This is a genomic window from Mycobacterium interjectum, from assembly GCF_900078675.2.
GTDB classification, from domain to species: domain Bacteria; phylum Actinomycetota; class Actinomycetes; order Mycobacteriales; family Mycobacteriaceae; genus Mycobacterium; species Mycobacterium interjectum.
The window spans coordinates 317,045-361,286 of the sequence record NZ_LT546236.1; the positions used below are offsets into that span (position 1 = coordinate 317,045).

The following is a 44,242-nucleotide window of genomic DNA, read 5'->3' on the forward strand; positions in this document are numbered from 1 at the left end:
GCCCGGCCCAGGGCGTCGGCCCAGCCGGGCCGCGGTTCCGGCGAAACCTGCGCGGCGCCAACATCGTCGGGGAGGGTGCCGGCGCCGGCGTCGTCGCAGAGCCTGGTGAGCAGGTGGGCGGCGTCGGCGACGTCGTGGTGGGTCTTCATCAGGATCGCCCACCGGTTGCCCGTCAGGCCCTCGATGACCCAGCACTCCCACGGCGGGCGGTTCAAGTCGAGGGGACGCTCCAGGGCGAATGCGATGGCCTGGGACAGTTGGGTGTCGTCGCCCGGGCGCGGAATCGCCACCCGGCGCACATGATCGGCGACGTCGAATTCCGGACAGTCGATCCACTCGAAGTTCTGCGCCCGTAGCAACTGTCTGCAGCGCGGTATCGGCCGAAGCCGTTCCGCCAGAAGCGCTTTCAGCAGGTCGGGATCGGGGGCCGGGCCGTCGACAATGGCGACCGCGCCGATCGCCAGGCTCGCGTGCTGTTCGGGATCCTGAGCCTTGAGGTAAGCCGTGTCCAGTGCCTTCGCTTGCGCCATGCTCAGTCCCGCCGTAGTTTTCCGCCCTCGTACCAGTATCTGTGCCGCGCCTGCCGGGCGGTAGGCCGGCAGCGTTAAGAACGTGTTTAGACCCGTTTAACAGGCGCGCTCACATTCGAACATACATTCGAGTAGGCTCGGGAACGTGGGCTGGTTTAACGGGCCGCCGAGCTGGGCGGAGATGGAGCGGGTGCTCGACGGCAAGCCGCGCCACGCCGGCGCGCCGGCGGAGCCCCCGGAGGACGCCCCGCTGTCGCGCAAGCGCGGCACCTACCAGCCGCCGGGCGACACCCGGCCGGCCCGCTCGTCTATTGGGCATTCCGTTCCATATGCCGAGTTGCACGCGCATTCGGCGTTCAGCTTCCTCGACGGCGCCAGCACCCCGGAGGAGATGGTCGAGGAGGCTTCCCGGCTGGGCCTGCGCGCCCTGGCGCTCACCGACCACGACGGCCTGTACGGGGCGGTGCGGTTCGCCGAAGCCGCCGCCGAACTCGACCTGAGCACCGTGTTCGGCGCCGAGCTGTCGCTGGGGCCGGGCGCCCGCACCGAGACGCCGGATCCGCCCGGCCCGCACCTGCTGGTGCTGGCCCGCGGTCCGGAAGGCTACCGGCGGCTGTCGCGGCAACTGGCCGCGGCGCACCTGGCCGGCGGGGAGAAGGGCAAGCCGCGCTACGACTTCGACGCGCTGACCGAGGCCGCGGGCGGGCACTGGCACATCCTGACCGGGTGCCGCAAAGGCCATGTGCGCCAGGCACTGTCGCAAGGGCCGGAGGCTGCGCAGCGGGCGCTGGCCGACCTGGTGGACCGGTTCGGGGCGAACCGGGTCAGCGTCGAGCTGACCCATCACGGTCACCCGCTCGACGACGAACGCAACGCCGCGCTGGCCGCCCTCGCGCCGCGCTTCGGCGTCGGCGTCGTCGCGACCACGGGGGCGCATTTCGCCCACCCGTCGCGCGGCCGGCTGGCCATGGCGATGGGCGCGATCCGGGCCCGGCAGTCGCTGGATTCCGCCGCCGGGTGGCTGGCCCCGCTGGGCGGTGAGCACCTGCGGTCCGGGGAGGAGATGGCCCGGCTGTTCGGGTGGTGCCCCGAGGTGGTCAGCGCCGCCGCCGAGCTCGGCGAGCAGTGCGCGTTCGGGCTGGCGCTCATCGCGCCGCAGCTGCCGCCGTTCGACGTGCCCGACGGGCACACCGAGGACAGCTGGCTGCGGCAGCTGACGATGGCCGGGGCGCGCGAGCGCTACGGGCCCGCCGATGCCGCGCCGCGCGCCTACGCCCAGATCGAGCACGAGTTGAAAGTCATCGCGCAGCTGACGTTTCCGGGCTACTTCCTGGTGGTGCACGACATCGCCCGGTTCTGCCGTCAGAACAACATCCTGTGTCAGGGCAGGGGATCGGCGGCCAATTCCGCGGTCTGCTATGCCCTGGGCGTCACCGCGGTCGACCCGGTGGCCAACGAGCTGTTGTTCGAGCGCTTCCTGTCGCCGGCCCGCGACGGGCCGCCCGACATCGACATGGACATCGAATCGGACCAGCGCGAGAAGGTGATCCAGTACGTCTACGACAAGTACGGCCGCGACTACGCCGCCCAGGTCGCCAACGTCATCACCTACCGGGGCCGGATCGCGGTGCGCGACATGGCCCGCGCCCTGGGCTTTTCGCAGGGGCAGCAGGACGCGTGGAGCAAGCAGATCGGCCACTGGAACGGGCTTGGCCCCAATTCAAATGACCCAGCGCCCGATATCGAGGGCATCCCGTCGCAGGTGATCGATCTGGCCACCCAGATCCGGAATCTGCCGCGGCACATGGGCATCCATTCCGGCGGCATGGTGGTCTGCGACCGGCCGATCGCCGACGTGTGCCCGGTGGAGTGGGCGCGCATGGAAAACCGCAGCGTGCTGCAATGGGACAAGGACGACTGCGCCGCAATCGGTTTGGTGAAGTTCGACCTGCTCGGGCTGGGCATGCTCTCCGCGCTGCACTACGCCATCGACCTGGTGGCCGAGCACAAGGGCCTGCGGGTGGACCTCGCCCGCCTCGACCTCTCCGAGCCGGCGGTCTACGAGATGCTGTGCCGCGCCGATTCGGTCGGCGTGTTCCAGGTGGAGTCCCGCGCGCAGATGGCCACCCTGCCGAGGCTGCGGCCGCGGGTGTTCTACGACCTGGTGGTGGAGGTCGCGCTGATCCGGCCCGGGCCCATCCAGGGCGGGTCGGTGCACCCCTACATCCGGCGGCGCAACGGCGTCGACCCGGTCGTCTACGATCACCCGTCCATGGAATCCGCGCTGCGAAAGACGCTGGGGGTGCCGCTTTTTCAGGAGCAGCTGATGCAGCTCGCGGTCGACTGCGCCGGCTTTTCCGCCGCCGAGGCCGACCAGCTGCGCCGGGCCATGGGCTCCAAGCGTTCGACCGAACGCATGCGACGGCTGCGCGGCCGGTTCTACGACGGCATGCGCGCGCTGCACGGCGCCACCGACGAGGTGATCGACCGCACCTACGAAAAGCTGGAGGCCTTCGCGAATTTCGGCTTCCCCGAAAGCCACGCGCTGTCCTTCGCGTCGCTGGTGTTCTACTCGTCGTGGTTCAAGCTGCACCACCCCGCGGCGTTCTGCGCGGCGCTGCTGCGCGCGCAGCCGATGGGCTTCTATTCGCCGCAGTCGCTGGTGGCCGACGCGCGCCGGCACGGCGTGGCGGTGCGCGGCCCGGACGTCAACGCCAGCCTGGCGCACGCCACGCTCGAGAACGCCGGGACCCAGGTGCGGCTCGGTCTGGGCGCCGTCCGCCACATCGGCGACGAACTCGCCGGGCGGCTAGTCGACGAGCGAAAGGCCAACGGCCCCTTCGCATCCCTGCTGGACCTGACGACCCGGCTGCAATTGAGCGTGCCGCAGACCGAGGCGCTGGCCACGGCCGGGGCTTTTGCCTGCTTTTCCATGTCCCGGCGCGAGGGGTTGTGGGCGGCCGGGGCGGCCGCCACCCAGCGTCCGGACCGGTTGCCCGGCGTGGGGTCGTCGGCGCACATCCCGGCGCTGCCGGGGATGAGCGAGCTGGAGCTGGCCGCCGCCGACGTGTGGGCCACCGGCATCTCCCCGGACAGCTATCCGACACAGTTCCTGCGCGAGGACCTGGACGCCATCGGTGTGGTGCCCGCCGACGCGCTGGGATCCGTGCCCGACGGCGACCGCGTGCTGATCGCCGGCGCGGTGACCCACCGGCAGCGGCCCGGGACGGCCCAGGGGGTGACGTTTCTCAACCTCGAGGACGAGACCGGGATGGTCAACGTCCTCTGCACGCCGGGGGTGTGGACGCGGCACCGCAAACTGGCGAACACGGCGCCGGCGCTGCTGGTGCGCGGCCAGGTGCAAAACGCGACCGGCGCCGTGACCGTCGTGGCCGAGCGGCTGGGCAGCATCAGGCTCGCGGTGGGTTCGAAGTCGCGCGACTTCCGCTGACCCCCCTGACCCCCCGGACCCCCTTGACCCCCTTGACCCCCTTCGCGCGAGCGTGCGCAGAATGTCAGCCCGCACGGCGTGTCGCCGTACCGACACGCACCTTCGCGGGGAAGGGACCTAGCTCGTGGGCGTGGTCCACACTTTCGTCGGGGTGATCACCAACCGGGTGCTGAACGCCGCCATCGAAATCCCCTCGGCCGACTCCAACTCCTTGGCGAGCTCGCCGTACTTCGCCCAGTACGCCTCGTCGTCTGCGCAATTCACGTCGGTGGCGTCGACCGTGGCGGTGCCGCCGATGGCGACGATGCCGCCGCCGTTACCGTCCGAATCCAGGTTCAGGCTGACTTGCGGGTGTGCCTTGATGTGGGCGACCTTGGCGGCCTGCGGCATGGAGTACACCGTCAGCCCGGTGCCGTCGTAGTAGAACCAGACCAGCCGGGGCACCGGTTGTCCGGATTTGGCAACCGTGGTCAGCCACCCGAAGTTGTCCGACTTCAGCCTGCTGGAAACCTCTTGCGTCAGTTCGACTGTCATGAAGCCAACGGTAGTCTCCACACATGATCCTCAACCTGTCCGTCGACGAAGTCCTCACCACCACCCGCTCGGTCCGCAAGCGCCTGGACTTCGACAAGCCGGTGGGTCGCGAAGTCCTGATGGAATGCCTGAACCTGGCGCTGCAGGCGCCGACGGGTTCGAATTCGCAGGGCTGGCAATGGGTGTTCGTCGAGGACGCCGACAAGAAGAAGGCGCTCGGCGACATCTACCTGTCCAACGCGCGCGGCTACCTCAGCGCGCCCGGCGCGCAATACGACGAGGGCGACACCCGCGGCGAGCGGATGGGCAAGGTGCGCGACTCCGCCACCTACCTCGCCGAGCACATGCACGAGGCGCCCGTGCTGATGATTCCCTGCATCGAGGGCCGCGAGGACAAGACGCCGCTGGGCGGCGTGTCGTTCTGGGCGTCGCTGTTCCCGGCGGTGTGGAGCTTCTGCCTGGCGCTGCGCTCGCGGGGGCTGGGCTCCTGCTGGACGACGCTGCACCTGCTGCGCGACGGCGAGAAGCAGGCCGCCGACGTGCTCGGCATTCCCTACGAGCAATACAGCCAGGGCGGGCTGTTCCCGATCGCCTACACCAAGGGCACCGACTTCCGGCCGGCCAAGCGGCTGCCCGCCGAGCAGCTCACGCACTGGAACACCTGGTAGGCGCTAGACCGACCCGGCGTACCCGTGCTGGCGCCAGGCCTCGTAGACGGCGATCGCGGCGGCGTTGGACAGGTTCAGCGAGCGCCGGCCCGCCAGCATCGGGATGCGCACCTGGGCGGTGATGCGCGCGTCGGCCAGGGTCGCCGCGTCCAATCCGTCGGGCTCGGGGCCGAACATCAGCACATCGCCGGCCCGGTAGCCGACATCGGCGAACCCCGTCGTCGCGTGGGCGGTGAACGCGACCACCCGCGCCGGCGCCAGCGCCTCCCAGGCGGCGGGCAGCGACGGGTGCACCGTGACCGACGCGAGGTCGTGATAGTCCAGGCCGGCCCGCCGCAGCTTGGGTTCGGACAGGTCGAAGCCCAGCGGCTCGACCAGATGCAGCTCGGCGCCGGTCGCGGCCGCCGTCCGAATGGCGTTGCCGGTGTTGGGCGCGATGCGCGGAGTGACGAACAACAGCTTGAACACAACACACGGTAACCATGCCCGTATGCGTGTACTGGGAAGATTGCGTCTTTCGACGTCAGCCGATGAATCTACCTCGGTTGAGCGCCAGCGGGAGACGATCCAACATGGGCCGATTCGGGAGGCCACGAGGTCTTCGGCTGGGCCGAGGATGTCGACGTATCGGGTCTATCGACCCGTTCGACGCTCCACAGCTCGCGTGTGGTTGGGTTGGCGAGCCCCGGAATCGGACATCATCTGCGCCTGGAAATTGGACCGACTCGGTCGCAACGCAATCCAGTTGAACAAGCTCTCTGGGTGGTGCGGGGAGCACGGTAAGACTCTCGTCTCGTGCTCGGAGTCAATCCACCTCAGCTCGTGGGCGGGCCGGATGCTCGCGGGGGTAATCGCTGGGCTGGCCGAGGGGAGCTAGAGGCGACCCGCGAACAACAACGGTCGTCGCTCTCCAAGCTCAGGCAATCCGTACGGTGGCCCGGAGGTAAGCCCCCGTACGGTTACCTGGCCGTCCAGCACGAGGACCCGAGCCTGGGGTGGGCCTTGGAGGTCGACCGGCTGGCTAAACCCGTTGTAGGGCGCATAGCCGAGGACGTGATCGACGGCAAGCCACTAACCTGGATCGCCCGTGAGTTGACCGCGGAGGGGGTTCTAACCCCCGCGCGGTACTACGCCTCGGTCAGGTCTGGGAAGCCTGTCCCGAGCGATCCCGGAGCCGATACAGTTCGGTGCCACTTACACCCCCTTCCTGGAGGTCGATTTGGTGGTTGATCTGCGGGTTTGCGAAAAAATGAGCTTTTTGCACCTCAGCGGGTCGGGCAGGCGCATTACCTACCTGTCTAACCCGCGCAGGGGAGGGCAACCCCCTGGGGTCCTGCCCCACCTACGGGCAGGCCACCACCCCAACCCCCGGCGGGGGTGGGATGCCCTGTACCCCAATGCCTGTGCCTGTGTGCTCGAGGCCCTGCGCCCTGCTGCCCTAGAGGGCAGGGCCAACGCCTGGGAGGCGGGAGCGCGGCGGCAGGCAGCGTTGCCTCCGGCCGGTCGCTGCCAGGCTCGCCCCGAGGTCCACACCAACAGGTGCCTGGTCGATTGCCGCGCCGCCCACCCGCGCATAGCGGCGATTGCACGCATGAATCTCAAACGTCGTAACAAGTCCGCGCCTGGACGGCACATTCGCTTCAAACACTCGACGCAAAGCGCGCAACAGAGATAAAGTGCTTCCGCTCGGGGGTAGAGGGCTGGAGGACGGCAATGTCTTACCTCGTAGTCGCTCCGGAGTCTTTTTCGTCGGCGGCATCCGACCTGTCCAGCATCGGTTCGACGCTCACCGAGGCCCATCGTGCAGCCGCGACCTCGACCACTTCGGTCGTGGCCGCTGCCAGGGACGAGGTGTCGGTAACGGCCGCATCGTTGTTTTCTAGCTACGGCCAGCAGTTTCAAGCCGCCCAGGCCGAGGCGGCGGCGTTTCACAGTCAGTTTGCGAAGTTGCTGGGCGCGGCCGGAAGCACCTACAACGGCACCGAGGCAGCCGCTGCGTCCTCGTTTTCGTTACTTGACAAATTAAAGCTCAACTGGGACTTATACAAGATTGACTCACAGCTATGGAACGACCTTACGTCGGGCAAGACCCTTCAGGACTTTAATAATTGGTTCGGAGGGGAGATTTCCGATCGTGTGGGGACTTGGGTTATTGAAAAATTGGTTGGTGGTGAAACCACGTGGCTTGGCATTGAAACTGGTGCTGAACTTGGAATACCAGGTGGGCCGCTCGGCATTCTAGGTGGTGCTATTACTGGCGGAATTATTGGACACTATACCCCGGACGTACTTGGACACGCGGTAGGTCAACTGGGCCTTCAAAAGATTATTACATCGTTACTGAATGGACAGAACCCCTTTACGGGTGTCTCCTCGTATATAAATTCGAGTGTCGATAATCTAGAGGCTTATGCAAATACTCTGTTCGGCATCGGCAGCACCGGCGGACCTCTTTCTGGCTGGAATGGATTAGGTCCGAGCATCGCCATAACCAGCGACGTAGTCGGGCCGTGGGGCGCCGACGGAATCCAGCAAGACGTGACAGGAGTATTTGATATCGGGGCCGGGCCGTTCAGCGTGCAGGTCGGCTCTTTCCAGGGGATGTCGGCAGCCGATATGTACGGAGGCATGGCATCGGTAAGCGCAACCGCTTTTGGCATCAGGGAGTCAGGCTCCGTATACAGCTCGGATGGGGGGGCTCCCCAATTTTCCTTCTCGGTCGACGTCCCTGCCGTGACGAGTCTAGTGCAAGATTTGGTGACTTACTTCCCCTGATCTCTCATTTAGCCTCGTTGGTCGAGTTCTTTTGTAGGTGCAGCCAGGAAAGCCCGGAAGTGGGCGCCTGCGGGCCTTTCCCTCAAGGCGTTATGAAGTCGTACCCATGGGGGTCAGATCACGGGGTGGCATCCCAAATCCGCACGATCCCAGCGGGGTTCAGGGTGTCCCAACCGGCCCGCATGATGCCCCGGACCCACTGCCCGTCGTTGGTAACGCTCGGGAAGCGCTCCACCTTGGTGCCGTTGCGAACAACGAACCGCTGTTGGGTCTTGTCGATACCCCAGGCCGGCGTAGCGCTGTCGACGTGGGTCGACGTCAGCACGGGCAGGCCCGCAATGGTGATCCCGTCCTCCACGAATTGCAGCAGCGCCTCGTTAGAGCCGCTGGCCAGCTTCTTGAGATTCGACAGATCCTCGGCCACGGTCGGGTCCAGCAGCCAGTGAGTCAGCTTGGCACCGTGGGCTTCCGCGGCGAATCGCGCAGACACGAACTTGTCCAAGTTGGACAAAGTAGCGGCCCCGGCGTCAACCGTGGTGGACGCCTTGCTCAGCAGGCCTGAGTAGCCCTCGACCGTAGTGTTCGCGGTAAACGCGGCGTCGTACGTTTCGGCAATCTGGTTCGCCAGCGCCTTGCCGATCTCCGACGCTATGTCCTGGTCTGCGTCGTCGAACAGCTTGGAGCTGGACAGGTGAAGTCCCGCAGCCTCATCTCCACACGAGATCGTGTCTTCGCGGAACCCAGCGTCTATCGGCTCCTCGACCGCGCGCGAGAACTGCTCGGTGCCAGCGCGAGCAGGCACCCGCAATCGTCGCAGTGATACTCCTCGTAGCACCCCGGTCCGGTGAACGGTCCTACCTCATGCCGGCCATCGGCAAGCGTGTATGCCACACGCGTGTCTGTAGGAGTCAACGACGAGTCCAACTCCGTGCCCGAGACCGCCAGCGCGGCGGTAATCCACACTCCCATGTTCACGTTGCAACCCTCTCATCAGAATGTTCCGGTGAGTTTGATATGCGGGTTGACGAACAGCAGCCTGAACATCTGCGGAGCATCACAAAGCCAATTTGTTTGCCAGACTTGCGTCCCCGTGCACCGGCGCACCTTGGAGGGCTCTGCCTACTCAGTAGGAATTGTGGAGACCTCGGCCGTGGGCTGTCATACTCGTCGGATTGCCAGGCGTTTATCTCTCGCGTCCCGCTGCGCGTGGCAGGCGAATAATGCAGGAAGTCTCATGAGCCTCTCGTTTCACCGAGCGCCGACGATCGGCGCAGCGGCCGGCCGCACGGCCGCAAGCACGTGACCATGTTCACCCGCCCGGCCCACGCGGCCGAGGCGGCCACCCCCGAGTTCGACGACGCCCGCACCGCCGGCGCGGCGCGGGCCAAACGCCCGCCGACCTGGTCGCTGAGCAACTGGCCCGTTCGCTACAAGGTCCTGGCGATCGTGCTGGTACCCCTGATTTTGGCGACGGCGTTCGGCGGGTTGCGGATCAGGGACGCGATGGCCAACGCCGGCGGCCTGAAGCTGGCCGCCGCGCGCGCCGACGTGCTGCCGGCGATCACCAAGTACATGTCGGCGCTGGATGTCGCGCTGCTGGCGAGCTCCACCGGACGCGACGTCGACGGCGCCAGGAAAAACTACGAGGCGCGCAAGCACGAGCTGCAGCAGCGGCTGGCGGACACCGACGTCACCCCCGACGTCCGCTCGGGGGTGAGCACGCTGCTCAACGGCGGTCAGGGGCTGCTGGACAAGGTGGCCGACAACAGCATCGGTTTGCGGGACCGGGTGACCACCTACGCCCCGCTCCTGCTGACCGCCGAGGACGTGATCAACGCGTCGGTGCGCGTCGGCAACGAGCGGATCCGCGCCGAGGCGCAGGGCCTGAGCCGGGCCGTCGGCGCCCGCGGGCAGATGACGATGCAGGAGATCCTGGCCACGCGCGGGTCCGACCTGCCCGAGCCGCAGCTGCGGACCTCGATGATGACCCTGGCCGGCACCGAACCGTCGACGCTGTTCGGCATGAGCGAGGTGCTGGGCGCCGGGTCGCCCGAAGCCAAGACGCTGCAGCAGCAGATGGTCACCCGGATGGCGATCATGTCGGATCCGGCCAGCGTGCTCGTCGACAACCCCGAGCTGCTGCGCTCGATCCAGACCACCGACGGGATCGCCGAACAGGTGGTCACCGACGCCACCGCGTCGGTGACCAAGTCGGTGCAGGCCGAGGCCACCGATCGGCGCACCTCCGCGATCACCGACACCGTGCTGGTGCTGGCGGCGATCGTGATCGCGCTTCTGGTCGTGTTGCTGGTGGCGCGCGCGCTGGTGCGGCCGCTGCGCGTCCTGCGCGACGGGGCGCTCAAGGTCGCCCACCGCGATCTCGAGGACGAAGTGGCCCGCGTCAAGGCCGGCGGCGCCGAACCCATCCCGCAACCGCTGCCGGTGTACACCACCGAGGAGATCGGCCAGGTCGCCCACGCCGTCGACGAACTGCACACGCAGGCCCTGCTGCTGGCCGGCGACGAGGCGCGGTTGCGATTGCTGGTCAACGACATGTTCGAGACAATGTCGCGGCGCAGCCGTTCGCTGGTCGACCAGCAGCTGACGCTGATCGACCGGCTGGAGCGCAACGAGGAGGATCCCGAGCGCCTCGACAACCTGTTCCGGCTGGACCACCTCGCGGCGCGGCTGCGCCGCAACAGCGCCAACCTGCTGGTGCTGGCGGGCGCGCAGCTGGCGCGCGACCAGCGTGAGCCGGTTCCGCTGACGACGGTGATCAACGCCGCGGTGTCCGAGGTCGAGGACTACCGGCGCGTCGAGCTGACCGGCCTGCCCGACTGCCTGCTGATCGGCGCGGCGGCGGGCGGCGCCATTCACCTGTTCGCCGAGCTGATCGACAACGCCCTGCGCTACTCGCCGCCGACGACGACCGTCCGGGTGTCGGCGACGCGCGGCGGGGACGGCGGCGTCATGCTGCGGATCTCCGACTCGGGACTGGGGATGAACGACGCCGACCGGCGCATGGCCAACATGCGGCTGCATGCCGGCGGCGACGTCACCCCCGACAACGCCCGCCACATGGGCCTTTTCGTGGTGGGCCGCATCGCCGCCCGGCACGGCATCCGGGTGGGGCTGCGGGGCCCGGCGGCCAACGAGGCGGGCGCCNAGGTGCTGCAGTCGGTGGTCGAGATGGCCAACGGCTACCTGCTGCTAATGCGGGTCGGCGACGGCTCGCATCTGGCCACGCTGGCCGTGACGTCCTGCGACATCGGCCAGATCGGCTACGAGATGGCCATCCTCGTCGAACGGGTGGGCGGCGTGGTCCAGTCCAGTCGCCGGTCCGCGCCGCAGCACTCGTGAGCCATGGACAGACGCGAGCCGTGGCCAGCCTCCCGTGAGGCGAACCTGGTCCGTCCGTACACCCTGACGTCGGGCCGGACCGACACCGACGTCGACCTTCCGCTGGAGGCGCCGATCCAGACGCTGCAGGCCGGCCTGGCCCACCGGTGGCCACCCGACGACACGAGAGGCAAAATCATTCAACTGTGCGTTCAAAGCCCGTCGGTCGCGGAAATCTCGGCCCGGCTGGATTTGCCGGTCGGTGTCGCGCGCGTCCTGGTCGGCGATCTCGTGCTGTCCGGCTACCTTCGGGTGCATAGGACGCTGACCGAGCGCTCTACCACCGACGAGCGCCACGAACTCATAGGAAGGACACTGCGTGGTCTTCGAGCACTCTGACCGCGGAGCGCACGCTTCGACGAAGATCGTCGTCGCGGGCGGGTTCGGTGTCGGCAAGACCACGTTCGTCGGGGCGGTCTCGGAAATCATGCCGTTGCGCACCGAGGCGATGCTGACCGACGCGTCGACCGGCGTCGACGCGCTGGAGGCCACCCCGGACAAAAGGACCACCACGGTCGCGATGGACTTCGGCCGGATCACCCTGGACGAGGAGCTGGTGCTCTACCTGTTCGGCACCCCGGGGCAGCGCCGGTTCTGGTTCATGTGGGACGACCTGGTGCGCGGCGCGATCGGCGCGATCGTCCTGGTGGACTGCCGGCGCCTGCAGGACAGCTTCGCCGCGGTCGACTTCTTCGAGCACCGCAACCTGCCGTTCTTGATCGCGGTCAACGAATTCGACGGCGCCCCACGCTATCCCGTCGAGGCGGTGCGCGAGGCGCTGACGCTGCCCCGGCACATCCCTGTGATCACGGTCGACGCCCGCGATCGCCGGTCGGCCACCGACGCGCTCATCGCCGTCAGCGAGTACGCCCTGGAAACCCTGGCCGCGAGCTGATCCGGCGTTGCAGCACTGGGTCGACCGCGAGTTCACCGGCACGGACTTTCCCGACGACGTCGGCCAGGCGATGGCCTTCGCGATCGCGCACGGGTTGCGCCTGGACACAACGGATTAGCGGTTGAGCCGGATGCGCCAGCGCACGATCGCGGCATAGCACGCCGACAGCGCGGCGAGCATGCCCATGTCCAGCAGCCAGGCGCCGGGGGTGTGTGCCCAGTGGCTGTCCTGCTGCACCAGCGAGCCGGGCACCAGCAGCCGCAGGTTGACGGTGGACGCCGACGCCGCATAGCCCCAGCGGGACGGCAGCAGCCAGGACAGCTGGTCGAGGAAGATCCGGCCGGTCACCGGGACCATGCCGCCGGCGAGCACCAGCTGCAGCATCAGCGACACCACCAGCAGCGGCATGATCTGCTCGCTGGAGCGCGCGAGCGACGACAGCACCAACCCGAGGACCGCGGCGGCCACGCACGTCGCGGCGATGGTCACGAACAGCTCGAAGCTCGCCGCGAATTTGGAGGAGCCGAGCAGTACCGCGGGCTGGGTCGGCGCCCCCTTGCCCACCAGCACGATGGCCGTCACGATGGCGGCCTGCACGATCGCGAACACGCAGAACACCGTGAGCTTCGCGGCGAGGTAGGCGCCCGTCGACAGGCCCACCGCCTGTTCGCGCCGGAAGATGGCCCGCTCGCCGATCAGGTCGCGGATCGTCAGCGCGGTGCCCATGAAGACGGCGGCGACCGACGTCAGGGTCAGGATCTGAGCGGATTCGTCGGGCGTCCCGCTGGTCGGTTGGGCGATGCCGAACCCGGTGTTGCCGGGAACGGTCAGCGACAGCGCGCCCAGGACGAACGGGAGCAGCGCCAGGAAGACGAAGTAGGCGCGGTCGGAGACGACCAGCCGGACCTGGCGCCGGGCGATCGTGGAGAACTGGTGGCGCACGCTGGTGTGCGCCGGGGCGCCCAGGTCGGCCGGCGCCGACTCCACCGGTGGCGGGGGCTTGTTCTGCGCCAGAAAGCGGCGGTTCGCCTCGTCGGGGTCGGCGCCCACCTTCGCGAAAATCTGGGCCCAGTTGGCGGTGCCCATGGCGCCGCCGATCTGGTCGGGCGGGCCCAGGTAGGCCGTCTTGCCGCCGGGCGCCATCAGCAGCACCTGGTCGCAGACGTCGAGGTAGGTCAGCGAGTGGGTGACCACCAGCACCACGCGGCCGGCGTCGGCGAGTTGGCGCAGCATGGTCATCACCTGCAGGTCCAGCGCCGGGTCCAGGCCGGAGGTGGGCTCGTCGAGGATCAGCAGCGACGGCCCGGTCAGCAACTCGAGCGCGACCGACGCGCGCTTGCGCTGCCCGCCCGAGAGCTTGTCGACGCGGGTGTCGGCGTGCTTGGTCAGCCCCAGCTCGTCGAGCACCTGGGCGACGACCTGCTCGCGGTCGGCCTTGCTGGTGTCGGGTGGCAGCCGCAGTTCCGCGGCGTAGCCCAGCGCCTGGTTGACCGTCAGCTGGCGATGCACGACGTCGTCCTGGGGCACCATCCCGATCCTGGTGCGCAACGACCCGTACTCGGTGTGGATGTTGTGGCCCTCGAACGTGACCGAGCCCGTGGTCGGGGTGGCGTATCCCGCGATCAGCCGCGACAGCGTGGTCTTGCCGGCGCCGGACCCGCCGATGATCGCGGTCAGGGTCCCCGGCCTGGCGGTCAGCGACACGCGTTCCAGCAGGTTCTTCTCGCCGATGCTGAAGTTGACCTCGCGCACCTCCAGGCCACCGGTCCGCGCCGCCACCTCCTGGCGGCGCGCCAGGATGCCGTCGGTGAACACCAGGTCGACGTTGCCGATCGTGACGACGTCGCCCTCGGCGAGCACCGCCGATCCCACCCGGACGCCGTTGACGAAGGTGCCGTTGATGCTGTGGGCGTCGCGGATCTCGGTGCCGACGGGAGTCGCGGTCAAGAACGCGTGGTGGCGCGAGGCCAGCACGTCGTGGACGACGACGTCATTGTCGAGCGAGCGCCCGATCCAGGCGGCGCCGGTGACCGGTCCCTCGAGCCTGCCCGACCCCAGGGCCTTGACCTTGGTGGTCGGGAACTCGGCGATCTCGCCGCTCACGCCGATCTGGGTGGGCGGGTTCAGATCCGACGGAGGCTCCGCCGGAGTCGGACCATGGGGCGCGGTGTAGGCGGGCGCGGCCGGCGGGACGATCGGCATGGCGGTGGTGGGTGGCGTTTCGTCGCGCGGGGGTGGGCCCGGCCGTCGCGGCGANGATTCCTCGACAGGCGAGTGCGGCGGGCCCCCGAGTGCCCCTTCAGCCGGATCTTCCACCACACGATGGTGCTGTACGCCACGCACAACGCCAGGAGCATCCCGATGTCGACCAGCCAGGCGCTCGCCTTGTGGTCGAAGTGCTGGTCCTTCGGGTCGGTCGGGCCCACGACCAGGCGGTGGGTGTCGATCGTCGACGCCGCCGAGGCGTAGCCCCACCGGGCCGGCGTGAGCCAGGACAGCTGATCGAGCACGGGCCGGTTGGTCACCCAGATCAACCCGCCGCAGAACACCAGCTGCGACATGATGGCGACCACCAGCAGGGGCATGATCTGGTCCTGGGACTTGGCGATCGCCGACAGCGCCATCCCCAGCAGCGCGGAGGCCACGCAGGTCAGTGCCACGTCGACGAACAGCTCGAAGCTGACGTTGCCCAGCATCACGGCGTTGGCGATCGGCTGGCCCCAGCCGATCACCGAGATCACGGTCGCGATGCCCGCCTGCATGACGGCGAACGCGCTGAACACGACGACCTTGGCGGCCAGGTATGACGCGGTCGACAGGCCGACGGCCTGCTCGCGTTTGAAGATGGGACGCTCGCCGACGAGGTCGCGAATGGTCAGCGCGGTGCCCATGAACACGGCGCCGACGGTGAGCATGACCAGGATCTGGTCGGGCTGATTGGGCGAGTTGCTCGTCGGGTCTCCCATGCCGTACCCGGTCTTGCCGCGAACGGTCAGGGTGAGCACACCGATGAGGAACGGCAACAGCGCCAGGAACACCGTGTAGCCGCGGTCGGAGATGACCAGGCGCACCTGGCGGCGCGCCACCGTGGAGAACTGGCGCACGACGTCGGTGTGCACCGGTTCGCCCAAGTCGCCCGGGCTGGCCTCGGACGGGGCCTGCATCTCGGGCTGCCTGTTCTCGGCGAGGAAGCGGCGGTTGGCCTCGTCGGGATCGGCGCCCACCTTCGCGAAGATGTCGGCCCAGTTGGTGGTGCCCATGGCCGCGCCGATCTGGCTGGGCGGCCCCAGAAACGCGGTCTTGCCGCCCGGCGCGACCAGCAGCAGCTGGTCGCAGACGTCCAGGTAGGCCACCGAGTGGGTGACCACCAGCACCACGCGGCCCGCGTCGGCGAGCTGGCGCAGCATCATCATCACCTGACGGTCCAGCGCCGGGTCGAGGCCGGTGGTCGGCTCGTCGAGGATCAGCAGCGACGGCCCGGTGAGCAGCTCGAGCGCGACCGACGCGCGCTTGCGCTGGCCGCCGGAGAGCTTGTCGACGCGGGTGTCGGCGTGCTTGGTCAGCTCGAGTTCCTCGAGGACCTGGGCGACGACCTGTTCGCGGTCGGCCTTGCTGGTGTCCGGGGGCAGCCGCAGCTCGGCGGCGTAGCCCAGAGCCTGGCTGACGGTCAGCTGTCGGTGCACGACGTCGTCCTGGGGGACCATCCCGATCCGGCTGCGCATGGACGCGTATTCGGTGTGAATGTTGTGGCCCTCGAAGGTCACCGAGCCGGAGGTGGGGCTGGTGTACCCGGCGATCAGCCGGGACAGCGTGGTCTTGCCGGCGCCGGATCCGCCGATGATGGCGGTCAGCGTCCCGGGGCGGGCGATCAGCGAGATGTGGTCGAGCAGCTGCTTGCCGTGGTCGACCTCGAAGCAGACCCCGTTGACCTCCAGGCCGCCGGTGCGGGTCGCGGCCTCGGTGCGACGGATGAGGGTGTCGCGGGTGAAGACCAGGTCGACGTTGCCGATCGTGACCACGTCGCCCTCGGTCAGCACCGCCGAGCCGACGCGCACGCCGTTGACGAAGGTCCCGTTGACGCTGTGCGCGTCGCGGATCTCGGTGCCCAGCGGGGTCTGGGTCAAAAACGCGTGATGGCGCGAGGCCAGGACGTCCTGGATGACGACGTCGTTGTCGGTGGCGCGCCCGATGGTGACCGCGCCGCTGGGCTTCGGCATCGCGCCGGACCGGCCCGGCATCAGCGCGTGGAACATCTTGGTCGCCAGGTTGGCGACCTCCGGCGGCTTGGCGAGGTTCGGTGACATCTCGGTGTGCGGCGAATTCGTGTGCGGCGCCGCCGGCGCGGACATCTGCGGGTGCGGCTGGAAATTCGGTGGCGGCGGCGCGCTGGTCGGGTACGCGGGGGGCCGTCCGCCGCCGCTCGGCGGGTNCCACCGGCACCCGCCGGCCGTTGACGAACGTCCCGTTGAGGGAGCCGTTGTCGATTGCCAGCCACCGGCCCTGGTCGAAGCGCAGCAACAGATGGGCGCGCGAGATCAGCGGGTGCGTGATGCGCATGTCGGCCCGCAGATCGCGCCCGACTACCACGTCGTGGCCTGGCGCGAACGTGCGCTCCGACCCGTCATGGCGAACGGTCAGCGCTGGTGGGGCTGGTGCACTCATCGCCACAACTGTAGCGGGTGCACCTGTTTTCACCCTGTGGGCTGATTGACCGAGTCCGGGGCGCCGGTGACCACGCAGCGGGTGCGGGTGTAGATCGTCGGCATGCACCGATTGCAGTGCGTGCACGCCGAACGCACGCTGCGCGCGGCGCCGTCAGCCGCGATCCGATTGATCAGGTCCGGCTCGGCGAGCAGCGCCCGGCCCATCGCGACGAAGTCGAATCCCTCCGCCATCGCGAGGTCCATCGTCTCCCGGTTGGTGATGCCGCCGAGCAGGATCAGCGGCACGGTGAGTTCGGCGCGGAACAGCTTGGCGTCGCGCAATAAATAGGCCTCGCGGTATGGATACTCGCGGAGGAACTTCTTGCCCGTCATGCGCATGCCCCAGCTGAGCGGGGGCTTGAAGGCGCCGGCGAATTCTTTGAGCGGCGCGTCGCCGCGGAACAGGTACATCGGGTTGACCAGCGAGCTGCCCGCGGTGAGCTCGATCGCGTCCAGCCCGCCGTCGTCCTGCAGCCACTTGGCGGTGATCAGCGATTCGTCGGTGCTGATGCCGCCGCGCACCCCGTCGGACATGTTGAGCTTCGCGGTGACCGCGATCGGCGTGCCCTCCTTTTCCACCGCGCGCCGCACGGCCATGACCATCCCGCGGGCGACCTTGGCCCGGTTCTGCAGCGATCCGCCGAATTCGTCGTTGCGGCGGTTGATGAGCGGAGACAGGAACGCGCTCGCCAGATAGTTGTGGCCCAAATGGATTTCGACCGCGTCGAAGCCGGCCTCGATGGCGAGCCGGACCGCGTTGGCGTGCCCTTCGATGACGTCGTCGATGTCGTCGCGGGTGGCCTTCTTGGCGAAGCGCATCCCGATCGGATTGAAGAATCGCACCGGCGCCAGGGCGGTGGCCTTGTTGGACTTGGCGTTGGCGACCGGTCCGGCGTGCCCGATCTGCGCGCTCACCGCGGCGCCCTCGGCGTGGATCGCGTCGGTGAGCCGCCGGAACCCGGGCACCGCCTCCGGGCGCATCCAGATCCCGTTGCCCTCCGTGCGGCCGCCGGGGGAAACCGCGCAGTAGGCGACGGTCGTCATCCCGACCCCCCCGGCCGCCGGCAGGCGGTGGTATTCGATGAGGTCGTCGCTCACCAGGGCGTTGGGCGTGCGCGCCTCGAAGGTGGCGGATTTGATGGTGCGGTTGCGCAGCGTGATCGGGCCCAGCTTGGCCGGCGACAACACGTCTGGAGGGGTAGACATGCGAGGAGCGTAAACCTTCGGCATGGAACACTGTCAGGCGTGGGCGCAATCACGCTGGACGGCAAGGCCACCCGGGACGAAATCTTCGTCGACCTCAAGCATCGGGTCGCCGCCCTGACGGCATCGGGTCGCACGCCCGGCCTGGGCACCATCCTGGTCGGCGACGACCCCGGGTCGCAGGCCTATGTCCGTGGCAAGCACGCGGACTGCGCCAAGGTCGGCATCACGTCGATCCGCCGCGACCTGGCCGCCAACACCAGCACCGCCCAGCTCGACGAGACCATCGACGAACTCAACGCCAACCCCGAGTGCACCGGCTACATCGTCCAGTTGCCGTTGCCCAAGCACCTCGACGAGAACGCCGCACTCGAGCGCGTCGACCCTGCCAAGGACGCCGACGGGCTGCACCCGACGAATCTCGGCCGCCTGGTGCTGTCCACCCCCGCGCCGCTGCCCTGCACCGCCCGCGGCATCGTGCACCTGCTGCGGCGCTATGACGTCGAGATCGCCGGGGCGCACGTGGTCATCATTGGCCGCGGTGTGACGGTCGGCCGGCCGCTGGGGCTACTGATGACCCGCCGGTCGGAGAACGCCACGGTCACCTTGTGCCACACCGGAACTCGCGACCTGCCCGAGCTGACCCGGCAGGCCGACATCGTCGTGGCCGCCGTCGGGGTTCCGCACCTGCTGACCGCTGAGATGGTGCGTCCCGGCGCCGCGGTCGTCGACGTGGGAGTCAGCCGCACCGAGAACGGCCTCGTCGGCGATGTGCATCCCGACGTGTGGGAGGTGGCCGGCCACGTGTCACCGAATCCCGGCGGCGTCGGCCCGCTCACCCGCGCGTTCCTGCTGACCAACGTCGTCGAATTGGCCGAGGGACGGCAATAACAGGTGCGCGCGACCCTGCGGGCCCAATGGCCGATCCTGTTGGTCGGCGTGATCTTCGCCGCGGCATTTGTGTTGGCGGGGGCCAACTTCTGGCGTCGCGGTGCCCTGCTGATCGGCATCGGGGTGGGCGTGGCGGCGGTCCTGCGGTTGGTGCTGTCCGAGGACCGGGCCGGCCTGTTGGTCGTCCGCGGCAAGGGAACCGACTTCATCACGACCGCGACTGTCGCGGCGGCGATGGTCTATATCGCCTCGACCATCGACCCGTTGGGGACGCGCTAGGGGCGGGTCGCCACCACTCCAACTAGGCGCCGGGCATTCCGGGGATTTGGTGGATGCCGGGGATGCCGCCGGGCAGGCCGCCGGAAAGCCCCGGCAGGCCCGGCAAGCCCGCGGTCGGGTTGCCGCTGGCGATGTTGGCCATCTCCTGCGGGCAGTACATCTGAATGGCGATGGTGGTGAACATCTTGGCCATCCCCGGTGACAGGCCTCGGTTGGTGACGCTCGCCGCGGCCGCGGCGAAGTTCCCGCCAGGCTGGGCGAGCATCGGGCAGATCGACTCGCCCACGGACATCGCGTTGCCCGGCTCGCCGAAGTCGATGCCCGCGTGGTTCAGCGCGTCGATGAAGGCGTCATCGGTCGCCGGGTCCGCCTCGGCCGGCGCCGCAAACGCCGCGGCCACCGTGAGGAGGCCGGCGGCACCGGCCAGAAGGCGAATGGTCAGGGGCTGGTGACGAAACAGCCAGATCCATCGCTGAGTTTCCGCCAGTGCCTTCATGCCAGCCTCCCTGTCTCGGAATGCGCCGACGGCACTCCAGTCACTTAGGGAACTCTGGTCTACGACTGTCACGTTTACAACACGGTGCGATAAAGCTTTGCACAATAAGCGTTTTGTAAGGGCGTCGCGCGCCCGACGTGGCTTAATGGGCCGAAACGCGCCCGTGCCCGCGCCGGCGGATCGAGGCCACACTGTGACCTGACACTCGCGCCGGGGCCGGATTTTCGGGTGTCGATTGGACCAGAATCCGGCTCATGACGACGAATCACAGCCGTCCGCTGGACCATGAGATTTCGCGCCAGACCTTTCTTCGCGGGGCCGTCGGGATGCTGGCGACCGGGGCGGTGTTCGGCAGCGCGCGGGCGGCCGCCGAACCCACTGCGGGTTGGGGCGGCCTGGCCTCCTCCATCGGCGGGAGCGTCGCATTGCCCAGCAGTGGCGCCCAATTCTCCTCGGGCAAACAGGTTTTCAATTCGTTCTACAACAACTCCAATCCCGCGGCGGTCGTCACGGTGTCGTCGCAGTCCGATGTGCAGAAGGCCGTCTCCTTCGCGACGGCGAACGGGCTCAAGATCGCCCCGCGCGGGGGCGGGCATTCCTATATCGGCGCGTCGAGCGCCAACGGCGCGATGGTGATCGACCTGCGCAAGCTGCCCGGCGGGGTGAATGTCGACGGCGCCGGCAACGCCACCGTCACGCCCGCGACCACCGTGTATGCGGTGCACCAAGCGCTGGCCGGCGCGGGGCGCGCGATCCCCACCGCGACCTATCCGACCATCGGGATCGCGGGGCTGGCCCTCGGCGGCGGGGTGGGGGCCGATTGCCGCCACGCGGGATTGACCTGTGATGCCCTGCAGTCGGCGACGGTGGTGTTGCCGAGCGGCGACGTGGTCACCGCGTCGGCCAACGATCATCCGGATCTGTTCTGGGCGTTGCGCGGCGGCGGCGGGGGCAATTTCGGGGTGACCACGTCGATGACCTTCGCGACGTTCCCGACCGCTGACAACGACGTCGTGCGGCTCGACTTCCCGCCCGCGTCGGCGGTGCAGGTGCTCGTGGGCTGGCAGTCCTGGTTGAGCGCCGCGGACCGAAACACCTGGGGGATAGTCGATCTCTCGGTCGGCAGCCAGCCGAACTGCCATGTGCTGGCCACCTGCCCCGCGGGCGCCGGGCCCGGCGTCGTCGACGCCATCAAGTCCGCGGTGGGCGTGGCCCCGACCGCGGTGGTGAACAAGACGCTGAGTCACATGGACCTGGTGACCTACCTGGCCGGCGGCAGCTCGGCGGGCTCACCCGTCGGATTCGTGGCGGGCTCCGACGTGCTCTCGACCCTGAATTCCGCTGCGGCGAAGGCCATTGCGACGGCGATCGGGCAGTGGCCGGCATCCGCGGGCAAAGCGTCGGTGCTCGTCGACCCGTTGGACGGCGCCGCCGGCGACGTGGCGCCGGGGGACACCGCATTTCCGTGGCGCAAGCAGTCCGCGCTCTTGCAGTGGTACGTCGAGCCCGCCGGCAACCAGGTGCCCGCCGCCACCCAGTGGCTGAACTCCGCGCACCAAGCCGTGCAACAATTTTCGGTCGGCGGATACGTCAACTACCTGGAGGCCAACAGCTCGCCGTCGCGCTACTTCGGCTCGAACCTGTCGCAGCTGACGACGGTGCGGCAGAAATACGATCCGAACCGGGTGATGTACTCGGGGCTGAACTTCTGACGAGTGTTGCACCCAGCACCCGCTGAACTCGTCCGCGTCCGCTATCTCGTCGACGACGTGCGGGCGGCCGTCGACTTCTACACGACGCACCTGGATTTCAGCGTCGACCTCGACGCCGCGCCCGCCTTCGCCGCCGTCGTGCGCGGCCCGGTGGAGCTGCTGCTGTCCGGACCCAAGAGTTCGGCGGGGCGACCGATGCCCGACGGCGCCACACCGGAACCCGGCGGCTGGAACCGCATACAGCTTGTCGTCGAGGACATCTCCGTCGAGGTCGAGCGGCTGCGGGAGGCCGGTGTGAGTTTTCGCAACGAGGTCATCAGCGGCCCGGCCGGCCAGCAGGGTCCTGCTGCAGGATCCCGCCGGCAACTTCGTGGAACTGTTCCACCCGGGCCCGCGCCGACACGCGCTGAGTAATCACAGGGGACACTTTGGCTTCACTGGTCCCGGTGGTTCGTGAGTGTTGCACCGTGGCGGTTGGTTGAATTCACTTGCGCCACTGTGGTTTCAGTGGTCACAACACGGGCGTTTCTGTCGGTGGGTGTTCGTAGAGTTCGGGGCATGGGTGCGAGCAGTCGTGAGGAGATCGTGGAGGTCTTCGATGCGCTGCGCGCCGATGTGGACCGGCTGTGCGCGTTGTCCTTCGATGTGTTCACCGGCCCGGAACGGTTACGGGCGCTGGAGCGGCTGGAGTGTGAGGCGCGCCGGCTGCGCTGGGCCCAGCACGACTTGATCAATCAGCTCGGGGCGCAGGCCAGCAAGGCCGAGTTGGGCGGCACACTGCGGTCGGCCCTGGCCGACCGGTTGCGGCTGACCAAGACCGAGGCGGGCCGGCGCGTCGATGAGGCCGAGGACCTCGGCGAGCGCCGGGCACTGACCGGTGAGCCGCTGGCACCGAAGCTGGCCGCGACCGCCGCCGGCCAACGCCAGGGCCTGATCGGCGACGGGCACATCAAGATCATCCGCAGCTTCATCGCGCACCTGCCCGCCGACGTGGACGTGTTCACCCGGGCGCACGCCGAAGCCGACCTGGCCGGCAAAGCCCGCGGGTTTCGCCCCGACGAGCTGGACAAATACGCCCAGCGGCTGATGGGCGTGCTGCATCCCGACGGGGAGTTCAGCGACGCCGAGCGGGCCCGCCAGCGCGGCCTCATCCTGGGCGCCCAGCAATACGACGGCATGTCGCCCATCAGCGGGCTGATCACCCCCGAGCTGCGGGCCGCCATCGAAGCCCTGGTCGCCAAGCTCGGCGCGCCGGGGGCGTGCAACCCCGACGACGAAACCCCGGTGGTCGACGCGACACCCGACGACAACGCCGTGCGCCGCGACACCCGTACCCAACCCCAGCGCAACCACGACGCATTCCTGGCCGGCCTGCGCGCCCTGTTCGCCTCCGGGGACCTGGGCCACCATAACGGGCTACCGGTGTCGATCATCGTGACCACCACCCTCCAAGACCTCGAGGCGGCCGCCGGCAAAGCCCTGACCGCCGGGGGCACTCTGGTGCCGATGCCGGATGTGATCCGCTGGGCCGGCCACGCGCATCACTATCTGGCGATCTTCGACAAGGCCAAATCGCTGGCGCTCTACAGCACTAAGCGGCTGGCCTCCCCCGCGCAACGCATCATGCTCTACGCCCGGGACCGCGGCTGCACCAAACCCGGCTGCGACGCCCCGGCCTACCACAGCCAGGTCCACCACGTCCGCGGCTGGGCGGCCACCCACCGCACCGACATCGACGACCTCACCCTGGCCTGCGGACCCGACAACCGACTCGCCGAACAAGGCTGGACCACCCGCACCAACGCCAAAGGCGAAACCGAGTGGATCCCCCCACCGCATCTGGACCGTGGACAACCACGCATCAACACCTTCCACCACCCCGAAAAACTCCTCCACCCCGACAACGACGACGAGGACGGCGAGGGCGAACAGGCAGCGTCCTAGCGCGGTCGCTGGTGGGCAGGAAATACAAGTGCAGCGCGCCCGCTGTTCATGGTGGAATGTCGAATGGCGCCTTCCGGGATGAGCCGTCAAGCATTCGGCGCGCAGTTCGTCGGCGCCGACGGATTCCTCAACACCCCTACCTACGGGTTGCCGCCGCGGTTCACGGCCGAGGCCATGCGCGACTGCGTGCAGTCGTGGGAAGAAGGCCGGTTGCAGATCGCCGCCTTCGAGGAGCCGTTGCGCGCCAGCCGATCCGCGTATGCGTCGCTGATCGGTGCCGACGAATGCCGGGTGGCGATGGGCACCAGCGTGTCGGCGCTGATCGGACTGGTCGCCGCCTCGATACCCGATGGGAGTCGGGTGGCGACATTGCGAGGCGAATTCACCAGCGTGAGCTTCCCGTTCGCCGCTCAAGCAGGACGCGGAGTCACCGTCACCGAATTGGCACCCGGGCAGCTCGAAGATGTCGCCGGCGATTTCGATCTCGTCGCCGCCAGCCTGGTCCAATCCGCCGACGGCGCCGTGCTCGACGTCGAGACACTGCGTGGCAGCGTCGCCGAATCCGATACGGTCACCGTGCTCGATGTGAGCCAGGCGTTGGGTTGGAAGAATGTCGCGCTGCCGTGGGTCGACGTCGCGGTGGCAGCCAGCTACAAGTGGTTGCTCGGTCCGCGCGGTGTGGCATGGATGTCGTTGAGCCAGCGGATACTTGACACGCTCGTGCCGCACACGGCAAACCCGTACGCCGGTGCGGACATGTGGTCGTCGCTGTATGGATTACCGATGCGACTGGCCGACGATGCGCGGCGGTTCGACTCGTCGCCGGCGTGGTTCAGCGTGTCGGGTGCGGCGGCCTCGCTGACGTGGCTGGCGTCGCTGGACCGGACGGCGGTGGAGGCCCACACGCTGGGACTGGCCAATCGGTTGCGCGCCGAGTTGCAGTTGCCCGCATGCGAGTCGGCGATCGTATCCGTCCCCGCCGCCCATGCGAGCGACGCGCTGCAGCGGGCCGGCATCCGGGCAGCGGTGCGCGCACACGCGACTCGAGTGGGGTTTCACCTCTACAACACCGACGCGGACCTCGATCGGCTCCTCGACGCTTTGAGGCCATAGCGGCCGGCGGGGGTGTACCCTCACAGCCACCGTATTCACTCCGCAAAGAGGCGCCAGTGTCGTATGTCCTCGCAACGCCCGAGTTGTTGTCGAGCGCTGCTGAGGATTTGGCCCGCATAGGGTCCGCGGTCAACGCGGCGAACGCGGCGGCCGCGGACTCCACCACGTCGCTGTTGGGCCCGGGCGCCGACGAGGTCTCGACACGCATCGCCTCATTGTTCGGCGCGCAGGCCCTGGAATTCCAGGCGGTCACCGCGCAAGCCGTGCAGTCGCAGGAGAGATTCGCGCTCACCTTGGCGGCGAACGCGAACACGTATCTGACCACCGAGATGGCGGCGGCCCAGACGCTGTTGGTGCGCCAACCGATTTCGGCGGCAGCGGCGGGTACGCGGATCACGGTTCCCGGCGCGGGACCGCTCTACTACCCGAACTTCATCACCGAGCTGCCCTATCTGGGGCAGTTGGTCTACGCGGGCAGCATCCCGGGCCCCATCTCCGTATCGATCCTGCAGGGGTACGACCTGCTGAACCACGCCATCGGGCAGAACTGGTTCCCCGGCACCACCCCGCAGGTGGTCAATTACCCGGCCAGCATCGGCCTGGTGAGCGGTAGCCTGGCCGCCCCCGGCGTCAACCAAGCCGTCGCCATGGGACAGCGAGCGCTCAACGACCAGATCATGAACGCGTTCGCCAACGGCAACGGTTCACCGATACACATCGCCGCGCTGTCGGAGGGAACCCTCGTCGTCAACCGCGAATTGGCTTACCTGGCCGCCGACCCCACCGCCCCACCGTCCAGTGCCCTGCAGTTCGCCATGTTCAACGGCCCCGAGACCGGGCTGCTGCACATCTACCTGCCGAACGGGTTGACCGTGCCGTTGGTCAACTACACGGCGCAGGGCCTGCCGAACACCCAGTACGACGTCAGCGTGGTGTTCGGCCAATACGACTTCTTCGGCAATCCGCCAGACCGGCCGTGGGATCTCCCGGCGTGGGTGAACTCGGTATTCGCCGGGATCTACAACCACAACACCACGTCGCTGGTCTCGATGTCGGACGCCGTGCAGGTCTCCAGCACGACCACCTCCTTGGGCGGCACGGTCACCACGTACATGGTCCCGTCGCCGACGCTGCCGATGTTGTACCCGCTCGAGCAGATCGGCGTCCCGCAGCCAATTGTCAACGGCCTCAACTCGTTTCTGCAGCCGATCGTCAACGACGGCTATTCGTCGCTGACACCCGGCGCCGGGCCGTACTTCTCCCAGGGGGCGCTGCAGGGCTTGCCCACCTGGCCGAGCTGGTGACGCGAGCAGTGGAACTCAACGGCGCGGTCGCGGTCATCACCGGTGGTGCTTCCGGCATCGGCCGGGCCACGGCACTCGCCCTGGCGCGGGTCGGCGCCGACGTGGTGGTCGCCGACATTCACCAGCAGCGGCTGGACGAGACCGTCGCGGCCATCGGCGAAATCGGGCAACGGGCGCTGGCGGTCCGCTGCGACGTCACCTCCGACGCCGACGTCGACGGCCTGGCGCGCGCGGTGCTCTCGGAATTCGGCACAGTGGACGTCGTCATGAACAACGCGGGCGTGGCGCTGCTCGGCCCGCCGGAACGAGTCCCGATGGCCGACTGGCAGCGGCTGTTCGACATCAACGTATTCGGCGTCGTGCGGGGCATCCGCGCGTTCGTGCCCATCCTGCTCGAACAGGGCCACGGCTGGATCGTCAACACGGCGTCCATCGCGGGCCTGTACGCCCACGGCTACGACAACATCCCCTACATCGGCGCCAAGCACGCCGTGGTCGGGATCACCGAGGGACTGTATCTTTATTTGCGGCCCAAAGGCATTGGGGTTTCGGTCCTGTGCCCGGAGCTGGTCACCACCAACATCGGCGAGACCGCGCGCATGATCGGCATCGACGACCCGCGCTGGGTCAACTTCCCGCCCCACCTGCTAAGCCCCATCCATCCCGACGATGCCGCCGAGCGGGTCGTCGCCGCTATCCAGCAGGAGCGCTATCTCATCCTGACTCATCCGGAGAACCGGGACTGGGTGGTCAACCACGGCAGGGACGTCGAGGGCTTCCTCGCGGACTACCTGCCGATGCTCTACGACGGCCGTGACGTCGGCGGCCTGCCCGTGACGCCGTCCTAGCCCAGCGCCGCCCGGATGCAGACGGTGACATACGGCAGCGCCAGGCCGTTCGAGTTCGCCAGCGCCGGGTGGGTGGCCAGCAACTCGCGCACCTGGTCCAGCGTTTGGGTTCGGACCTCGGTCGGCGACGTGATGCAGTAGCTGCGGGACGCGACCAGGTCGATCAGGGCTTGCGGGGTAACGTAATTCGTCCACTCGACCTGATGGCGCTCCGGCGCGGTGAACGCTTCCGACAGCGTCACGTCGAAGCGCCCCCGGTCGCCGTCGGAGCCGATGATCTCGCCCAGTTCGCGCACCCAGCCCAGCCGTTCGTCGCGGGTGTTCCACACCAGGCCGAGCCGCCCGCCCGGCCGCAGCACGCGGGCCACCTCGGGAATCGCCCGCTCGGGATCCACCCAGTGCCACGCCTGGGCGACCAGCACCGCGTCGACGCTGTTGTCCTCCAACGGAATTTCTTCGGCCGTCCCCAGCAGGGCGCGGGTCTCCGGCAGCGAGCTGCGCAACACCTCCAGCATGTCGGGAATCGGATCGACGGCGACCACGTCCAGGCCGCGTTCCACCAGCCGGGTGGTGAGCTTGCCGGTGCCCGCCCCGAGGTCGAGCACCTGGCGTGCGCCGCGCGGCAACAGCCAGTCGATCGCCTCCGGCGGATAGGAGGGCCGGCCACGCTCGTAGGCGGCGGCCGCCGAGCCGAACGAGAGCGAGCGGTCGTTCCTCGAGCGGGTCACTGTTTGTCCGCCAAATCCAGTGTTTTGCGGATCAATTCGCCGACGGCCTCGGATTCCACCAGGAAGCCGTCGTGCCCGCACACGGAGTCGACGACGTGCAGCTCGTTGCAGCGGGGCAGTAGCTCGGCCAGCTCCTCCTGCAGGCGCAGCGGGTAGAGCCGGTCGGAGGTGATGCCGCCGACCACCACGGGCACCGGGCACGCGCGCAGGGCGCTGTCCACCCCGCCGCGGCCGCGGCCGACGTCGTGGCTGCTGAGCGCCTCGGTCAGGATGACGTAGCTTCCGGCGTCGAAGCGGGACAACAGCTTGTCGCCCTGGTGCTCCAGGTAGCTCTGCACGGCGTAGCGGCCGCCGCCAAGTGGGGGGGCCGGGTCCTCGTCGCCCTGGGCGTCGTTGGCGAACCGGGTGTCGAGCTCCACCTCGCCCCGGTAGGTCAGATGCGCGAAGCGGCGGGCGATCGTCAGCCCGGCATCGGGTTTGCGCCCCGTGCCGTGGTAGTCGCCGCCCTGCCAGTTCGGGTCGGCCTTGATCGCCGCGATCTGCGTGGCCTGGGTGCCGATCTGGTCAGCGGTGGCGCGGGCACCGACGGCGAGCAGCAGGCCGGCCCGCACCCGGTCGGGATGGCCGACGATCCACTCCAAAGCCCTTGCCCCGCCCATGGATCCGCCGACCACCGCGGCCACCCGGTCGATACCCAGCGCGGCCAGCGCGGCGACGTCGGCCTGCACCTGGTCGCGCACCGAGATCAGCGGAAACCTTGAACCCCAAGGCTTTCCGTCCCGGGCGAGCGAGCTGGGGCCGGTGGATCCCCGGCAACCGCCGAGCACGTTGGTGGCCACCGCGCACCAGCGGTTGGTGTCGATCGGCGCGCCGGGGCCGGCCACGCCGTCCCACCAGCCCGGGGTGGGATGCCCGGCGCCGGCGGGCCCGGTGATGTGCGAGTCTCCGGTCAGCGCGTGCAGCACCACCACCACGTTGTCGCGGGTGGGCGACAGCTCGCCCCAGCGCTGGACGGCGATGCAGACGTCGTCGATCACGGCGCCGCTTTCGGTGGTCAGCGAGCCGATGTGGACATACCCGACTTCGCCCTCGGCGGGCAGCGTCTGCGTGGGAACGTCGGAGATCGTCATGTCGGGGCCCCTCAGAACGCCGCCACGGCCTGCGGGTCTGCCGCTCCATCGGCTCCGGCGCCGAACTTCCGGGCCGCCGCGAAGCCGAGTTCCAGGTCGGCCAGGATGTCGTCGATGCCCTCGATCCCGACGGCCAGCCGCACCAGGCCGGGACTGACGCCGGTGCTCAGCTGCTCCTCGGGGCTCAGCTGGGCGTGCGTGGTCGACGCCGGGTGAATCACCAGGGAGCGCACGTCGCCGATGTTGGCGACGTGGCTGTGCAGCTGCAGCGCGTTCACGAACGCCTTGCCGGCCTCGACGCCGCCGGCCAGCTCGAACGCCAGCACGGCCCCGGTTCCCTTGGGCGCCAGCTTCTTTCCCCGCTCGTACCACGGCGAGCTCGGTAGCCCGGCGTAGTTCACCGACAGCACGCCTTGGTTGTTGTCACGGTGGCCGGCCAGAAACTCGGCGACCCGTTGCGCGTTGGCGACGTGCCGCTCGACGCGCAGGCTGAGCGTCTCCAGGCCCTGGGCCACCAGGAACGCGTTGAACGGCGCGGCGGCCGACCCCAGGTCGCGCAGCAATTGCACGCGGGCCTTGAGCGCGTACGCCGGCGGTCCCAGCTCGGCGAACACCACGCCGTGGTAGCTGGGGTCGGGCGTGGTGAATCCGGGAAACCGGCCCTGCGTCCAGTCGAAGGTGCCGCCGTCGACGATGACGCCGGCGATCGCGGAGCCGTGCCCACCCAGGTACTTGGTGGCCGAGTGCACCACGATGTCGGCGCCGTGGGAGAACGGCTGGATCAGGTAGGGAGTCGCGATGGTGTTGTCGACGATCAGCGGCACGCCGTTGGCGTGGGCGACCCCGGCGACCCCCGGGATGTCCAGGATGTCGATCTGCGGGTTGGAGATGGTCTCGCCGAAGAACGCCTTGGTGCTCGGCCGCACCGCCGCCTGCCACGAATCGAGATCGTCGGGATCCTCGACGAAGCTGACGTCGATGCCCAGCTTCGGCAGCGAATAGTGGAACAGGTTGTAAGTCCCGCCGTAGAGCCGCGGGCTGGAGACAATGTGATCTCCGGCACTTGCGAGGTTCAATATGGCGAATGTCTCAGCGGCCTGCCCCGAGGACAGGAACAGCGCGGCCACCCCGCCCTCGAGGGCGGCGATGCGTTGCTCGACGACGTCGGTGGTCGGGTTGCCGATCCGGGTGTAGATGTTGCCCGGAATCTCGAGCCCGAACAGGGCGGCGGCGTGCGTGGTGTCGTCGAACACGTAGGACGTGGTCTGGTAAATCGGCAGGGCGCGGGCGTGGGTCGCGGGGTCGGGACTCTGACCGGCGTGGACCTGTTTCGTCTCGAACGACCAGGTTTCGAACGGCGGATGCGCGGTGGGATCGGCCTCGGGACTGGTTTCGTTGTTTGGGGAGCTCACGTGCGGTGTGCTTTCTTCTCAGAAGGGCATGAATTCGGGTATCGGGAAGTGCGCGGTCGAACTAGCGACGGCAGACAAAGCGACGCGAATGAGCTTGATGGATGCACATCACGTTTCCCCTCTAGTCAGGGGTCCGGTATGGCGGACCCGCGCTTGCCGCGCAGCCTGTGGCTACTAGACCTGGTCTTTCACCCGGGGCACCCCACCGCGGTTGGAGGGTTGCCGGCCAGCAAGCCGGGGCTTAGCGCTGGCGCTCATGACCGATGTGAAGCCTATCTCATAGCGGCGAGTCGATGCCACTGGGCCGATCCCTTCGCCAGCGACGCCGCAGTTCAGCGCGCTGGCCTGCGGGTCGACAGGTGTCCAAACACCCTTGATAACGTGGCAACCAGAACGCTCTAGCCCCATCAATATCTGACCAATGACGCCGGGAGATGGACCGTGTGCGCCGAACAGCCGACCGTCATCTACACGCTGACCGACGAAGCGCCGCTGCTGGCGACTTACGCGTTCCTGCCGATCGTGCGAGCCTTCGCCGAGCCGGCGGGCATCAAGATCGAGGCGCGTGACATCTCGCTGGCCGCGCGGATCCTCGCCGAGTTCCCCGATCAGCTGACCGAAGAGCAGCGGGTGCCGGACGACCTGGCAGAACTGGGCCGGCTGACCGGGCTGGCCGACACCAACATCATCAAGCTGCCGAACATCAGCGCCTCGGTCCCCCAGCTGATCGCCGCCGTCAAGGAGCTGCAGGGCAAGGGGTACAAAATCCCGGACTTTCCGCAAAGTCCAAAGACGGACGAGGACAAGGTAATCCGGGCGCGCTACGCCAAATGCCTCGGCAGCGCCGTCAACCCGGTGCTGCGGCAGGGCAATTCGGACCGTCGTGCGCCCAAGGCCGTCAAGGAGTACGCCCGCAAGCACCCGCACAGCATGGCGGACTGGTCGCCGGCGTCGCGCACGCACGTCGCGACCATGCGGCACGGCGACTTCTACCACGGCGAGAAGTCGATGACGCTGGACCGCGCGCGCAACGTCAAGATGGTGCTGAAGACCAAGGGCGGGCAGACCCTCGAGCTGAAGCCCAAGGTCGAGCTGCGCGACGGCGACGTCATCGATTCCATGTTCATGAGCAAAAAGGCCCTCGTTGAGTTCTACGAGGAGCAGATGCAGGACGCCTACGAGACCGGCGTGATGTTCTCGCTGCACGTCAAGGCGACCATGATGAAGGTGTCGCACCCCATCGTCTTCGGCCACGCGGTGAAGGTCTTCTACAAGGACGCCTTCGCCAAGCACCAGGCGCTGTTCGACGAGCTCGGCGTCGACGTCAACAACGGGCTGGTCGACCTCTACAGCAAGATCGAGTCGCTGCCCGCGTCGCAGCACGAGGAGATCATCCGCGACCTGCACGCCTGCCACGAGCACCGACCCGAGCTGGCGATGGTCGATTCGGCCAAGGGCATCACCAACTTTCATTCGCCCAGCGACGTGATCGTGGACGCGTCGATGCCGGCGATGATCCGCGCGGGCGGCAAGATGTGGGGCGCCGACGGGCGGCAGAAGGACACCAAGGCCGTCAACCCGGAGTCCACCTTCTCCCGCATCTATCAGGAGATCATCAACTTCTGCAAGACCCACGGGCAGTTCGATCCGCGGACGATGGGCACGGTTCCCAACGTCGGCCTGATGGCGCAGCAGGCCGAGGAATACGGCTCGCACGACAAGACGTTCGAGATCCCCGAGGACGGTGTCGCCGACATCGTCGACCTCGACACCGGCGAGGTCCTGCTGACCCAGAACGTGGAATCCGGCGACATCTGGCGGATGCCCATCGTCACGGACGAGGCGATCCGCGACTGGGTCAAGCTGGCCGTCACCCGGGCCCGCAATTCGGGCATGACGGTGGTGTTCTGGCTGGACACCGAACGGCCGCACGAGGTCGAGCTGCGCAAGAAGGTCAAGGCGTACCTGAAGCAGCACGACACCGAGGGCCTGGAAATCCAGATCATGCCGCAGGTGTGGGCCATGCGCTACACGCTGGAGCGCGCGATGCGCGGGCAGGACACCATCGCCGCGACCGGAAACATCCTGCGCGACTACCTCACCGACCTGTTCCCGATCTTGGAGCTCGGCACCAGCGCCAAGATGCTGTCCATCGTGCCGCTGATGTCCGGCGGCGGAATGTATGAAACCGGGGCGGGCGGTTCGGCGCCGAAGCACGTCCACCAACTCGTCGAGGAAAATCATCTGCGCTGGGATTCCCTCGGTGAATTCCTCGCTCTGGGAGCGTGTTTCGAAGACATCGGCATCAAGACCGACAACGAGCGCGCCAAGATCCTCAGCAACACGCTGGACGCGGCGATCGGCAAACTGTTGGAGAACAACAAGAGTCCGTCGCGCAAGACCGGCGAGCTCGATAACCGCGGCAGCCAGTTCTACCTGGCGCTGTACTGGGCCGAGCAACTGGCCGCGCAATCCGACGACGACGAGTTGCGCGAGCACTTCGCCGCGCTGGCCGAGGAGTTGAGCCGCAACGAGGACGCCATCGTGGCCGAACTGGCGGAGGCGCAGGGCGAGGCGGCCGACATCGGCGGCTACTATCGCCCGGACACAGAGAAGACGACTGCAGTGATGCGGCCGAGCAAAACGTTCAACGAAGCGCTAGCAGCTTCGCAGGGTTGAGGGCCGCGAGAGGAAAGTCGAGCTCGATATGTCAGGCGAATCCAAGATCAAGGTCAAGGGACCGGTAGTAGAGCTCGACGGCGACGAGATGACCCGCGTCATCTGGAAGCTGATCAAGGACATGCTGATACTGCCCCACCTCGACATCAACCTGGAGTACTACGACCTGGGCATCGAGCACCGCGATCGCACCGACGACCAGGTGACGATCGACGCGGCCTACGCGATCAAGAAGCACGGCGTGGGCGTCAAGTGCGCCACCATCACCCCCGACGAGGCGCGAGTCCACGAATTCAACCTCAAGAAGATGTGGCTGTCGCCCAACGGGACCATCCGGAACATTCTGGGCGGCACCATCTTCCGCGAGCCGATCGTGATCTCCAATGTGCCGCGCCTGGTTCCGGGCTGGACCAAGCCAATCGTCATCGGCCGTCACGCTTTTGGCGACCAGTACCGGGCGACCAACTTCAAGGTCGACAAGCCGGGCACCGTCACCCTGACCTTCACGCCCGCCGACGGCAGCGAGCCGATGGTGCACGAGGTGGTGTCCATTCCCGAGGACGGCGGCGTCGTGATGGGGATGTACAACTTCAAGGACTCCATCCGCGACTTCGCCCGCGCCTCGTTCGCCTATGGCCTGAACGCCAAGTGGCCGGTGTATCTGTCCACCAAGAACACCATCCTCAAGGCCTACGACGGCATGTTCAAAGACGAGTTCCAGCGGATCTACGACGAGGAATTCAAGGAGCAGTTCGAGGCCGAGGGGTTGACCTACGAGCACCGGCTCATCGACGACATGGTCGCGGCCTGCCTCAAGTGGGAGGGCGGCTACGTCTGGGCCTGCAAGAACTACGACGGCGACGTGCAGTCCGACACCGTCGCGCAGGGCTACGGCTCGCTGGGGTTGATGACGTCGGTGCTGATGACCGCCGACGGCAAGACGGTCGAGGCCGAGGCCGCGCACGGCACCGTCACGCGCCACTTCCGCCAGTACCAGGCGGGCAAGCCCACCTCGACGAACCCGATCGCGTCGATCTTCGCCTGGACCCGGGGGCTGCAGCACCGCGGCAAGCTGGACGACACCCCCGAGGTGATCGAGTTCGCCCAGCAGCTGGAGGAGGTCGTCATCGCCACCGTCGAGGGCGGCAAGATGACCAAGGATCTCGCCATCCTCATCGGTCCCGACCAGGAGTGGCAGCAAAGCGAGGAATTCCTGAATTCCATCGCCGAGAACCTGGAGAAGGCTCTAGCTGGTTAGCCCGGGCTAGCCGGTCGACTCTTCCCGGCCCGGGGTCGCGCAGCATTCCTCAATGAAGTCGGTGATCACCCGGGTGACGCGCTCGGGCGCCTCGAACATCGGGATGTGCCCGACGCTGTCGAGCTTGGTGACCTTGTGCGTTTCGTCCGGCAAGTGGGTGGTGAAATGCCGGCTGAACCTGGGCGCGGGAACGATCCGATCCTTCTCGCAGATCACCAGGTGCACCGGGACCGCGTTGAGCGCAAGCTCCCGCAGGCCGTGCAGCAGCGTCGCCTTGACCAGTAGCTGGAAGTAGGCGGGGCAGTGCCTGACGTCGTCGATGATGGCGGACAGCTGGCGCTCGCTGACGCCGTCCGGTTTGGCGCTGATCGCGTAGGTGGCCAATTGGCGGCTGAACGGCAGGTGCAGCACGCGCGGCCCGAACGCCCAGGCGAACACCAACAGCGGGATGCCCAGGACGAACTTGGCGATCACCTCGAACTTCGCCGGGGTCCAGCGGGTCCAACCGCCGGCCGGCGCGATGCCGGTGACGCTGCGGGCTCGGCCGCGCCGCTCCAGCTCGAAGGCCACCCAGCCGCCCAGCGAGTTGCCGACGATGTGGGCGTTCTTCCAGCCGAGTTCGTCCATCTGGCGCTCCACGTGATCGGCGAGCACCTCGGACGACAGGAACCAGGTGCCGGCAGACGGCCCGCCGTTGTGGCCGGCCATCGTCGGGGCGAAGACCTCGTAGCGCCCGGTGTCGGCCAGCCGCTGCGCCACGTCCTCCCACACCGCCTGCGACAGCAGAAACGGATGCAGCAGCAGGATCGGCTCCCCGGAGCCGAGATGTATCGGCGGTCGATTCCCCATGAACCCGACATTAAAGGCGGTACCGGCGGTACCGCAACCGGCCTGGATTGCTGCGTGAAAAGATCGGGGCATCATGAGCACCGCTACCGGATCCCGCCGGATTTTCTCCGGCGTGCAGCCCACTTCCGACTCGCTTCACCTGGGTAACGCGCTGGGCGCCGTCACCCAGTGGGTCGCGCTGCAGGACGACCACGACTCGTTCTTCTGCGTCGTCGACCTGCACGCAATCACCATCGCGCAGGACCCCGACGCGCTACGGCGCCGGACCCTGGTCACCGCCGCCCAGTACCTGGCGCTGGGCATCGACCCGCGCCGCAGCACGGTCTTCGTGCAGAGCCACGTGCCCGCCCACACGCAGCTGGCGTGGGTGCTCGGTTGCTTCACCGGCTTCGGGCAGGCGTCGCGGATGACCCAGTTCAAGGACAAGTCGGCGCGCCAGGGCAGCGACGCGACCACGGTCGGCCTGTTCACCTACCCGGTCTTGCAGGCCGCCGACGTGCTCGCCTACGACTCCGACCTGGTGCCGGTGGGCGAAGACCAGCGCCAGCACCTCGAGCTGGCCCGCGACGTCGCGCAGCGATTCAACGGCCGCTTCCCGGACACGTTCGTGGTTCCCGACGTGCTCATCCCCAAGGCCACCGCCAAGATCTACGACCTGCAGCTGCCGACGGCGAAGATGAGCAAATCGGCTTCCACCGACGCCGGGTTGATCAACCTCCTCGACGATCCGTCGTTGTCGGCCAAGAAGATTCGCTCCGCCGTGACCGACAGCGAGCGGGAGATCCGGTATGACACCGAGGCCAAACCGGGGGTGTCGAACCTGCTCACCATCCAGTCGGCCGTCAGCGGGGTGGGAATCGACAAGCTCGTCGACGGCTACGCCGGGCGCGGCTACGGCGATCTGAAGAAGGACACCGCGGAGGCCGTCGTCGAGTTCGTCGGCCCGATCAAGGCGCGAGTCGACGAATTGATGGCCGACCGAGCCGAATTGGAGTCGGTGCTGGCGGCCGGGGCGCAGCGCGCCGAGGCGGTGGCCGGGAAAACCGTTCGGCGGGTTTACGATCGGTTAGGGTTCCTTCCGCAACGGGGATAGGTTTCACCATGAGCGAGCCGGCCAAGCCCGGGGTCCTGGATCGGTTGCGGGCCCGGTTCGGGTGGTTCGACCACGTCATGCGCGCCTACGGGCGCTTCGACGAACGCAACGGCGGCTTCTACGCGGCCGGCCTCTCGTATTACACGATCTTCGCGCTATTCCCGTTGCTGATGGTCGGTTTCGCGGCGTTCGGGTTCGTGCTGTCGCGCCGGCCGGAGCTGCTGGCCACGATCGACGACCACATCCGGTCCTCGGTGTCCGGCGCCCTGGGCCAGCAGCTGATCGACCTGATGAACTCGGCCATCGACGCGCGCACCTCGGTCGGCGTCATCGGTCTGGCCACCGCGGCCTGGGCGGGGCTGGGGTGGATATCGCACCTGCGGGCGGCTTTGACCGAGATGTGGTGGGACCAGCGCATCGAGTCGCCGGGCTTTCTGCGCAACAAGCTTTCGGATCTGCTGGCGTTGCTGGGGACCTTCGGCGTGACCATGGCCACCATCGCCATCACCACTTTCGGTCACGAGGCGCCGCTGGCCGCCATGCTGAAATGGCTTGGGATACCCCAGTTTTCGGTGCTCGACTGGCTTTTCTGGCTGGTCTCTATCTTGATCGCGGTATCGGTGTCGTGGCTGCTGTTCACCTGGATGATCGCCCGGTTGCCGCGCCAGAAAGTCAGCCTCGTCCACTCGGCGCGCGCCGGGCTGCTCGCTGCGGTCGGCTTCGAGCTGTTCAAGCAGGTGGCGTCGATCTATCTGAAGGTGGTGCTGCGCAGCCCGGCGGGGGCCACCTTCGGACCGGTGCTGGGGCTGATGGTGTTCTCCTACATCACCGCGTACCTGGTGCTGTTCGCCGCCGCCTGGGCCGCCGCCGCGTCGACCGACCCGCGCGCCAGGCCCGTCGATCCGCCCCCGCCCGCGGTCATCGCCCCGCGGATACAGGCGGACGAAGGGCTCAGCACCCGTCAGACGCTGACCGCGATGGGCTTCGGAGCCGCTGGGGCGCTGGCGTTTTCCCGGCTGGCCCGCCGCCTTCGATAGCCGCGCGCATCCGTTCGGCGAACACCGTGGCCGCGCGCAGCGGGCGCACCATGACCGTGATCTCGTCGATCAGGCCGTCCTGCCGGGTGTGCAGGAAGTCGCAGCCCTGGATCCGCAGCCCCGCCACCGTGGCGTCGAACATCAACGCGTGCTCGTCGGCGGCCGTCAGCTCCTTGCCGAAACGAAAGCCGTCGAGCACGCCGGACACCGCGGCGATGATGGCCGCGATCGCGCCCCGGCCCCGGTAGGGCCGGTGCGCGACCGGGCTGTTGAGCACGGCGTCCTCGGCGAACAGGTCGCCGATGGTGCCGAGTTCGCCGGACTCGACGGCGGCGCGGAACGGGTGCGCGTTCACAGGCCGACCGCCCTGCCGACGGCCACCGTGACGGCGGCGACGAAGATCAACGCGGTCAGCGCGACGTTGCGCGGTTCGCGCAGGTAGGCGTGCGAGCCGATGGCGCCCACCATGACGATCGCGAAGCCGGCGGCGGCGAGCGGGGTGAGGAACCCGGCGACGCCCACCAGCCGCGGCAGCAGAATGCCTACGGCGCCCAGCAATTCGCACAGAGCGGTGACGCGGATCACCGGCAGCGGGAACGGCGCGACGCCGGTTTGCCCGCTCGCGATGAGCCGGTCCTTGGGCTGGCTGATCTTCGCCAGGCCGGACGCGGTGAACACCGCGGCGAGCGATGCCTGCAGCGTCCAGAGCAACACGTTCATCATGACCTCCTGTCGTTGATGGGGACTCAGAGGTATGACGCGGTGGCCGCCCTAGATGTGACGCCAATCGCCGCGGACCATGACCGCCCTGACCGCCAAAGCGCCGTCCAGCACAACCAGATTGGCCTCGAAGCCCGCCCGTAGGGCGCCGACGCGTTGCAGCCCGAGGGCCCGTGCGGGCGTCGCCGCGGTCATCCGCGCCGCGGCCTCGAGCCCGGCATGCGCGACCACGGTGCGGAAGATCTGGTCCATCGTGGCGGTGCTGCCGGCGATCGTCGACGTGCCCCGAACCCGCGCCACCCCGGAGGCGACGTCGATCGGGACCGCGCCGAGCCGAAACCCCCCGTCGGCGCGGCCGGCCGCGGCGATCGCGTCGGTCACCAGCGCAACCCGGTCGGGACCCGCCGCCCGGATCACCGCCCGCACCACCTCCGGGTGCACGTGCACGCCGTCGGCGATGAGTTCGACGGTCACCCCGGCGTCCTGCAGCAAGGCGAGCGCGGGCCCCGGCTCGCGGTGGTGCAGCGGCGGCATCGCGTTGAACAGGTGGGTGCCGACCGTGGCGCCCGCGGCGAGGGCCCGTCTGGTCTGCTGGTAGGTCGCGTCGGTATGCCCGACGGCGACAACGACACCGGCGTCCAGAAAGCGGCGGATCGCGTCCAGCGCCCCGGGCAATTCGGGCGCCAGCGTCACCATCCGGATTGCGCCGCCGCCGGCGGTGAGCACGGCGTCGATCTCGGCCGGATCCGGGTCGCGCATGCGGGCGGGGTCGTGGGCGCCGCAGCGGGCCCTGCTCAGCCACGGCCCCTCCAAGTGGATGCCCGCGACCGTGCCGCGCCGGGTGGCCGTGGCGAGCGCGCGTACGCCGCCGATCAGCTCCGCCGGGGAGGCGGTGACCAGGCTGGCCAGCGTGGTGGTGGTGCCGTGCCGCAGGTGGAATTCGGCGGCGGTGCCGACGCCGTCGGCGTCGGTGTAGGACGCCCCGCCCCCGCCGTGCACGTGCATGTCGATAAAGCCCGGGGCCACAACGCAATCGGGGAAGTCTTCGTCGGCCGGGCGCGGCGGCGGGCCGGCCCCGCAGTCCAGGATCCGCCCGCCGGAGACCTCCAGCCATCCGGGCCGGCTGACCGCGCCGTCGAGGACCACGGCGCCCGCGGAGATCAGTCGCACGGCTTGTCCCAGTGGCCGCCGTTCTCCCAGAAGTGACTGATCTCCTCGAGCGGGCGCCCCTTGGTCTCCGGGGCGAACCGGTAGACGAAGCCGAACGCGAGCACCGCGAGACCGGCGAACACCGCGAAAGTCCCCGCGCCGCCGAGGGAATGCAGCATCGTCAGGAAAACGGCGGCGACGATCGCGTTGCCCACCAGGTTGGACGTCAGCATCGCGCTCGACCCGAGGGACCGCAGCCGGGACGGGAAGCTCTCGCTGGCGTACACCCAGCCCAGCGAGCCGAACCCCATGGTGTAGCCGATGATGAACAGCAAGATGCCGGCGAAGCCGAACACCAGGCCCGCGCCGCCGAGATGATTCCGGGCGAACACGGCCAGCAGCACGACGTCGGCGACGATCATCATCGCGATGCCGCACAACAGGATCGGGCGCCGGCCCAGCCGGTCGACGAGCAGCAGCGCGGTGCCTACGGCCGCCAATCCGGCGACCTGAACCAGCGCCGGCAACCCCAGCAGCGCGAAGTTGCCGGTGAAGCCCATGGCTTCGAATATCCGCGGGCTGTAGTAGATGATCGCGTTGATGCCGGTGATCTGGATCAGGAAGCCGAGGGTGACGACGAAGACGGTGGCCCGCAGATACGGCCTGCGCAGCATCTCGGAAAGGCCGCCGCTCCCTTCGCTCAGGGCGAGGCCGATCTCGGCGAGCTCCTCGTCGGCCCGCGCGTCCGGCTCGATGCGCAACAAGGCTCGCCGGGCGTCGTCGACCCGGCCCTTGAGCAGGTACCACCGGGCCGTGTCGGGCATCCGAATCAGCAAGGGCAGCAGCAGGATTGCCGGCACCGCCGCCAGCCCCAGCATCCACCGCCAGCTGTGGGTGCCGGCCAACAGGTAACCGGTCAGGTAGCCCAGGATCAGCGCGCTGACGATCGCCAGCTGATAGGCCGTCAGCAGCGAGCCGCGCACCGCGGCCGGGGACGATTCGGCCACGTACACCGGGACGACCACCACCGTCACGCCGATGGTCAGGCCGAGCAGGAATCGCGCCGCCAACAGCATCGGCAGCGAGACCGAGAGCGCCGCCAGCAGCGCGAACACCGCGTAGCTGACCGCGATCAGCACCATCGACTTCTTGCGCCCGATGGCGTTGGCGAGCACGCCGGCGCCGAGCGCCCCGGCGATCTGGCCGATCACCGCCATCGTGGTCAACAGCTCCTGCTGGCGGGTGGCGAGCCCGAAGTCCTCGGTGACGAACAACTGCGCCGCGGCGATGATGGACAGGTCGTACCCGTAGATGACGCCGACGCTGGCGGCGGTGAGCCCAACCCGCAGGCCCCGCCGCGCGACGGCGCTCAACGGTGTTGCGGTCGGCGGTTCATCGAGCGTGCGACCATGATCAAACTAAACACGATGATCGTTCCGATCACCGCGACGCCCACCCGCACCGGCAGCGCGTCCGCGGACGGCATGAACCCGGCGGCCTGGGCGCCGGCGCCCGNGACCGCCATCAGCCGTCGCCCGTCGTGGTTGGCCGCGCCCACGAAGGTCTGGCCGGCGTCGTCGGTGTAGCCGGTCTTGCCGCCCATCGCGCCGGGATACTTGTAGAGCAGCTGGTTGTCGTTTTCCAGCTCGTAGCCGGGGTGGTCGCCGTGGCCGGGGAAGTCGAAGGTCCGGGTCGCGACGATGTCGGCGAAGGTGGGGTTCTGCCAGGCGTACCGGTAGAACAGGCCGATGTCGTAGGCCGACGTGCTCATGCCGGGCCCGTCCAGGCCCGACGGGGTCGCCACCCGGGTGTCCCGGCCGCCGAGCTTGGCGGCCAGCACGTTGATCTTGTCCAGCGCCTGCTGCATGCCGCCGAGTTGCATGGCCAGCGCGTGGGCGGCGTCGTTGCCGGAGTGCATCAGCAGCCCGTGCAGCAGCTGGTTGACGGTGAAAACGCCGCCCTCCTGCACGCCGACCTTGGTGCCCTCGGCCGCCGCGTCGTCGGCGGTGCCCTGGACCGACTTGTTGAGGGGCAACGCGTTGATGGCTGCCATCGCGACCAGCACCTTGATGATGCTGGCCGGCCGGTGCCGCCCGTGCGGATCCTTGGCGGCGATGACGGCGCCGCTGTCCAGGTCGGCCACCAGCCACGCGTCGGCGGACACGTCGCCCGGCAGCGGGGCGGTGTCGGGCGCCGCGACGATGCCGCAGCCGCTCAGCGCCTCGCCGCCGACGGGTTTGGGTGGGACCGCCAGCGGCATCGGCGGGTCGCCCGCGGCCGGGACCTCCGAGGAATCCACCGCCGGCGGGGTGTTCACCTGATACGGGCAGTTCCCGGGGCCGGCGTTGGGCGGTTCGGCGAACGCGGTCGGCAGGCCCGGCGCGGCGGGCCCGGCAGCCAAGAAAACGGCCGCTGCCAGGCACGACGCGGAGCGCACGAGAGCGATTGAGCGGGGCATTGTGTGTGCAGACTAGGCGATCGCGCGCCCGATTCCCGGGAGCCGCGCTGTGACTGATGGGGCAGATGTTACAAAACGCCTGATGGAGCCGCGAACGTCGAGGCATTACGCTGTCATGCGGTCGGCTTGACTACCTCCACCGAAGGGTCTGCCCATTCAGAACAACGGATTTTGGTCTCGAACATGGTCCAGGCGCGGGCGCGACGGTGACGGTCCGCGATCGCTGGAGCAACTGCTCAAGCAAGTCGAGAAGGGCACCCAGGTCCGGCACTCCGGGGGTGAACGCGTGTTGGACGAGCTGAAGCTGCATCGTGACAGCGCGGCCGATGGCGACTTGCGGTCCGCGCTCACCTGGCTCTGCAACGCGCAGACACGGCTGCTGAGTAGCCCGAGCACCGCGCATTCGCGGGAGGTGCTGCTGGCCTCGTACGAGGTCAATCGGGTCCTCGCTACAGGCGCCGGCACTCCTCGCTGAGCACGCCGCGCAGGGCGGCCTCGATGGTGTCGAACTCGGCCTGCCCGCTGATCAGCGGCGGCGCCAGCTGGATGACGGAATCGCCGCGGTCGTCGGTGCGGCAGTACAACCCGGCCTCGAACAGCGCCGCGGAGACCCGGCCCAGCAGCGGCCCCCGTTCGTCGTCGGTGAAGGTTTGCTTGCTCGCCTGGTCCTTGACCAGTTCCACGCTGTAGAAATACCCCTCGCCGCGCACGTCGCCGACGATCGGCAGGTCGTACAGCTTTTCCAGGGTGGCGCGGAAAAGCGGGGCGTTGTGCTTGACGCGCTCGCCCAGACCCTCGCGCTCGAAGATGTCGAGGTTGGCCAGCGCCACGGCGGCCGACACCGGGTGACCGCCGAACGTATAGCCGTGCGGGAACATGGTTTTGCCGTCGTTGAACGGCTCGAACAACCGCTCGCCGGCGATCATCGCGCCCAGCGGCGAGTAGCCCGACGTCATGCCCTTGGCGCACGTGATCATGTCGGGCACGTAGCCGAAGTCGGCGCAGGCGAACATCGACCCGATCCGGCCGAAGGCGCAGATCACCTCGTCGGAGACCAGCAGCACGTCGTAGGCATCGCAGATCTGGCGCACCCGTTCGAAATAGCCTGGGGGAGGCGGGATCGAGCCGCCCGCGTTCTGCACCGGCTCCAGAAAGACCGCCGCGACGGTGTCGGGCCCCTCGAACTCGATCGCCTCGGCGATCCGGTCGGCGGCCCAGCGCCCGAAGGCCTTCGGGTCGTTGGCGAACGGATCGGGCGCGCGGTAGAAGTTGGTGTTGGGCACCCGGAAGCCGCCCGGGGTGACCGGCTCGAACGGGGCCTTGTACCGCGGCAGCCCGGTGATCGCCAGCGCGCCCTGCGTGGTGCCGTGGTAGGCGACCGCCCGCGAAATCACCTTGTGCTTACCGGGTTTGCCGGTGAGCTTGAAGTATTGCTTGGCCACCTTCCACGCGGTCTCGACGGCCTCGGTGCCGCCGCTGGTGAAGAAGACCCGGTTCAGCTCGCCCGGCGCGTAGTGTGCGAGGCGCCCGGCCAGCTCGATCGCCGCGGGGGTGGCGTACCCCCACAGCGGGAAGTACGCCAGGGTGCTCGCCTGCCGGGCGGCGACCTCGGCGAGTTCGGTGCGGCCGTGGCCGACCTGGACGGTGAACAGCCCCGACAACCCGTCGAGGTAGCTGCGGCCGCGGTCGTCGAAGATGCTGACCCCCTCGCCGCGCGCGATGATCGGCGGGACGATGTCGGGCCCGTGCCGGGCGAAGTGCAGCCACAGGTGCTGGGTCATTGCGGTCATTGCGGTCATTGCGGTCATTCTGCCCGCCGAGCGTAGCGCCACAGCGCGCCGAACCCCGTCTTGACAAGCTTCCGATTCCGCGCCCTTCTTACTACGATCGGTAGTAGCAACTCGGGTGGAGGTATGCGTGCGCTGGCGCGGTGTTCATCACGTGGAATTCGCGGTCCTGGACTACGAGGGTTCCCTCGGTTTCTACGACGCGATGTTCGGATGGCTGGGATACAGCAGCTTCTCGACGCTCGACATCGACTATCGCTCGACCTATTACATGACCCGCTTCCTCGCGCCGCACAGCTACATCGGCATTCAGCCCGCGCGCACCGGGCGCAAGCTCGTCCACTCCGATCAGGCCGTCGGGATCAACCACATCGCGCTGTGGGCCCGCAGCCGACGGGAGGTCGATCGCTTTCGTCGCGAGTTCCTGACCCCGCGCGGAATTCCCGTCACCGACCAACCCAAGGCGTATCCGCAGTACTGGCCCGGCTATTACGCGGTCTTCTTCGACGACCCGATCAACGGCATCCATTGGGAACTGGCGTGGCTGCCGAGAATTCCGTCGCCACACCAACTGTGGGCGTCGTATCGCGCGTTCAGCGCCATCGCGTCGGGCCGGCCGGACTTGGCGGATTCGGTGCCCGGCCTCGCCCGGCAGGCCCGCCGCGCCCTGCCGTCCCGACGGTCGTTGTGACTGCCCGCCGCGATTGCCTAGGCTTTCGGGCATGACCTCGGCGCAGGAGGTCCGCGAATTCGAGGTGCTGCGGCCGCACCTCATGTCGGTCGCCTACCGGCTGACCGGCACCGTCGCCGACGCCGAGGACATCGTCCAGGAGGCCTGGCTGCGCTGGCACGGACAGAACCAGGCCATCTCGGACTTGCGGGCGTGGCTGACCACCGTGGTGAGCAGGCTGGGCCTGGACCGGTTGCGCTCGGCCGCGCATCGGCGCGAGACCTACACCGGCAACTGGCTGCCCGAGCCGGTGGTCACGGGGTTTGACCAAGGCGACCCGCTGTCCGCCGTGGTGGCCAGCGAGGACGCCCGGTTCGCGGCGATGGTGGTGCTGGAGCGCCTGTCGCCCGACCAGCGGGTCGCGTTCGTGCTGCACGACGGCTTCGCCGTGCCGTTCGCGGACGTGGCCGAGGTGTTGGGAACCAGCGCGGCCGCCGCGCGCCAGCTGGCCTCGCGGGCCCGCAAGG

The 44,242-nt window shown here is 68.4% G+C and carries 37 protein-coding genes, 4 pseudogenes and 1 riboswitch; of the genes and pseudogenes, 23 read left to right on the top strand and 18 right to left on the bottom strand.

The features are described from left to right. Positions 1 to 530: wax ester/triacylglycerol synthase domain-containing protein (locus BN4348_RS31345; RefSeq protein ID WP_328588983.1), on the bottom strand; the 530-nt coding region annotated here is incomplete at its 3' end. Positions 531 to 675: 145 nt separating this feature from the next. Here BN4348_RS31345 and BN4348_RS31350 point away from each other — a divergent pair. Beyond that, positions 676 to 3,981 (top strand): error-prone DNA polymerase, encoded by a 3,306-nt coding sequence (locus tag BN4348_RS31350; RefSeq protein ID WP_066907857.1) that lies wholly within the window; start codon positions 676 to 678, stop codon positions 3,979 to 3,981. A 117-nt stretch (positions 3,982 to 4,098) separates the two neighbouring features. Here the strand turns inward: BN4348_RS31350 and BN4348_RS31355 are convergent, their stop codons facing one another. Further along, positions 4,099 to 4,515, bottom strand: a complete 417-nt coding sequence (locus tag BN4348_RS31355; RefSeq protein WP_066907943.1) for a TIGR03667 family PPOX class F420-dependent oxidoreductase — start codon at positions 4,513 to 4,515, stop codon at positions 4,099 to 4,101. A 23-nt stretch (positions 4,516 to 4,538) separates the two neighbouring features. On the opposite strand from BN4348_RS31355, the gene BN4348_RS31360 reads away from it, so the two are divergent. After that, positions 4,539 to 5,183 carry a nitroreductase family protein gene (locus tag BN4348_RS31360; protein ID WP_066907860.1) on the top strand — a complete coding sequence of 215 codons (645 nt, stop codon included), beginning with the start codon at positions 4,539 to 4,541 and terminating at the stop codon, positions 5,181 to 5,183. Positions 5,184 to 5,186: 3 nt separating this feature from the next. Here BN4348_RS31360 and BN4348_RS31365 read toward each other — a convergent pair whose 3' ends face one another. Beyond that, positions 5,187 to 5,651, bottom strand: a complete 465-nt coding sequence (locus tag BN4348_RS31365; RefSeq protein WP_066907863.1) for a tRNA (cytidine(34)-2'-O)-methyltransferase — start codon at positions 5,649 to 5,651, stop codon at positions 5,187 to 5,189. A gap of 22 nt (positions 5,652 to 5,673) precedes the next feature. On the opposite strand from BN4348_RS31365, the gene BN4348_RS62630 reads away from it, so the two are divergent. Further along, the gene (locus BN4348_RS62630; RefSeq protein ID WP_160040262.1) at positions 5,674 to 6,060 is read left to right on the top strand and encodes a recombinase family protein; all 387 of its coding nucleotides are present in this window, start codon (positions 5,674 to 5,676) and stop codon (positions 6,058 to 6,060) included. Positions 6,061 to 6,896: 836 nt separating this feature from the next. Next, positions 6,897 to 7,958 carry a PE family protein gene (locus BN4348_RS31375; protein ID WP_084453885.1) on the top strand — a complete coding sequence of 354 codons (1,062 nt, stop codon included), beginning with the start codon at positions 6,897 to 6,899 and terminating at the stop codon, positions 7,956 to 7,958. A gap of 118 nt (positions 7,959 to 8,076) precedes the next feature. On the opposite strand, the gene BN4348_RS31380 is transcribed toward BN4348_RS31375, so the two are convergent. Further along, entirely contained in the window at positions 8,077 to 8,760 is a 684-nt protein-coding gene (locus BN4348_RS31380) for a phage major capsid protein (RefSeq protein WP_066907872.1), read from the bottom strand. Positions 8,761 to 9,263: 503 nt separating this feature from the next. Between BN4348_RS31380 and BN4348_RS31385 the strand changes: the two are divergent. The 4 genes and pseudogenes from BN4348_RS31385 to BN4348_RS31395 all read left to right on the top strand — a co-directional run. Further along, positions 9,264 to 11,141 (top strand): annotated as a pseudogene (locus BN4348_RS31385) (sensor histidine kinase); the annotation flags it as partial. Then, positions 11,118 to 11,318: pseudogene (locus tag BN4348_RS60290) on the top strand (serine protease inhibitor); the annotation flags it as partial. The pseudogenes BN4348_RS31385 and BN4348_RS60290, both read left to right, overlap by 24 nt. A gap of 3 nt (positions 11,319 to 11,321) precedes the next feature. Further along, positions 11,322 to 11,696 (top strand): DUF742 domain-containing protein, encoded by a 375-nt coding sequence (locus BN4348_RS31390; RefSeq protein ID WP_066907875.1) that lies wholly within the window; start codon positions 11,322 to 11,324, stop codon positions 11,694 to 11,696. Continuing rightward, positions 11,677 to 12,252, top strand: coding sequence for a GTP-binding protein (locus BN4348_RS31395; RefSeq protein ID WP_066907878.1), 576 nt, complete (start codon positions 11,677 to 11,679; stop codon positions 12,250 to 12,252). The genes BN4348_RS31390 and BN4348_RS31395 overlap by 20 nt, the downstream gene beginning before the upstream one ends. Positions 12,253 to 12,366: 114 nt before the next feature. Here BN4348_RS31395 and BN4348_RS31400 read toward each other — a convergent pair. The 3 genes and pseudogenes from BN4348_RS31400 to BN4348_RS31410 form a co-directional block, all read right to left on the bottom strand. After that, positions 12,367 to 14,544 (bottom strand): annotated as a pseudogene (locus tag BN4348_RS31400) (ATP-binding cassette domain-containing protein); the annotation flags it as partial. After that, positions 14,544 to 16,914: pseudogene (locus BN4348_RS31405) on the bottom strand (ATP-binding cassette domain-containing protein); the annotation flags it as partial. The pseudogenes BN4348_RS31400 and BN4348_RS31405, both read right to left, overlap by 1 nt. Before the next feature lie 29 nt (positions 16,915 to 16,943). Further along, positions 16,944 to 18,161, bottom strand: a complete 1,218-nt coding sequence (locus tag BN4348_RS31410) for an NADH:flavin oxidoreductase (protein WP_066907884.1) — start codon at positions 18,159 to 18,161, stop codon at positions 16,944 to 16,946. Between the two features lie 39 nt (positions 18,162 to 18,200). Between BN4348_RS31410 and BN4348_RS31415 the strand changes: the two genes are divergently transcribed. Continuing rightward, positions 18,201 to 19,049, top strand: a complete 849-nt coding sequence (locus BN4348_RS31415) for a bifunctional methylenetetrahydrofolate dehydrogenase/methenyltetrahydrofolate cyclohydrolase (protein ID WP_066907887.1) — start codon at positions 18,201 to 18,203, stop codon at positions 19,047 to 19,049. A 3-nt stretch (positions 19,050 to 19,052) separates the two neighbouring features. Then, positions 19,053 to 19,328, top strand: coding sequence for a DUF3017 domain-containing protein (locus BN4348_RS31420; RefSeq protein ID WP_066907890.1), 276 nt, complete (start codon positions 19,053 to 19,055; stop codon positions 19,326 to 19,328). A 22-nt stretch (positions 19,329 to 19,350) separates the two neighbouring features. Here BN4348_RS31420 and BN4348_RS31425 read toward each other — a convergent pair whose 3' ends face one another. Next, positions 19,351 to 19,824, bottom strand: a complete 474-nt coding sequence (locus BN4348_RS31425; RefSeq protein WP_066907893.1) for a DUF732 domain-containing protein — start codon at positions 19,822 to 19,824, stop codon at positions 19,351 to 19,353. Positions 19,825 to 20,102: 278 nt separating this feature from the next. Here BN4348_RS31425 and BN4348_RS31430 point away from each other — a divergent pair, with 278 nt between their 5' ends. The 6 genes from BN4348_RS31430 to BN4348_RS31455 all read left to right on the top strand — a co-directional run bounded on the left by BN4348_RS31430 (position 20,103) and on the right by BN4348_RS31455 (position 26,745). Beyond that, positions 20,103 to 21,536, top strand: a complete 1,434-nt coding sequence (locus BN4348_RS31430) for an FAD-dependent oxidoreductase (protein WP_211145658.1) — start codon at positions 20,103 to 20,105, stop codon at positions 21,534 to 21,536. Between the two features lie 3 nt (positions 21,537 to 21,539). Further along, a complete protein-coding gene (locus BN4348_RS31435) occupies positions 21,540 to 21,950 on the top strand; it encodes a VOC family protein (RefSeq protein WP_308204271.1) in 411 nt (136 codons plus the stop codon). Positions 21,951 to 22,094: 144 nt separating this feature from the next. Next, positions 22,095 to 23,480: an HNH endonuclease signature motif containing protein gene (locus BN4348_RS31440; RefSeq protein WP_066907899.1), complete on the top strand. Its 1,386-nt coding sequence runs from the start codon at positions 22,095 to 22,097 to the stop codon at positions 23,478 to 23,480. A 78-nt stretch (positions 23,481 to 23,558) separates the two neighbouring features. After that, positions 23,559 to 24,593: an aminotransferase class V-fold PLP-dependent enzyme gene (locus tag BN4348_RS31445; RefSeq protein ID WP_066907903.1), complete on the top strand. Its 1,035-nt coding sequence runs from the start codon at positions 23,559 to 23,561 to the stop codon at positions 24,591 to 24,593. Positions 24,594 to 24,649: 56 nt separating this feature from the next. Then, positions 24,650 to 25,897: a PE-PPE domain-containing protein gene (locus BN4348_RS31450; RefSeq protein ID WP_084453888.1), complete on the top strand. Its 1,248-nt coding sequence runs from the start codon at positions 24,650 to 24,652 to the stop codon at positions 25,895 to 25,897. Continuing rightward, entirely contained in the window at positions 25,894 to 26,745 is an 852-nt protein-coding gene (locus BN4348_RS31455; RefSeq protein ID WP_211145641.1) for an SDR family oxidoreductase, read from the top strand. The genes BN4348_RS31450 and BN4348_RS31455 overlap by 4 nt, the downstream gene beginning before the upstream one ends. Here BN4348_RS31455 and BN4348_RS31460 read toward each other — a convergent pair. The 3 genes from BN4348_RS31460 to BN4348_RS31470 are packed head-to-tail and all read right to left on the bottom strand — an operon-like array spanning position 26,742 to position 30,015. Beyond that, entirely contained in the window at positions 26,742 to 27,473 is a 732-nt protein-coding gene (locus BN4348_RS31460) for a class I SAM-dependent methyltransferase (protein WP_066907905.1), read from the bottom strand. The two genes, BN4348_RS31455 and BN4348_RS31460, sit on opposite strands and share 4 nt — an antisense overlap. Further along, positions 27,470 to 28,603 (bottom strand): homoserine O-acetyltransferase MetX, encoded by a 1,134-nt coding sequence (gene metX, locus BN4348_RS31465; RefSeq protein WP_066907908.1) that lies wholly within the window; start codon positions 28,601 to 28,603, stop codon positions 27,470 to 27,472. Before metX ends, BN4348_RS31460 begins: the two co-directional genes overlap by 4 nt. Before the next feature lie 11 nt (positions 28,604 to 28,614). After that, positions 28,615 to 30,015, bottom strand: a complete 1,401-nt coding sequence (locus tag BN4348_RS31470; RefSeq protein WP_066907912.1) for a bifunctional o-acetylhomoserine/o-acetylserine sulfhydrylase — start codon at positions 30,013 to 30,015, stop codon at positions 28,615 to 28,617. Positions 30,016 to 30,159: 144 nt separating this feature from the next. Continuing rightward, a riboswitch (SAM riboswitch) is annotated at positions 30,160 to 30,277 on the bottom strand. A 179-nt stretch (positions 30,278 to 30,456) separates the two neighbouring features. Between BN4348_RS31470 and BN4348_RS31475 the strand changes: the two genes are divergently transcribed. Both BN4348_RS31475 and BN4348_RS31480 read left to right on the top strand, forming a co-directional pair. Continuing rightward, the gene (locus BN4348_RS31475; protein ID WP_066907915.1) at positions 30,457 to 32,694 is read left to right on the top strand and encodes an NADP-dependent isocitrate dehydrogenase; all 2,238 of its coding nucleotides are present in this window, start codon (positions 30,457 to 30,459) and stop codon (positions 32,692 to 32,694) included. 28 nt (positions 32,695 to 32,722) lie between these two features. Further along, complete coding sequence (locus BN4348_RS31480) at positions 32,723 to 33,952, top strand: NADP-dependent isocitrate dehydrogenase (RefSeq protein ID WP_066907920.1); 1,230 nt, start codon at positions 32,723 to 32,725, stop codon at positions 33,950 to 33,952. Between the two features lie 6 nt (positions 33,953 to 33,958). Here the strand turns inward: BN4348_RS31480 and BN4348_RS31485 are convergent, their stop codons facing one another. Further along, entirely contained in the window at positions 33,959 to 34,801 is an 843-nt protein-coding gene (locus BN4348_RS31485) for an alpha/beta fold hydrolase (protein WP_167670433.1), read from the bottom strand. Positions 34,802 to 34,874: 73 nt separating this feature from the next. Between BN4348_RS31485 and trpS the strand changes: the two genes are divergently transcribed. Both trpS and yhjD read left to right on the top strand, forming a co-directional pair. Further along, the gene (gene trpS / locus BN4348_RS31490; protein ID WP_066907923.1) at positions 34,875 to 35,894 is read left to right on the top strand and encodes a tryptophan--tRNA ligase; all 1,020 of its coding nucleotides are present in this window, start codon (positions 34,875 to 34,877) and stop codon (positions 35,892 to 35,894) included. Positions 35,895 to 35,902: 8 nt separating this feature from the next. Further along, positions 35,903 to 36,931, top strand: coding sequence for an inner membrane protein YhjD (gene yhjD / locus BN4348_RS31495; protein ID WP_066907926.1), 1,029 nt, complete (start codon positions 35,903 to 35,905; stop codon positions 36,929 to 36,931). Here yhjD and BN4348_RS31500 read toward each other — a convergent pair. The 5 genes from BN4348_RS31500 to BN4348_RS31520 are packed head-to-tail and all read right to left on the bottom strand — an operon-like array spanning position 36,846 to position 41,246. Continuing rightward, positions 36,846 to 37,286: a nuclear transport factor 2 family protein gene (locus BN4348_RS31500; RefSeq protein ID WP_084453891.1), complete on the bottom strand. Its 441-nt coding sequence runs from the start codon at positions 37,284 to 37,286 to the stop codon at positions 36,846 to 36,848. The genes yhjD and BN4348_RS31500 overlap by 86 nt on opposite strands. Continuing rightward, positions 37,283 to 37,651 carry a DoxX family protein gene (locus BN4348_RS31505; RefSeq protein WP_066907952.1) on the bottom strand — a complete coding sequence of 123 codons (369 nt, stop codon included), beginning with the start codon at positions 37,649 to 37,651 and terminating at the stop codon, positions 37,283 to 37,285. The genes BN4348_RS31500 and BN4348_RS31505 overlap by 4 nt, the downstream gene beginning before the upstream one ends. A gap of 51 nt (positions 37,652 to 37,702) precedes the next feature. Then, the gene (nagA, locus tag BN4348_RS31510; protein ID WP_066907929.1) at positions 37,703 to 38,821 is read right to left on the bottom strand and encodes an N-acetylglucosamine-6-phosphate deacetylase; all 1,119 of its coding nucleotides are present in this window, start codon (positions 38,819 to 38,821) and stop codon (positions 37,703 to 37,705) included. Next, complete coding sequence (locus tag BN4348_RS31515; RefSeq protein WP_066907932.1) at positions 38,812 to 40,173, bottom strand: sugar porter family MFS transporter; 1,362 nt, start codon at positions 40,171 to 40,173, stop codon at positions 38,812 to 38,814. Before BN4348_RS31515 ends, nagA begins: the two co-directional genes overlap by 10 nt. Beyond that, entirely contained in the window at positions 40,170 to 41,246 is a 1,077-nt protein-coding gene (locus BN4348_RS31520; RefSeq protein WP_066907956.1) for a D-alanyl-D-alanine carboxypeptidase family protein, read from the bottom strand. The genes BN4348_RS31515 and BN4348_RS31520 overlap by 4 nt, the downstream gene beginning before the upstream one ends. 235 nt (positions 41,247 to 41,481) lie before the next feature. On the opposite strand from BN4348_RS31520, the gene BN4348_RS62330 reads away from it, so the two are divergent. Continuing rightward, positions 41,482 to 41,733 (top strand): hypothetical protein, encoded by a 252-nt coding sequence (locus tag BN4348_RS62330; RefSeq protein WP_066907935.1) that lies wholly within the window; start codon positions 41,482 to 41,484, stop codon positions 41,731 to 41,733. Here the strand turns inward: BN4348_RS62330 and BN4348_RS31530 are convergent. Next, the gene (locus tag BN4348_RS31530) at positions 41,708 to 43,039 is read right to left on the bottom strand and encodes an aspartate aminotransferase family protein (protein WP_235852645.1); all 1,332 of its coding nucleotides are present in this window, start codon (positions 43,037 to 43,039) and stop codon (positions 41,708 to 41,710) included. The genes BN4348_RS62330 and BN4348_RS31530 overlap by 26 nt on opposite strands. A 136-nt stretch (positions 43,040 to 43,175) precedes the next feature. On the opposite strand from BN4348_RS31530, the gene BN4348_RS31535 reads away from it, so the two are divergent. Together BN4348_RS31535 and BN4348_RS31540 are read left to right on the top strand one after the other, a co-directional pair. After that, positions 43,176 to 43,736, top strand: coding sequence for a VOC family protein (locus tag BN4348_RS31535; protein ID WP_066907940.1), 561 nt, complete (start codon positions 43,176 to 43,178; stop codon positions 43,734 to 43,736). Positions 43,737 to 43,767: 31 nt separating this feature from the next. Further along, on the top strand, positions 43,768 to 44,242 hold a 475-nt coding region (locus BN4348_RS31540), incomplete at its 3' end, for a sigma-70 family RNA polymerase sigma factor (protein ID WP_142308630.1).

Coding starts and splice junctions, on each gene's coding strand:
- BN4348_RS31355 (WP_066907943.1), bottom strand. CDS start 4,515: ATGACAGTCGAACTGACGCAAGAGGTTTCCAGCAGGCTGAAGTCGGAC.
- BN4348_RS31360 (WP_066907860.1), top strand. CDS start 4,539: ATGATCCTCAACCTGTCCGTCGACGAAGTCCTCACCACCACCCGCTCG.
- BN4348_RS62630 (WP_160040262.1), top strand. CDS start 5,674: ATGCGTGTACTGGGAAGATTGCGTCTTTCGACGTCAGCCGATGAATCT.
- BN4348_RS31375 (WP_084453885.1), top strand. CDS start 6,897: ATGTCTTACCTCGTAGTCGCTCCGGAGTCTTTTTCGTCGGCGGCATCC.
- BN4348_RS31390 (WP_066907875.1), top strand. CDS start 11,322: ATGGACAGACGCGAGCCGTGGCCAGCCTCCCGTGAGGCGAACCTGGTC.
- BN4348_RS31410 (WP_066907884.1), bottom strand. CDS start 18,161: ATGTCTACCCCTCCAGACGTGTTGTCGCCGGCCAAGCTGGGCCCGATC.
- BN4348_RS31425 (WP_066907893.1), bottom strand. CDS start 19,824: ATGAAGGCACTGGCGGAAACTCAGCGATGGATCTGGCTGTTTCGTCAC.
- BN4348_RS31440 (WP_066907899.1), top strand. CDS start 22,095: ATGGGTGCGAGCAGTCGTGAGGAGATCGTGGAGGTCTTCGATGCGCTG.
- BN4348_RS31445 (WP_066907903.1), top strand. CDS start 23,559: ATGAGCCGTCAAGCATTCGGCGCGCAGTTCGTCGGCGCCGACGGATTC.
- metX (WP_066907908.1), bottom strand. CDS start 28,603: ATGACGATCTCCGACGTTCCCACGCAGACGCTGCCCGCCGAGGGCGAA.
- BN4348_RS31480 (WP_066907920.1), top strand. CDS start 32,723: ATGTCAGGCGAATCCAAGATCAAGGTCAAGGGACCGGTAGTAGAGCTC.
- BN4348_RS31485 (WP_167670433.1), bottom strand. CDS start 34,801: ATGGGGAATCGACCGCCGATACATCTCGGCTCCGGGGAGCCGATCCTG.
- trpS (WP_066907923.1), top strand. CDS start 34,875: ATGAGCACCGCTACCGGATCCCGCCGGATTTTCTCCGGCGTGCAGCCC.
- yhjD (WP_066907926.1), top strand. CDS start 35,903: ATGAGCGAGCCGGCCAAGCCCGGGGTCCTGGATCGGTTGCGGGCCCGG.
- BN4348_RS31505 (WP_066907952.1), bottom strand. CDS start 37,651: ATGAACGTGTTGCTCTGGACGCTGCAGGCATCGCTCGCCGCGGTGTTC.
- BN4348_RS31530 (WP_235852645.1), bottom strand. CDS start 43,039: ATGACCCAGCACCTGTGGCTGCACTTCGCCCGGCACGGGCCCGACATC.